54 protein-coding genes and 1 pseudogene (2 of these 55 cut by a window edge) are annotated in these 55690 nt (G+C 65.2%); 26 read left to right on the top strand and 29 right to left on the bottom strand.

Going from position 1 to position 55690, the window contains the following annotated elements; translation table 11 throughout:
* Together DKT77_RS12315 and DKT77_RS12320 are read left to right on the top strand one after the other, a co-directional pair.
* Window positions 1–209: the end of a vitamin B12-dependent ribonucleotide reductase gene (locus tag DKT77_RS12315; protein ID WP_109811996.1), read on the top strand. 3448 nt of this gene lie to the left of the window's left edge; only the last 209 of its 3657 coding nucleotides appear in the window; the start codon falls outside the window, past its left edge; it ends in the stop codon at window positions 207–209.
* Between the two features lie 723 nt (window positions 210–932).
* Window positions 933–1547 carry a hypothetical protein gene (locus DKT77_RS12320; protein WP_109811997.1) on the top strand — a complete coding sequence of 205 codons (615 nt, stop codon included), beginning with the start codon at window positions 933–935 and terminating at the stop codon, window positions 1545–1547.
* Here the strand turns inward: DKT77_RS12320 and DKT77_RS12325 are convergent.
* The 5 genes from DKT77_RS12325 to DKT77_RS12345 all read right to left on the bottom strand — a co-directional run bounded on the left by DKT77_RS12325 (window position 1544) and on the right by DKT77_RS12345 (window position 8128).
* The gene (locus tag DKT77_RS12325) at window positions 1544–3082 is read right to left on the bottom strand and encodes a TULIP family P47-like protein (RefSeq protein WP_238547852.1); all 1539 of its coding nucleotides are present in this window, start codon (window positions 3080–3082) and stop codon (window positions 1544–1546) included. The genes DKT77_RS12320 and DKT77_RS12325 overlap by 4 nt on opposite strands.
* Window positions 3012–4601, bottom strand: a complete 1590-nt coding sequence (locus DKT77_RS12330) for a TULIP family P47-like protein (RefSeq protein WP_109811999.1) — start codon at window positions 4599–4601, stop codon at window positions 3012–3014. The genes DKT77_RS12325 and DKT77_RS12330 overlap by 71 nt, the downstream gene beginning before the upstream one ends.
* Before the next feature lie 36 nt (window positions 4602–4637).
* Entirely contained in the window at window positions 4638–5825 is a 1188-nt protein-coding gene (locus tag DKT77_RS12335; RefSeq protein ID WP_109812000.1) for a hypothetical protein, read from the bottom strand.
* 207 nt (window positions 5826–6032) lie between these two features.
* Window positions 6033–6965, bottom strand: coding sequence for an IS5 family transposase (locus DKT77_RS12340; RefSeq protein ID WP_109812001.1), 933 nt, complete (start codon window positions 6963–6965; stop codon window positions 6033–6035).
* Window positions 6966–6988: 23 nt separating this feature from the next.
* Window positions 6989–8128 (bottom strand): hypothetical protein, encoded by a 1140-nt coding sequence (locus DKT77_RS12345; protein ID WP_238547853.1) that lies wholly within the window; start codon window positions 8126–8128, stop codon window positions 6989–6991.
* A gap of 119 nt (window positions 8129–8247) precedes the next feature.
* On the opposite strand from DKT77_RS12345, the gene DKT77_RS12350 reads away from it, so the two are divergent.
* On the top strand, window positions 8248–9219 hold the full coding sequence (locus tag DKT77_RS12350; protein ID WP_109812002.1) for a hypothetical protein: 972 nt from the start codon (window positions 8248–8250) through the stop codon (window positions 9217–9219).
* A 24-nt stretch (window positions 9220–9243) separates the two neighbouring features.
* Here DKT77_RS12350 and DKT77_RS12355 read toward each other — a convergent pair whose 3' ends face one another.
* From DKT77_RS12355 to DKT77_RS12365, 3 genes are read right to left on the bottom strand one after another with little or no spacing between them, the layout of a single operon-like run.
* Window positions 9244–9648, bottom strand: coding sequence for a hypothetical protein (locus DKT77_RS12355; RefSeq protein WP_109812003.1), 405 nt, complete (start codon window positions 9646–9648; stop codon window positions 9244–9246).
* Window positions 9645–10955 carry a recombinase family protein gene (locus DKT77_RS12360; RefSeq protein ID WP_109812004.1) on the bottom strand — a complete coding sequence of 437 codons (1311 nt, stop codon included), beginning with the start codon at window positions 10953–10955 and terminating at the stop codon, window positions 9645–9647. Before DKT77_RS12360 ends, DKT77_RS12355 begins: the two co-directional genes overlap by 4 nt.
* A complete protein-coding gene (locus DKT77_RS12365) occupies window positions 10952–11404 on the bottom strand; it encodes a DUF2924 domain-containing protein (RefSeq protein WP_109812005.1) in 453 nt (150 codons plus the stop codon). Before DKT77_RS12365 ends, DKT77_RS12360 begins: the two co-directional genes overlap by 4 nt.
* 387 nt (window positions 11405–11791) lie before the next feature.
* Here DKT77_RS12365 and DKT77_RS12375 point away from each other — a divergent pair, with 387 nt between their 5' ends.
* The 8 genes from DKT77_RS12375 to DKT77_RS12410 all read left to right on the top strand — a co-directional run bounded on the left by DKT77_RS12375 (window position 11792) and on the right by DKT77_RS12410 (window position 19245).
* Window positions 11792–12502: a hypothetical protein gene (locus DKT77_RS12375; RefSeq protein WP_109812007.1), complete on the top strand. Its 711-nt coding sequence runs from the start codon at window positions 11792–11794 to the stop codon at window positions 12500–12502.
* Window positions 12503–12575: 73 nt separating this feature from the next.
* Window positions 12576–12833: a type II toxin-antitoxin system ParD family antitoxin gene (locus DKT77_RS12380; protein WP_109812079.1), complete on the top strand. Its 258-nt coding sequence runs from the start codon at window positions 12576–12578 to the stop codon at window positions 12831–12833.
* Entirely contained in the window at window positions 12833–13177 is a 345-nt protein-coding gene (locus DKT77_RS12385; protein ID WP_109812008.1) for a type II toxin-antitoxin system RelE/ParE family toxin, read from the top strand. Before DKT77_RS12380 ends, DKT77_RS12385 begins: the two co-directional genes overlap by 1 nt.
* A gap of 399 nt (window positions 13178–13576) precedes the next feature.
* Complete coding sequence (locus DKT77_RS12390) at window positions 13577–17068, top strand: toprim domain-containing protein (RefSeq protein ID WP_109812009.1); 3492 nt, start codon at window positions 13577–13579, stop codon at window positions 17066–17068.
* Window positions 17065–17592 (top strand): hypothetical protein, encoded by a 528-nt coding sequence (locus DKT77_RS12395; protein ID WP_109812010.1) that lies wholly within the window; start codon window positions 17065–17067, stop codon window positions 17590–17592. The genes DKT77_RS12390 and DKT77_RS12395 overlap by 4 nt, the downstream gene beginning before the upstream one ends.
* On the top strand, window positions 17589–18020 hold the full coding sequence (locus tag DKT77_RS21015) for a hypothetical protein (RefSeq protein WP_238547854.1): 432 nt from the start codon (window positions 17589–17591) through the stop codon (window positions 18018–18020). The genes DKT77_RS12395 and DKT77_RS21015 overlap by 4 nt, the downstream gene beginning before the upstream one ends.
* Complete coding sequence (locus DKT77_RS12405; RefSeq protein WP_476638804.1) at window positions 18017–18268, top strand: hypothetical protein; 252 nt, start codon at window positions 18017–18019, stop codon at window positions 18266–18268. The genes DKT77_RS21015 and DKT77_RS12405 overlap by 4 nt, the downstream gene beginning before the upstream one ends.
* A gap of 347 nt (window positions 18269–18615) precedes the next feature.
* Window positions 18616–19245: a class I SAM-dependent methyltransferase gene (locus tag DKT77_RS12410; RefSeq protein ID WP_109812011.1), complete on the top strand. Its 630-nt coding sequence runs from the start codon at window positions 18616–18618 to the stop codon at window positions 19243–19245.
* A gap of 58 nt (window positions 19246–19303) precedes the next feature.
* On the opposite strand, the gene DKT77_RS12415 is transcribed toward DKT77_RS12410, so the two are convergent.
* The 16 genes from DKT77_RS12415 to DKT77_RS12490 form a co-directional block, all read right to left on the bottom strand.
* The gene (locus DKT77_RS12415; RefSeq protein WP_109812012.1) at window positions 19304–19891 is read right to left on the bottom strand and encodes a DUF3489 domain-containing protein; all 588 of its coding nucleotides are present in this window, start codon (window positions 19889–19891) and stop codon (window positions 19304–19306) included.
* A gap of 95 nt (window positions 19892–19986) precedes the next feature.
* Complete coding sequence (locus DKT77_RS12420) at window positions 19987–20259, bottom strand: hypothetical protein (RefSeq protein WP_109812013.1); 273 nt, start codon at window positions 20257–20259, stop codon at window positions 19987–19989.
* 615 nt (window positions 20260–20874) lie between these two features.
* Window positions 20875–21336: a DUF411 domain-containing protein gene (locus DKT77_RS12425; RefSeq protein ID WP_109812014.1), complete on the bottom strand. Its 462-nt coding sequence runs from the start codon at window positions 21334–21336 to the stop codon at window positions 20875–20877.
* Between the two features lie 40 nt (window positions 21337–21376).
* Complete coding sequence (locus DKT77_RS12430; protein ID WP_109812015.1) at window positions 21377–22753, bottom strand: multicopper oxidase family protein; 1377 nt, start codon at window positions 22751–22753, stop codon at window positions 21377–21379.
* Window positions 22750–23709, bottom strand: a complete 960-nt coding sequence (locus DKT77_RS12435) for a copper resistance D family protein (protein ID WP_109812016.1) — start codon at window positions 23707–23709, stop codon at window positions 22750–22752. Before DKT77_RS12435 ends, DKT77_RS12430 begins: the two co-directional genes overlap by 4 nt.
* Before the next feature lie 6 nt (window positions 23710–23715).
* Window positions 23716–24072, bottom strand: coding sequence for a copper resistance CopC family protein (locus DKT77_RS12440; RefSeq protein ID WP_238547855.1), 357 nt, complete (start codon window positions 24070–24072; stop codon window positions 23716–23718).
* Window positions 24073–24137: 65 nt separating this feature from the next.
* Window positions 24138–24479 carry a copper-binding protein gene (locus DKT77_RS12445; protein ID WP_109812017.1) on the bottom strand — a complete coding sequence of 114 codons (342 nt, stop codon included), beginning with the start codon at window positions 24477–24479 and terminating at the stop codon, window positions 24138–24140.
* A gap of 34 nt (window positions 24480–24513) precedes the next feature.
* Entirely contained in the window at window positions 24514–27693 is a 3180-nt protein-coding gene (locus DKT77_RS12450) for an efflux RND transporter permease subunit (RefSeq protein ID WP_109812018.1), read from the bottom strand.
* Window positions 27690–29882, bottom strand: coding sequence for an efflux RND transporter periplasmic adaptor subunit (locus DKT77_RS12455; RefSeq protein WP_109812019.1), 2193 nt, complete (start codon window positions 29880–29882; stop codon window positions 27690–27692). Before DKT77_RS12455 ends, DKT77_RS12450 begins: the two co-directional genes overlap by 4 nt.
* A gap of 617 nt (window positions 29883–30499) precedes the next feature.
* Complete coding sequence (locus tag DKT77_RS12460) at window positions 30500–30694, bottom strand: heavy-metal-associated domain-containing protein (RefSeq protein ID WP_109812020.1); 195 nt, start codon at window positions 30692–30694, stop codon at window positions 30500–30502.
* A gap of 150 nt (window positions 30695–30844) precedes the next feature.
* Window positions 30845–33178, bottom strand: coding sequence for a heavy metal translocating P-type ATPase (locus tag DKT77_RS12465; RefSeq protein ID WP_109812021.1), 2334 nt, complete (start codon window positions 33176–33178; stop codon window positions 30845–30847).
* A gap of 49 nt (window positions 33179–33227) precedes the next feature.
* Window positions 33228–34574 carry an APC family permease gene (locus tag DKT77_RS12470; protein ID WP_109812022.1) on the bottom strand — a complete coding sequence of 449 codons (1347 nt, stop codon included), beginning with the start codon at window positions 34572–34574 and terminating at the stop codon, window positions 33228–33230.
* Entirely contained in the window at window positions 34571–35218 is a 648-nt protein-coding gene (locus DKT77_RS12475) for a TVP38/TMEM64 family protein (protein WP_238547870.1), read from the bottom strand. Before DKT77_RS12475 ends, DKT77_RS12470 begins: the two co-directional genes overlap by 4 nt.
* A gap of 85 nt (window positions 35219–35303) precedes the next feature.
* Window positions 35304–35777: a rhodanese-like domain-containing protein gene (locus DKT77_RS12480; protein WP_238547856.1), complete on the bottom strand. Its 474-nt coding sequence runs from the start codon at window positions 35775–35777 to the stop codon at window positions 35304–35306.
* A 12-nt stretch (window positions 35778–35789) separates the two neighbouring features.
* Window positions 35790–36176, bottom strand: a complete 387-nt coding sequence (locus DKT77_RS12485; RefSeq protein ID WP_109812024.1) for a DUF302 domain-containing protein — start codon at window positions 36174–36176, stop codon at window positions 35790–35792.
* A gap of 83 nt (window positions 36177–36259) precedes the next feature.
* The gene (locus DKT77_RS12490) at window positions 36260–36925 is read right to left on the bottom strand and encodes an EF-hand domain-containing protein (RefSeq protein WP_238547857.1); all 666 of its coding nucleotides are present in this window, start codon (window positions 36923–36925) and stop codon (window positions 36260–36262) included.
* A 167-nt stretch (window positions 36926–37092) separates the two neighbouring features.
* On the opposite strand from DKT77_RS12490, the gene DKT77_RS12495 reads away from it, so the two are divergent.
* From DKT77_RS12495 to DKT77_RS12505, 3 genes are read left to right on the top strand one after another with little or no spacing between them, the layout of a single operon-like run.
* Complete coding sequence (locus tag DKT77_RS12495; protein ID WP_476638805.1) at window positions 37093–37818, top strand: response regulator; 726 nt, start codon at window positions 37093–37095, stop codon at window positions 37816–37818.
* Window positions 37815–39326: an ATP-binding protein gene (locus tag DKT77_RS12500; protein ID WP_109812025.1), complete on the top strand. Its 1512-nt coding sequence runs from the start codon at window positions 37815–37817 to the stop codon at window positions 39324–39326. The genes DKT77_RS12495 and DKT77_RS12500 overlap by 4 nt, the downstream gene beginning before the upstream one ends.
* 28 nt (window positions 39327–39354) lie before the next feature.
* Window positions 39355–39555, top strand: a complete 201-nt coding sequence (locus tag DKT77_RS12505; RefSeq protein ID WP_238547858.1) for an SHOCT domain-containing protein — start codon at window positions 39355–39357, stop codon at window positions 39553–39555.
* 21 nt (window positions 39556–39576) lie between these two features.
* Here the strand turns inward: DKT77_RS12505 and DKT77_RS12510 are convergent, their stop codons facing one another.
* Window positions 39577–41718, bottom strand: coding sequence for a protein-disulfide reductase DsbD family protein (locus DKT77_RS12510; protein WP_238547859.1), 2142 nt, complete (start codon window positions 41716–41718; stop codon window positions 39577–39579).
* Window positions 41712–42476 (bottom strand): DsbA family protein, encoded by a 765-nt coding sequence (locus DKT77_RS12515; protein ID WP_238547860.1) that lies wholly within the window; start codon window positions 42474–42476, stop codon window positions 41712–41714. The genes DKT77_RS12510 and DKT77_RS12515 overlap by 7 nt, the downstream gene beginning before the upstream one ends.
* Window positions 42477–42642: 166 nt before the next feature.
* On the opposite strand from DKT77_RS12515, the gene DKT77_RS12520 reads away from it, so the two are divergent.
* Complete coding sequence (locus tag DKT77_RS12520; RefSeq protein ID WP_109812026.1) at window positions 42643–43098, top strand: c-type cytochrome; 456 nt, start codon at window positions 42643–42645, stop codon at window positions 43096–43098.
* On the opposite strand, the gene DKT77_RS12525 is transcribed toward DKT77_RS12520, so the two are convergent.
* Complete coding sequence (locus DKT77_RS12525) at window positions 43074–43370, bottom strand: hypothetical protein (protein WP_109812027.1); 297 nt, start codon at window positions 43368–43370, stop codon at window positions 43074–43076. The two genes, DKT77_RS12520 and DKT77_RS12525, sit on opposite strands and share 25 nt — an antisense overlap.
* 119 nt (window positions 43371–43489) lie before the next feature.
* Between DKT77_RS12525 and DKT77_RS12530 the strand changes: the two genes are divergently transcribed.
* The 6 genes and pseudogenes from DKT77_RS12530 (at window position 43490) to DKT77_RS12555 (ending at window position 48402) form a co-directional block, all read left to right on the top strand.
* Entirely contained in the window at window positions 43490–44089 is a 600-nt protein-coding gene (locus tag DKT77_RS12530; RefSeq protein WP_238547861.1) for a c-type cytochrome, read from the top strand.
* A 2-nt stretch (window positions 44090–44091) separates the two neighbouring features.
* A complete protein-coding gene (locus DKT77_RS12535; RefSeq protein ID WP_109812028.1) occupies window positions 44092–45039 on the top strand; it encodes a c-type cytochrome in 948 nt (315 codons plus the stop codon).
* A 44-nt stretch (window positions 45040–45083) separates the two neighbouring features.
* Complete coding sequence (locus DKT77_RS12540) at window positions 45084–46478, top strand: multicopper oxidase family protein (protein ID WP_109812029.1); 1395 nt, start codon at window positions 45084–45086, stop codon at window positions 46476–46478.
* Window positions 46478–46966, top strand: coding sequence for a c-type cytochrome (locus tag DKT77_RS12545; RefSeq protein WP_109812030.1), 489 nt, complete (start codon window positions 46478–46480; stop codon window positions 46964–46966). The genes DKT77_RS12540 and DKT77_RS12545 overlap by 1 nt, the downstream gene beginning before the upstream one ends.
* A gap of 7 nt (window positions 46967–46973) precedes the next feature.
* Entirely contained in the window at window positions 46974–47699 is a 726-nt protein-coding gene (locus DKT77_RS12550) for a DsbA family protein (protein ID WP_109812089.1), read from the top strand.
* A 37-nt stretch (window positions 47700–47736) separates the two neighbouring features.
* A pseudogene (locus DKT77_RS12555) lies at window positions 47737–48402 on the top strand (L,D-transpeptidase).
* Window positions 48403–48468: 66 nt separating this feature from the next.
* Here the strand turns inward: DKT77_RS12555 and DKT77_RS12560 are convergent.
* Both DKT77_RS12560 and DKT77_RS12565 read right to left on the bottom strand, forming a co-directional pair.
* Window positions 48469–48756 (bottom strand): hypothetical protein, encoded by a 288-nt coding sequence (locus tag DKT77_RS12560; RefSeq protein ID WP_109812031.1) that lies wholly within the window; start codon window positions 48754–48756, stop codon window positions 48469–48471.
* Between the two features lie 128 nt (window positions 48757–48884).
* Entirely contained in the window at window positions 48885–49532 is a 648-nt protein-coding gene (locus tag DKT77_RS12565; RefSeq protein WP_109812032.1) for a hypothetical protein, read from the bottom strand.
* 314 nt (window positions 49533–49846) lie between these two features.
* Here DKT77_RS12565 and DKT77_RS12570 point away from each other — a divergent pair, with 314 nt between their 5' ends.
* The 5 genes from DKT77_RS12570 to DKT77_RS12590 all read left to right on the top strand — a co-directional run.
* Window positions 49847–52375: a heavy metal translocating P-type ATPase gene (locus DKT77_RS12570; RefSeq protein ID WP_109812033.1), complete on the top strand. Its 2529-nt coding sequence runs from the start codon at window positions 49847–49849 to the stop codon at window positions 52373–52375.
* A gap of 65 nt (window positions 52376–52440) precedes the next feature.
* Window positions 52441–52719, top strand: a complete 279-nt coding sequence (locus tag DKT77_RS12575) for a glutaredoxin family protein (protein ID WP_109812034.1) — start codon at window positions 52441–52443, stop codon at window positions 52717–52719.
* Window positions 52716–53180: a Cu(I)-responsive transcriptional regulator gene (gene cueR, locus DKT77_RS12580; RefSeq protein WP_109812035.1), complete on the top strand. Its 465-nt coding sequence runs from the start codon at window positions 52716–52718 to the stop codon at window positions 53178–53180. Before DKT77_RS12575 ends, cueR begins: the two co-directional genes overlap by 4 nt.
* A 65-nt stretch (window positions 53181–53245) precedes the next feature.
* On the top strand, window positions 53246–54166 hold the full coding sequence (locus tag DKT77_RS12585) for a cation diffusion facilitator family transporter (RefSeq protein WP_109812036.1): 921 nt from the start codon (window positions 53246–53248) through the stop codon (window positions 54164–54166).
* A gap of 759 nt (window positions 54167–54925) precedes the next feature.
* A protein-coding gene (locus DKT77_RS12590) for a DNA adenine methylase (protein WP_109812037.1) crosses the window boundary here: on the top strand, window positions 54926–55690 show its 5' portion. Its footprint extends 279 nt past the window's final position; only the first 765 of its 1044 coding nucleotides appear in the window; the start codon lies at window positions 54926–54928; its stop codon lies off the right edge, out of view.

Genomic DNA, 55690 nt, shown 5'->3' on the forward strand with positions numbered 1-55690 from the left:
CGCTTGAGACCGGGTTTTCCGTACAAGGCGCGGCGACGGCGATCGATACCGGCGGCACGCTCGGCGGCACTGCGATGGACGCACGCGCGAAGGCCCGCATCCAGGGCTACGAGGGGGACCCCTGCGGCGAGTGCGGCAACTACACGCTGGTGCGCAACGGCACCTGCATGAAATGCAATACCTGCGGAGATACGAGCGGGTGTAGCTGACTGGTGTGGCGGTGGTGTGGCGGGCATAGTTGCTCCCAGGGACGGGCATAGTCTTGCCCGAACGGGCAAAGTTCCGCCCAAATGAGCCAAAAGCATACCAGGGGCGGCCAAGCCGCCCCTTTTCAATTGTTCGTAGCGTTGCTGATGGCTGAACCGAACCGAGGGTTCGAATCCCGATCCCACCGATCAAGCCGTTCCGCTATCCGCGCCATTGCCGCACGACGGTTATGGGGAGAGTCCGGCAGTTTGCCTTCGAACAGACCATTGCGGCCGAGTTCCAAGCGCTGCACCGAGAACGGACGAGCTATTCGACGAGACGATAAACCATCTCATCGCAAATGTGATGAAATCGGACGGCGACGACGAGACTCTCGAGCGGATCCGCAACGCACCCGCTGGCCCGCAGATCTTTGGTGTCCCCCGCGCGGAGCCTGTGCGCCGTTGACCTCCTGCCTCGCATCGCGTGCCTTGCAGTCACTGGCACAAGGGGCAAGGCGGCCCACGCCGAGCCATGTCCTGAAGGCCCCCATGCGTCGCTCCTTAGTGGGCTTGCAACGTTCGGGATTGGCCGCGATGGGCGCGCAGGCAACGCCCAAGAATGAGGCACTGTGCGGTGCGAATGGCGCTGCATGGGATCAGGATCAGGCCCGGTACGGGTCATTCCTTGCTTTTCGCCAGCCGATCAGATGTAGTTTTCGTTACACTTATCGAACGGGAACCGGCATGAAATCCTTGGCCCTTACGCTTGGCCTGACAGCGTTTCTTGCCGTTCAGGCGCAGGCCGTGACGCTGGCGGCTGTCTTGGACTACACCACACAAGACACCCGCTTCATCAACGCGACCGAAGCGGTTGCCATTAGCTTTTCGTTATCGGACGCAACCTCTGCGATTTCGGTCTCCGCGCCGATCGACTGTGCCGCGTGCGAAGGCGAGGTTTTCCTGACCAACGATGTCGGGACGGGAAGCTCCCTCGCGAACCTTGTGGACTGGTTCGCGCTGGAGAACATCACCGGATCAGAGTTGTTCTCGGGGCTGAGTCTGCCCTCCGGCACCTATTATCTGGGTGTGTCCGTCACCAGCGGCTTTGCAACATGGGGCGAGTCCGGCACCCCGACCGTGATCGAAAACAGCCCCGGGGATATCGGGCTGCAATACGCCGCCTCCCCGATCTTGGCCGGGTTCCCGGCATCGAGCGATTTCATCGCGCGGCTGAGTGGAGACGCTCTGCTGTTCGAGGTCGAGACGACCGCCATTCCGGCACCGGCCTCTGTGCTGTTGCTGATCTCCGCTGCCGGGGGACTTATGGCGCTTGGGCGACGCCGGTCCTCGGGGGCCTAGGGCGCCGCGATCTTGGCGGTCTCGTCCGTCTCGGGGGGCGGAAAGTATCCGGCAAGGCGCAGGCTGTCGCTCAATGTAACTTCCGTCACCTCGAACACGCCAAGCCCCGTCCAGCGCAGGGGCTTGAGGTTCATCTCGAACAAACCGTCGAAACTGGGCGCAATATCCTTGAGCACCAGCTTTGCGATATCGAGAACAAGCAGCGATACTGCGGCCACGATTGCCAGCCCGATGCAGAATCCGGCCAGCAAAGGCCCCGGCGCCAAGACGGACATCACACCCAGTGTCGCGCCAGCGATCATCGCGACCTTTTCGAACATCTGCATTTCAACGCTGAGTTGAAATTTGGACACTTGGAACCCGCCCTGAAGCTTCTCGAGGCTCAGTGTCGGGTTCCCATCCGCATCCTCGCTCATCAACACGCCATAGTTTCCGGAGGAATTGTTCGTCGCAGCCCCGAGCGGCGTGATGACCTTCGTCTCACACTCGATAGCGAGTTGGTCGGCCTCGATGCGGATTGAAAGTTCATCCAGCCATGTTTCGCAGCGCATTCCCAGAACGGGCGTTGGCTTTACACGGGCCCGGTGCATGAGGCGAATTCCCATTCCGTCCCGGTCGAGCTCGAAAAAGTTGGGCTGGATGCCCTGAAAGACGCTGCACATCATCGGGACGACGACGCTGTCGAGCAAACGCTGCGATCCGATCACCAGAGACGCGACATGACCGATGGTGATCATGTCCCCCGACACATAGAGCGCCCGGCCTTCGGCCTTTCGCCCCCCTGTCATGCACAAGACGGCCAGAATCGCATCGGCTTCGTGCCCCTTCTCGGCCTCGCTGAAGGCATAGGCCATATCCGTGGGCTGCATCCACGCGAAATCACCGCGGGCGAGCTTCGTCGTGATGTCCAGCTCGGCAAAGATGTGGTCGAAGACGTCGAGATGGGTGTTGAGCCACGTCTCCAGCGCGCGCCGGAGTCCACCGTTCACATCGGGATGGTCCTTGACGCCTTCGCCAAGCGTTAACTGAACCTGCGCGGGGCGGTAGTTGCGGCCCTGAGGGCTGGCCAGACGCAAATGGTAGCGTTCGAAGTCCTCGTCCGGCGCGGCCAGTCTGTCGGCCGCAACGAACTCCATATCCAGCGCAGTATCGACACTACTGCCGGCCCCGTCAAAAATGACCGTCCCGTCGTCCGCCTTTGCAATTGTCCAGACATCGAGTGGCATGGTCAGATGTGCCCGTGTTCCGGAGCTTCGCTCCGACAGCGCCCAGCGACCAAAACCGATGGTGAGGGTATACGTTTCATTGTCGGGAAGCGGCATGGAGAAGCCCTCGGGCGTCGATCCGGCAATATCAATCTGCCGGTTGGCCTCGCTCAATCGCAGAGAAAAGACGGTGTCCCATCCGAGACTGTTTGCGGTAATTTCCAAAGCATGTCCTTCCCATCCGCGGCCGAGACTGTGCTCAGGCCAGTTCCCCGCCCAGGTGCAGGCCGTCGTTGAAGGCGAGCGAGCGCAGGCGCAGCGTGCCCGCACTGGGCCACTCCACGGGTGTCGACACCTCCTTGAGCAGATCGTCGAACAGCTCGGGCTTCACCTTTCCCTTCTCCGTCAGCAGCGTCGCGTAGTTCAGGACGGTCAGGGTCCCTCCTGCGATGCCGGTCGCGGCGATCGCGACAACGATGGCCAGTTTGTGCGCATTCATGAAGTTCGAGGCCTGCGCGACAAAGCTGGTGCCGGCACGACCTGCCGTCATGGACGCGGCGGCGCCCGCCGCGTCACTCCCGCCCGATCCGACATTCGCCGCACCGATATCCGACATCGAGATCGCCATCTGCCCCGCGGTCTCCGACTCGCGAATGGCCGCAGCCTCCAGACCGACACCGGCCACGATGGCCACGATGGCGATGACATCGAGGGTGATCCCGGCGATGAGGATCCAATCAGGGTTGGAGGTCGTCACACTGCCGCTGAGCGCCTCCAGCTCGAACTCGGGGCTGCCATCCGCACCAAGCGACAGGCGAGACGCCCCTTTGCGGGTTATGATGACGTCTGTGCCGACAATGCCGTGGTAGAAGTGGAAATAGTCGAAATCGAGCTGGATCACATCCCCGTCAACCAGCAGCTTGAAGCCCTGAGGTTCGACCAGTGGCTTGAAGGTCTCGCCATCACTGTTTTGAAAGTCGTGGGCCTTGATCTGCCGCGTGTTGGTCAGTCCGTAGCCGTCCGAGGTGATGTCGAAATCCGCCTCGGTCGATCCCGGGAACAGGGTGACGATGTGGGGCAGCAACATTTTTTCGACCATTCGGCCCGCGTCGATCAGGACACCGACATGGGAGCCGTTGGGCACGAAGGCCGGTGTCGCGGCGAATGTGGTCGGCGGCACCCGGTTTTCGGTCATGGTAAGAACGGCAAGCACGCTTTCGTCCTCGAATTTCTTGCGCCGTTGATCCGGTGGCAGGGAGGGATCTTCGATGGCGGTCGCAACGGAAAAATGCGCCGCGGTCGGGGTAATCCACGCCATCGCGCCCGAGGAGCCCGCGAAATCGCCGCTGATATCGACGACGGCGAGCGGTTTCGCGAAATCGGGCAAATGGTCTTTGGCCCATTCGATCATCAGGCTGCGCAGGGCATCGGCATGCTGATCGCACGGCAGATCAATCTCGGCGACGGTGATCCCGACGGTATCGCGGTCGACGCCCAAATACTTGGTCCGGCCGTCGGCGCGCGTGTACAGATCGAGGGGCAGGTCGAAGCGGATGATCACGCCCGTCAGATCGATGGTGACCGCATCATCCTCCGCCCCAACGGTGATCGACCCCGCCTCGACGACACCTTCCAAACTGATCGTGTCCCCGTTCGCACCGTTTCCAAACCGCCAGAAGGCGAATGTTCCTGCGGTTGCAAAGCGGCCGTTTATAAGCGTTGCAATCTCTTTTTCGAACCCGATATCACTGAAGTTGCTGTCGGTCGCGAGATGGGCGTTCAGTGCGGAAAAGGTAATTGCGCTGACGACATCCCAACCGCCGGTGTTGGCCGCCACGGTTTCGGTCATATCGGGGTCCTTCCTTCTGGAATGGAGCGTGTGGTGTCACTTTGAGAGTCGGCGGAAAAACATCGCGCCGCGCAAGCCGCCCTCATCGGGCACGAAGTCAAGCGGAAAGGCCTTGCCGAGGACATGCTGCTGTCCGTCGCTGTGGTGCAATGGAAAGGAGACCTCTGCCGTGCCTTGAAAAAGGTCGGTATCGTCGACGATCTTGACGCCAAAGATGACCCGCATGATGGTGAAGACGAAGGTATCGCTGACGTGCCGATCAAGGATCTTGTGGCGGGTCTTCTTGATCTTCAATTCCTGGGCGACGTGGTCGAAGACGACCGAGTACCGCATGGTGACGGCTTCGATGAGGGTTTGACGGCCAACAATGGGGGCTCGGACGTCGATGAGGCAGTCGGCGTGCACCTCCAACCTCTCGTCCTGTACCGTGATGTCCCGGACCCTGTACTGGACATGGACATCTCCAAGATCGACGTGCCGCGAGCGTCGGCCGGCGTCCATGGCGAAGACATGTTGCAGGGCTTCGCGGAAGTACCTGGTGACCACGTCGGAGCACACAACGGCAAGATCTGCCGAGCCTGCGATCAGATCGGCGTCGATCAGGACGCTGTCGTCCTTCGGATAGGCCCGAGATGCCAGACCGATGGCAAGCGTCACCCCCGTGTGCGAGGCACGCTGCTGACAGACCGCCTTGCCGCCTGCATAGTGCCAAGCGTCTTGTTGGTCGGCGAACCCCGGGCAACTGGGCAGCAACGGATAGAACAAGGCGGGTCCATTAGCCTTTAGCCAAGAGGCCATGCCAGTCTCGACCCGCGCCGTGAAGTCGGCCCCGATATCCGGCCCCTTCGTGATCGCGACGGCCGCCTGTTGCCGCCCTGCGTCGGGCGCGAACTCCGCAAGCCCAAACCCGGCGAGGCCTTTCTTGTCCATCACACTAACCAGCGTCCCGCTGACGCTGAGGCGTATCCCGGCGAGAGAGGCTTTCTGGTCCCCGCTCTCGATCTCGCCCTGTGCTATCTCGATCTCGACGGTGACGGACCCGCCTGTCCCGTCGATGAGCCTCGGAGGTTCGATCCGACCCGTCATCGTCGTGGTGGTCTCGTCCAGCAGTCCTTGGGACTCGGTCCGGAATGCCAAGGCGTCCTTCGTCAGACGTTCAGCGATCACAGCGGTCGCTGTGTCCAAGGTCATCGCGCCGATGACGTCCCACTCACCTGTCTTCACACGGTCTCCGATCCACCGTATGAAGAACGATGAGTATATTCAAAAGAATTACATCACGCTGGCCCAGAACCGATGCTCTTGCAACTAATTCTTCCTCCAGATTGAGAGTTTTCATCCGCGGCTAGGCGTTGATACTGTAACTGTCCCCTACGGGGCTTTGTTGCGCAAAGAGTGTGAAGGCCGGACTACCCCCTTCCCCAGACACACTTATCCCACAGCTTCCGTGACGGGTATGCCGAGCGCGGTGTAGCCGTTCAGGACGGCGATGCGGACCTGGAGTTCCGCGACCTGGCGGTCGAAGTCCCGTGCCATGAGCCGCTGGCCCAGTAACTTCACACAATGCATCTTTGTCTCGACGCGGCTTCGGCGGTGGTATCCGCTCCATCTTCGCCAGAGCGCGCGGCCCAGGTATTTCGCCGCGCGCAGGGCCTCGTTTCGCGCCACGGCTCCGGCGGTGATCGTCTTCCAGGGCTTCGCGTTCTTGCGGGGCGGGATAACGGCATGGGCGCCGCGGTCGGCAATGGCATCGTGGCATTTACGTGTATCATAGGCGCCATCCGCCGTGACGCTGCCAATTTCCTGGTCCTGCGGGATTTGGTCGAGAAGGTCGGGTAGGATCGGCGCGTCACCGATGTGGCTCCCTGTGATCTCGACAGCCCGAACCTCCAGCGTTTCTTCGTCGATCCCGAGGTGGATCTTGCGCCAGACCCGCCGTTTCGGGCCGCCATGCTTGCGGGCGTGCCACTCGCCTTCACCTTCGACCTTGATCCCGGTGCTGTCGATCAGCAGGTGCAACGGCCCCTTGGAGCCGCGGTAGGGGATGTTCACGGCCGAGGTCTTCTGGCGGCGAGATAGTGTGCTGAAGTCGGGGACCGCCCACTTCAGGCCGACCAGCCGTAGCAAGCTCTCGACGAACCCGGTCGTCTGTCGGAGCGCCATGCCGAACACCACCTTCATCGTCAGGCACGTCTGGATGGCAGTATCGCTGTAAGTCTGCTGGCGGCCACGCTTGCCTGTCGGCGCGGCATCCCAGCTCATCTCGGGGTCGAACCAGATCGTCAGCGAGCCCCGGCGCTTGAGCGCTTCATTGTAGGCTGGCCAGTTCCTGGTCTTGTAGGTCGGGGGTATGGGTCTGCTCATACATCCCAGCTACCACGCTGGATTCACGAGATGAATCCCTCACGCGATTTGTGCAACAGAGCCACGAACACCGATCCGCTCTCGGTCAGCAATTCCCGCGCCAGCATCAGCCGGTCGCGCAGATAGGTGAGGTAGGAGTGGATGCCGAGTTCCCAGGTGTCCCGGAACGCCTTGATCATCTCGGGTTCCTGGGTGAGGTCGGCGTCCGAGCGGTCCTTCACGTCGCGCTTGTTCGTGAAGGGCTGGAAGTTCGACCCGTATTTGATGCCATAGGGCGGGTCGATGTAGATCATCTGAACCTTGCCGCCCATGCTCTCCTTCGTCAGAAGCGAGTTCATCACCAGCAGGCTGTCGCCCGCCACCAGCCGGTTCGACCAGCCCTTTTCGTGGTGGTAGAAATCCAGCGCCTGGCGCAGCGGCAGGTTCTCGAACGGCGCCGCGAACAGGTCTGGCTGCCGCCACTGCGTGGCCGCGTCCTTCCCCTTCAGCCTCTTCGCAGCGTTGGCGAGGATCGTCGCAGGGTCCACCCGCTCATGGACATGCAGCGAGACGGTATCGACCTCGACGCTCGTCCGCTCCGCCTTGCCCGTCCAGTTCAGATAGGGCGCCTGCAGCCGCTTCAGCTCCTGCAACGCATCCTTCATGCGTTCGGGATCGTCGCTGGCCATTGCATCGTCGATCAGCTTTTCGATTCCCGCCCGCGCGCTGTCGAAGTTCAGCACAGGGTCGAGATGCGGGTCATAGGCCCAGACCGTCTTCTCGCCATCCGGATCGGTGCCGGCATGGACCATCCCGACCTCGGGGTTGTTCACCCGGGTTTCGTCGTGGCGGTAGCTGAGCACTTGGGTGGGGCCGTTCGGCTTTCGCGCAGCCTTTTTGCCGCGAGAGGCGGCACGCTGCCGCGGCGCGGGCTCGTCGGTCGGCGTCAGCTCGAACCCGTCCTCATCCTCGTCAGCATCGACCACCCGCATGATCGACCCGCCCCGCCCACGGCCACGGGCCAGAAGCCCGTCATCGACCAGCGCATCGCGCGCGGCGGCGTAGTCGTCATCAGTCAGGCCCGGCACGCGCTCACGCAGCAGCGCCATCATCGCGCCGTTGCCGATGGAGGAGCCATCTTCGGGGGTGAGGGAAAGGATCAGGTCGGTCAGACTGTCGGACATGCGGGACGGGCACTCACGAAAAGGGCTTGTTTTCCAGAAGACTATCGCGCGAGTCTCTGTTTTGCACGCCCGATTCCGCCGATCCGGCGTGGCAATCCTCTACGTCAGATCGAGAAACCATGCTGTACGACCGCATCATCAAGCAGGGCACCATCAACGAGAGGGGCGGAAAGCCCGATCCGCAGTTCGCACTGCCGTCGACGGTCAACTGGATGCGCGCACTGCGATTCCTTGCGGAGGACGAAGGGATCGATTTCGGGACCGCGACTGCCTTCTACGGGAAGGAAGGAAAGCGGCAGATGGATGTCTGGGTCGAGAACACCGTGCTCGAGCAGCTCTTCCTCGGGCTCCACCATCTTTCCGCCCTCGACCAGTTCCGAAGCGGAACGACGGCCGCGGACTACGCGCGGGTTGGCGTGCTGGCCTGGTACTACGGTATCGCCAATGCCGCGAGCGCGATGACCGCCGCAAAATCCGGGGCTTTCAAGGAGGATCATGCTGGAACGGCTCAGTTGTGGGACGAGCAGATCGCAAGTCGCGGCCTTGCAATGGCGCCGTTCAGCTGGAGAGTGAGCAGTCTCGTGGAGAAGACCTACAAGGCGGAGGTCGATGCACTGCGCAATGGCAGTACCGGGAAGCTCCAGACGCGCCCGGTGACGAAGGACGACGCGCTGGGCGCCGCTGCCGGCTATCTGTCGGGATCTGCGAAGTGGTACGCGTGGAAGACGGAGGAGGACCTGAAAGACAATCGCGCCTTCAAGGAGTTGGGCGTCAGCAACTTCCGCTCGAAAGACGCGAGGGCACTGCGGGACGAGTGGTTCAAGCGTAGGTCCATGGGTTTTGTTCACCAAGCAGCCCGCTACCGCGGCAAGGCGAACTATCGCGAGGCGCTTTTCCTCGCTTACGGCTCCGGCACCGAGACGATCCTTTCCGGGTACGTGGAAGACATGCACGCTGTGCTCAAGGCGTTTCTCACAATGGCAGGCGCCTTCGCGCGTCGAAAGCTGGGCAAGGACTTGTGGTCTGAGTTCGTCGCAGATGTCGACGCCAAGAAGGCCTTCACGACCCGAGCCGGCGAAATCTGGACGTGAACGCTGCAGTGATGGTGTCTGACATCACCGCTCGCTCGTTCCGCGTTGCAGCAATTGCATCTGCTGTTCCTTCCAGTCGAGTGGGAAGGGATCCATCAGGTTCGCGAGCGTAACACTCTCAGGCTGGCGGCCGTCCATGATGGCATCCACGATTTCCGGGGCCAGCAGCGACAGGCGCATCAGCCGCGCCATGTAGGTGAAGGCGATGCCCTCTTGCTCAGCCAGTTCGGAAATCGACGCGAACTCGCCGGACTCCAGCATCCTCTTCCATCGGAATGCACGGGCCAGCGCCTTGACCAACGTGTTGTCCGCGCGCCGCGGCTGGGTAGCGCCTTCAGGCATCTGCATCTCCTTCCGCCCGCCGCGCTTCGCGATGCGGAATGGCACATGCACCGTCACCGTGTCGGGGATCGGAGCCCCGCGGGTCATGCGGCAGCCTCGATTCCACCGGCCAGCATCTCGCGCGCGAGACTGCCGAGGCCGTCGACGCGCAAGCGCACGTTCAGCCCCTCCGTGCCGATGTCCACGCGCTCGACCAGCAGCGCCACGATGCGCGCCTGCTCGGCGGGGAAGAGTTCGTCCCACAGCGGATCGAGCTGCTGCAAGGCCCCGCCAGCGTCTGCCTCGGTGATGTCGTCGGCGTATGCGCGCGCCATCTTCCAAGTTCCTGCAACGATTTCCGGTTGGCGGAACACGACGCGTAGCTGGTCGATAACCGCGGCCTCGATCTCGCCCGCGGGCACGCGGCCGACCGGGCAGGATCCGGCGCCGTACTTCAGCACCGTCTGGCTGACATAGTAGCGGTAGAGCCTGTCGCCCTTGCGGGTGTGCGTCGGCGAGAACGCCGCGCCATCTGGGCCGAACAGCAGCCCCTTCAGCAGCGCAGGCGTCTCGGCGCGGGTGCGCGCGGCACGCTTGCGCGGGCTTTCCTGAAGGATGGCGCGGACCCGGTCCCACGTCTCGCGGTCGATGATGGCATCGTGCTCGCCGGGATAGCTCTTGCCCTTGTGGACCGCCTCACCGATGTAGGCGCGGTTGTTCAGCATCCGATAGAGGTACTTCTTTTCGATCCGGTTGCCGCGCGGCGTGCGGATGCCGCGTTTCGCGACCTCGCGAGCCAGTTCCGTGCCCGATCCAATCTCGAGGAACCGGGCGAAGATCCAGCGGACGTGTTCGGCGTGCTCGTCCTCGATGACGAGCTTCCGTTTCTCGACGCGATATCCGTAGGGCGGCACACCGCCCATCCACATGCCCTTCTTCCGGCTGGCGGCGACCTTGTCGCGGATACGCTCGGCGGTCACCTCGCGCTCGAACTGCGCGAACGAGAGCAGGATGTTCAGCGTCAGCCGGCCCATGGACGTGGTGGTGTTGAACGACTGCGTGACCGAGACGAAGGTCACGCCGTTCCGATCGAACACCTCGACCAGCTTGGCGAAGTCCGCGAGCGAGCGGCTGAGGCGGTCGATCTTGTAGACCACCACCACGTCGACCAGTCCATCCTCGATGTCCTCCAGCAGCCGCTGCAGGCCGGGCCGCTCCAGCGTGCCGCCCGAGATGCCGCCGTCGTCATACTGATCGCGGACGAGCACCCAGCCTTCCGACCGCTGGCTGGCGATGTATGCCTCACAGGCCTCTCGCTGGGCGTGGAGCGAGTTGAACTCCTGCTCGAGCCCTTCCTCGGAGGACTTTCGGGTGTAGATGGCGCAGCGCCGCTTACGCACGATGGGCTTCGTCATGTCCGCGCCCTCCGGTTCTTGAGCCCGAAGAACACCCAGCCGTTCCAGCGCGTGCCGGTGATGGCGCGCGCGATGGCCGACAGCGACTTGTACGGCCGCCCTTGCCACTCAAACCCGTCTGCGGTGACGGTGACGACGTGCTCGACGCCCTGCCATTCGCGGATCAGCCGCGTGCCGGCGATGGGCATGGTGTCGGCGCGCATCCGGCTCTTCTTTCGGTCGCCACCGTCGAGCTCTTCGCCCAGCCGTTCCAGCCGCCGGATCGTCTCCGGTTTCAGCCCACCATAGGCCAGTTCCTGGATGCGGTAGGCCAGGCGGGATTCAAGGTAGCGGCGGTTGAATGGCGGTGGTTCGCTGTCGAACAGATCACGCCACTGCGCCTTCAGCTCCGGCGTCGTCGCGGTCTTCAGCGCGGCCAGGCGCGCGGGGATGGGATCGTGGGTCGTCATGCGGTTCTCCGGTGAGTTGGAGTTGCATGACGGCATCGGTCGGCCGGAGAGTGTAGGCGCATTTCTCCAGTCTCGTCAGAAGGTTCGCCCCGTTCTCGCAGCCGCAACCGGACCAACCCAAGCGCCAGCAGGCCGCACAGCTCGGCGCGGCGTTCGGCGGGGGTCATCGCCGAGGGGGCGAGCGGATTGGGGCGACGGATGGGACCGGGATCGAACATCATGCTCCATCGGTGCCGCATTGCGCCGCCGCCCGCGACCTCGGAACGGGTCACCCCGCGCTCGCCTCGCGAGGGTGAACCCCTCCACCCTCGCGCCATCGGAATGGGTTGAGCGGTTTGGGCGTTCCCATTATGTTCATGTCATCCCGCATGAATCACGAGGCCGCCGATGTCGCTGCAATCGCTCGACCGTACCCAATGGAGTTACGCAGAGGCGCTGGCCCATGTGGAAACCGTGACCGTCGCGCGGCGCGCAGCCGAGGCGGCCAAGGCGCCGCCGAAGCCCGTGCCCGCACACAACCACTGGAACCCGCCGCAGGATCCGAAGATCGCCTGGAAGGCGGAGGCCGAGAACGAGTTGCTGGTCGCCTTGCGGGACGGCGATCTCATCGCGCAGGGCCGCTACACCGAGGATCGGCCGAACGGCTGGGGCTACGGCGCGAGCAGCGGGTTCGGCCTGCATTCGGGCTACCACACCAGCATCCGACCCGAGCAGTGGCGGGAGGGTCAGTGCCATCTGGGGCGCCTGGCCGCGCGGGACTGGGAGTTCATCGACATCCGCATGCCGCGCTTTCTCGTGAAGGCGATCTGGCCGGACTACGTTCCCGAGGTCGTCAGCCCTGCAGAGGGTGCGGGCGCGGCACCGTACACCACACCCTATCTCGAGCTGATGCAGGCGGCGATCGCGAAGTTCGGGATCACGGCCGAGACGCAGGGCAAGAAGGACTGCCTCGTCGACTGGTTCCTCGAGCAGCAGATCGAGGGCGAGCCCGTGTCGAACAAGCTCGCCGATGCCATGGCCACGCTGATCCGGCTGCCGTCGGCGCAGCGCGGCGGGGCCAAGCGGGTAATGGGCCCGGATCTGCGGCAGACCGGCTGACGCGCGCCGCCTCCGCTGGTCGACATCGCGCAGTGACTGGCATATATTGCCAATGCGCTCGAGGGAGATGCTGATGCCGACCCGCAATGTCGTCCTGACCGACAGCCAGACCGACCTGATCGACCGACTGATTGCCGATGGCCGCTACCAGAATGCGTCGGAGGCGCTGCGCGCCGGGCTTCGTCTGCTGGAGCGCGAGGAGGCGGAGATGACCGCCTTGCGTGACCGGCTCGCCGCGGGGCTGGAGGAGGCACGCTCGGGTGTGCTCGCCGAGGGCTCCGGTGAGGACGCGATCCGCAGGGCCTTTGCCGCCACGCGCACCGCGTCCTGATGCCGAAGCCGTGGCGGCTGACGCGGCAGGCGGAACGGTCGCTCGTCGAGATTGCCCGCTGGACGCTGGAGACCTTCGGGCCGCGCCAGGCCGAGGCATACGAGGCAGACCTCATCGCGCGCTGCGCCGCGATCGCGTCCGGTGAAGCACCCTCGCAGGACTGCCGCCGACTCATCGATCCTGACCTGCCGGAGGATCTGCGCGTCACGCGGGCGGGGCAGCATTTCATCGTGTTCGTCGAGATGCCGGAGCAGGTGATCGTCGTCGACGTGCTCCACAGCCGCTCTGACCTCTCGCGACGGCTGGCGGCATTGGGTCCGCCGAAGGATCCGGAACAGCCCTGACAGTGGCCAACTCCAAGGGGTGAGCCCACGGCATCGGCTTCCCGATGAAGGGCGGAACCGTTCACCCTGTTCGCGCGGACGAGGGATCACCCCTCTGATCGGGCACCGCTGCCAGGGGCGCTCTGGACCGGTCATTTGGCCCTTGGGCTCCACCCATGAACTGATGTGATTTCAATATCTTGCTTGAAGGGGTCACCCCTTTCCGGCGCGATGGCTTGCGGCCGGGCGGACCGGTTCCGACGTCGCGAGAGCGCTCTGATGCGCGGCAGAACCGAGGGCAACGACGCCCTTCAACCGGTTCCGCAGCCCCGTGTCCGCCCGTCTCCGCAACTTCTTGCGCCATGCCGCATCGGCCAATCGGCCCACCGGTGTGCGTGCTCCCGTTCCGCGGGGGCGGCGATGAGCGGGTGGGACTGGCGGGCCTTCGATGCCGAGCTGCGCGCGCGCGTGCCGGAGCTCGCGGTGGAGCTTCTGGGCAAGCCCACCTTCCGCGCGGGCCAGGAGTGGCGCTGGGGGCGCAAGGGCAGCCTGTCGGTCGTCGTCGGTGGCGCGCGGGCGGGGATGTGGTTCGATCACGAGGAAGGCCGGGGCGGCTGGTTTTCGGATCTCGTCGGCCGCGACCTCGGCATGGCGCGCGAGGATGCCACCGACTGGATTGCCGACCGGATCGGCATGGCGGCGCTGCCCCGGCCGGCTCGTCAGCGGTCGGCACCGGGAGCAACGCCCGCAAACGATCCGGGCGAGCCGCCCACGGCACCGGCCACGGCGCCGCGCGAGACTCCTCCCGATGACGACACCGCGCCCGCGCCGAACCGCGCGGATGAGGCCGCCGCACGCGCGGCCCGGATCTGGGACAGCGCCCGGCCCGCCCCGGAGGACCATCCCTATCTTGTCGCCAAGCAGGCCGCGCCGCTCGCCCTGCGCATGGACGCCGGCCGCCGGCTCGTCGTGCCGTTGCAGGACATCGACGGTCGGATCCACAGTCTCGAGACCATCGCGCCGGACGGGGCCAAGCGTTTCCTGGCTGGTGGCGCGAAGAAGGGGCACTTCGCCGTGGTGGCCGCGGAGCCGGGGCCGCTCGGGGAGCCCGCAGGCCCTGTCCTGGTCTGCGAGGGCTGGGCGACCGGCGCCAGCCTGCACATGGCGACCGGCCATACCGTGATCGTGGCCATGGACGCGGGCAACCTGATGCCGGTCGCCAAGGCGCTGCGCGCCCGGTTCCCAGACGCCGACCTCGTCGTCGTCGCCGACAACGACCTCAAGCCCGACCGCGACAGCAACGCCGGCGTCGATGCAGCCCGCAAGGTCGCGCTCGCGGTTGACGGCCGTCTGGCCGTGCCGGACAGCCCGGGTGATGCCAACGACCTCTTTTGCGCCGAGGGACCGGACGCCGTCGCGGCGCTCGTGGCAGGTGCCGCCCGGATTCCGCCGCCCCCGCCGACCTATCCCGCACCGGTCCTCACGCCGGACGAGGCCCGCGCGAGCCTCGCCGAGGCGATCGACCGATTCATGGCCGCGATCCCGGACTATTGGGCGGCCGTCGAGGCCGCACAGGAGGAGGCGACGAACCCTGACGCCAATCGCGACCCGCTGGATTTCAACGTGGTGGCGCGCGCGGCGCTGCCGCCGCTTCTCGGCCTGCCGGTCGATGTGGGTCTCGGCAAGACCTCGAACGCGCGCACCGCCATCGCCGAGCTGATCGGCTCGGGCGGGATCGGCACGCGCAAGGTCGTCTATGCCGTCCCGCGCCACGATCTCGGCGCGGAGCAGGTCGCGGAGCTCAAAGCACTCGGCCTCAACGCCATGCTCTGGAAAGGCCGCACCGCGCCCGATCCGACCGACGACAATCCCGACCAGCTCATGTGCCTCGACACCGAGGCGACCTTCGACGCGCTCGAGATCGAGCATCCGGTCGAGCAGAGCTGCTGCAAGGTCAAGAACGGGGCGGAACTGCTGCTCTGCCCGTGGTTCCACGACTGCGGCTACCAGCGCCAGAAGCCGCTGGCGCAGGCGGCGCAGGTCATCGTCTGCGCCCATGACAGCCTCTTCCACATGAAGCCGCAGGCCATCGGCGAAGTCGGGCTGCTCGTCATCGACGAGGGCTTCTGGCAGTCGGGCCTGCGCGGTCTCGACGGCAAGGCGACGCTCACGCAGGACGGGCTGGAGCCCGGCCGCACCTCGCTTACCTGCTACAATGGCAAGGGCAAGATGGACGTCGGCGCCACGGCCGACCTCATCGCCGCGCGCGAGCGGCTCTGCAAGGCGCTGCGGGTCACGGAGCCGGGTCCGCTGCGTCTGGGTCTCCTCGAAGCCGTCGGTCTCACCCCGGAGGACTGCCGCCATGCCGCGACGCTGGAACGTCGCCGGATGCGCGATGCGGGCCTGCGTCCGGGCATGTCGCCGGTCGAGCGGCGCAAGCGGATCGAGGCGGTCCTGCCGCCGGCGGGCGAGCCGTGGGCGCCGACGGGGCGTTGCGCCACGCTCTGGCTGATCCTCGCCGAGGCGCTGGAGAACGGCCATGACGCGGCCGGCGCGGAGCTCGTGCACGAGATGACCGAGGCGGGCTCCGTCCGCGCGCTCCGCCTGCGCTGGCGCAGCACCATGAGGAAAGGCTGGGCGGTCCAGGCGCCGATCCTGCATCTCGACGCGACGCTGCGCCCGGAACTGGTGCAGACCTACCTGCCACGGATCGACATCGGCGCGCCCGTCGCCGCGCGCCAGCCCCATGTCCGCATCCGCCAGGTGACCGGCAGCCCGACCTCGGCCCGCGCCCTGACGCCCGCCGACAATGCGCCCGAGCGCGACCGCAAGGCCGCGGCGACCCGGCTGCGCGACCTCCGCGCCTGGATCGACCTCCGGGCCCGGCAGTGCCATCGCCCCGGCCAGGCGGTCGATCTGCTCGTCATCGGACAGAAGGCCGCCATCGACGCCCTGCGATCGGCCGGCCTGCCGCCGCGGGTCGAGGCGGTGCATTTCAACGCGCTGAGCGGGCTCGACCGCTGGGGCGGGATCGGCGGCATGGTGATCCTCGGTCGCACGCTACCTGCGCCACGAACGGTCGAACTCAATGCCATGGCGCTGACCGGTCGCGAGCCCGCGCCCAACCCGGCGGACGCGGGCTGGTGGTATCCGACGGTCGAGCGCCGCGTGCGGCTCGCCGGCGACCGGACCGCGCCGCTCGCGATGGAGGAACACGCCGATCCGATCGTCGAGTCGGTGCGCTGGAGCATCTGCGAGGGCGAGCTGATCCAGGCGATGGGCCGCGGGCGCGGCGTCAATCGCACCGCCGCCACACCGCTCGAGATCGACCTGCTCACGGACGTGGTCCTGCCGGTGACCGTCGACGCGCTGGTGCCGTGGGCCGACCTCCGCCCGACCCGGCGTGACCTGATGGCGCTCACTGGCATCGTGCTCGAGAACGCGGCCGACATGGCCGCATGCTTCCCGGAGCTCTGGCCGACCCGCGAGGCCGCGAAGAAGGACGGCCAGAGGAAGGGGACAAATGACTATTATAGAGACCTCCATAATAGCAGAATGTCCCCATCCTCGGCGGAGGTGACCTATCGCCCGGAAGGTCCCGGCCATCGTGCCCGCACCGCCCGCGTCGATCTCTCCCGCATCCCCGACCCGGAAGCCTGGCTCACCAACCGGCTCGGGCCGCTCGCCAGCTTCGAAATCTGTCACAGCGTGGGCGCCGACCTCGACGCGCCCGATCCCGCCGACGCTGCGCATCTCGACGCTCTCGCATCCCGCCTGACCGCCAGCATGCAGGCCGTTCTTGCCGCGCGCCGTGCGGCCCTCGACGCGCTGTCCACACGGCTGGAGGCCGCAAAGCCCGCTGCCCAGCGACACGCGCACCACCCCCAACCAGAAAAGGAGACCGAGGCATGAGCTACGACAGATTGCGCCTCTACGACGCCGGCCGCTTCCACGACACGGACCTGCCCGACTGGTACCGCGAGGCTGAAAGATTGAGCGAGACCGAGCATGGCGATTTCCACCGGGCCTTCGACCGCGTGCTCGACTGCGAGCACACGCTCCTGACCGAGGAGGGCCTGCTGGGCGGCGCGCTCGAGATCCGGTTCTGGCCGAGCGAGATCCACGGCGTCTTCGTGCTGATCGAGACGCCGCTCTCCTTCGTGGAGCATGTCATCGTCCCGAACCCGGCCGACTGGCTGCCCTTCCTCTCCCGACACCTCGCCCCGCTCATCGGGGTCGCCAACCAGAGCTCCCTGATCGCGCTCCACGGCAGGATCGGCAACGCCTTCATCGCCTGGGCGCGCCACGGCAAGGGCAGCCATATCGGTCGCGAAACGGGCGAGAGCCGGATCGACCTCGACAACGACCGCGACCGTCGCCGGGCCCAGCAGGCCCGCGCGGCCATGGAGCGGGCCAGGCAGGAGGGCCGGACATGAGCCAGCATCGCCATATCGGTCTCGAACGCTTGGACGGTGAGGACATCGGCCGGGATCCTCGCACCATGTCTGCCCACGAGCTGGAGTTTCTGGGCCACGCCCGTGTCTCGCCGCTGCGCGCCCTGCGGCTGAAATGCCTCGATTGCTGCAACGGCTCGGCGAAGGAGGTGCGGCTCTGCACGGCCGTGGATTGCCCCAGCTGGCCGTTCCGGATGGGAAAGAACCCGTGGCGCAGACCTCTCGGCGGCGAAGAACGCGCCAAGCGCCAGGCGCGGTTCGCAGGCAAGATCACCGTAGCGCCGTCGGACGCCCAGAAAACTGGGGGCGAATTCGGCGCCCCGCATCTGGGTAGGGCGAGAGACCCGGACGCGCCGACTTCGGCTTTTCCTGCCAGCGTGCTGGACGGAAACACGGGAGGTGCATCATGAAGACCATGCGCTGGCATCCTCCGGGCTATGGCGGCGAGCGCCGCGACGCGGACCGCGTCAAACGCGACGGCTGGCGGGGTGAGGCGGGACCGTGGCCCCAGTGGGGCCGCGTAAGCCCGCCGAACGGCGTGCTGGCCATCTCCATCGACGACGAGCGTCTCAGCTGGCCAGAGCGGGAACTGATCCGACAGCTGGGTGAGAAGTTGTATGGGCCGAGAAACCGCGAGGCCGATGCGCCCCAGCCGTGACCGGACTCCCTCTGGACCCTGGAATCCACACCGGGGTCCAGTCGGGGTCCACCCCGCCAACCCGTTGAAGTTTCTGGTTCCTTCTGGGCCAACACGTATACGGGAGGGCGCAGCGCGCAATATCGCCAGCGACAGGGTCGTTTTTTTGGGAAGCCACCCCGGAATCCGGTGTCCGGCGGATGCCCGGAAAGCGCAATGATCGTTGGAGGTCGAGAGGCTTGCGTGGTGGACTCCGCGGTGGATCCGGAATCCACGTGGTATCCAATGGAGTCCATCAACGGAAAGCAATCAGGATCGCTCACAATTCCAGCATGCGCTAGGATTTGCAATGTGGAGGTTTGCACGAGATGACTGGCGGACAGAAACACTGGGACGACGTCTACGGCGCGAGGTCGGAAGACGAACTGACCTGGTTCGAGGCCACGCCCGCTCTGTCGCTCGAACTCGTCCGTGCGCATCTGCATCCGGGCGATCCGTTCATCGACATCGGCGCCGGCGCATCGCGTCTCGTCGATGTCCTGCTCGGGGAGGGGTTTGGCCCTCTCACCGTGCTGGACTTGTCGGGCGCCGCACTGGCGGTCAGCAGACAGCGTCTCGGCGCTCGGGGCGAGAGCATCGCATGGATCGAGGCGGACATCACGACGTGGGAGCCGGACCGGACCTACGCCGTCTGGCACGACCGTGCGGTATTCCACTTTCTGACCGCGGCAGAAGACCGTGCCGGTTACGCTCGCACGCTGTCGGCTGCCCTGCGCCCGGGTGGGATCGCGATCATCGCGACCTTCGCGGACGACGGACCGGAGAAATGCTCGGGCCTGCCCGTTGTGCGCTATGCGCCCGAGGCGCTGGCGCAGGAACTCGACAGGCTGCTGCCGGGCCGGTACGAGACGCTCGACGCACGACGCCACATGCACATCACGCCGAAGGGCAACCGGCAAAGCTTCCAGTACAGCGTCTTCCGGAAGACAGATCGGTGAGACGGGAGCCGCCGCCCCATGCGGGACGGCGGCATTGGGACCGACGTGACGTGCGGCGTCAGTCGCGCGGCAGGCTGTAGACCCGCCCGCGGCCCTCGACCTTCTCGGAGGTCACTTCGAGCCCGAGCTTCTTCTTGAGCGCGCCGGCGAACGCGCCTCGGACCGTGTGCGGCTGCCACCCTGTTTCGGCGACGATCTCGTCGATGGTCGCGCCGCCCTCGGCGCGGAGCATCTCGATCAGCTTCGCCTGCTTCGTGCCCGTGCGCGGGGTGCGCGCCTTGGGCGCGGGATCGGCCTCGGTGGGAGCGTCCTGCGGGGCCTCCGCATAAGGCGCCTCGTCGGCGCCCATGGGCGCGCTGTCGCCGCTCTCCGGCTCGACGCCGATGGCGCCGAGGCCCGCATTCGTGATGTGCAGGAGGATGGCGTTGCCGTCCTCGTCGTTGCGCCAGATGCGGTTGAGGGCGGCGTCCGCCTTGGTCTGGCTGTCCATCGTCGTCTCCGCGATCAGCCCGCGCTTCAGCAGCGCGCCCACCACCTTGGCGGCGGCGCCGCCGCGGAGCGAGCCGGGAAGTGGCAGGACGTTGCGGTCCTCGCGCTGCGCGGCGGCGCTGAGGATGATCGCTTGCGTGTCGGAAAGCTTGGTCATCTGGGGTCTCCGTGTTCGAGGTCCGCGACATGCGGCGCCTTCTACGACCCCGAGCCGCGCAGGGCGCGCGGCGGGAGTTCCGGCGGTGCCGGAGATCAGTCGGCGTGTTCGCCCTCTCCGAAGGCGCTGTCGGTGATGCGCTTCAGGAGGCTGGCGTAGTGTTCGAGGGTGCCGACTTGGCCCCAGTTCACTTCGTCGGGGTGGGCGTTGAAGTGGTCGGCGCTGAGCGCCTGCAGGCGGGCGAGCATCTCGTCGATCTCGGCCTTCTTGCCGATGAAGGCGGCCAATGCGGCTTCCCTGTTCCGGCGCGCCTTCTCGGCGCGGAGTTCGTGTCGCGGGCTGGTGATCGGATTCAGGCGCGTGCTCATCGTTGTGGCTCCGGGTGAGTTGCATCGTCCTCGTGGGAATGACGTTCGCTCTGTCCGCGAGGCTTATCAACGATATAAGCACCTGACTTTGAATGATAATCGGGGCTGGCGATGCAGGGAATGAGCGAGCGCCAGTATGCCGCCCATGTCGGGCTGTCGCGCGGCGTGATGCGAGATGAGTCCAGGGCTCGGCGGAGAGTGGAAGGGCGCCGTCTGTACGGCCGTCGGGCCGAACGGCAGGCTGGTCATGTACCAGATTGGCAGAAGCGATGCGGAGGCAGGTTGTTGTCGCTCTCGCAAGAATCTGCTCAGCGATTGGCGACGGTCACTTCTAGTCCTCTTGGGAAAGGAGTCCGTCGACTGGTTGTCGAGCACAGCCGGCTTTTCCAGGGCAAGAGGCCGTGAGATTGGCGTTGCCAAGGGCAAAGCTGGCAATCGAGTCGATACCAAAGGATTATGTCGGGGTGCGAGATCGGCTCTGCGGTGTCAGCGGCAAAGGCGCTTCTTGGGACCCGGCATATGCATGGCAGTGCGCCTGCGGTTTTCCGCAGGCGCCGTCGGTTCATTCGCTCCGAACGACCTCGCTGTCCCGCCGCGGGGGCTTTGGGCTAACCCTTATGCGTGCCGCTCGAAGACCTCCGTCGCGCCGTTACGCAGCACCAGAAGGGTATCGAATGCTTCGCGCTGATTGCCCATTTCCATGCCGGGCGAACCGATCGGCATTCCCGGCACCGTCAGGCCAAGCGCGTCCGGGCGCTCGGTCAGCAACCGCTGCACATCGCCGGCCGGCACGTGACCTTCGACGAAGTAGCCGTCGACGAACGCGGTGTGGCACGAACTCAGTTCCGGTGTGACGCCTGCGAGGGCTTTCATCGACCAGAGCGTCTCATGATCGACGTCGCGCGCCAGGGCATCGAAGCCTGCTCTGAGCATGTGGTCGACCCAGGCCGAACAGCAGCCGCAAGTCGGCGATTTGAAGACCTCCATTTGACCGGGCGTTGCCAGTGCCGGGCGGGCGAGCGTCGCCGCGCCCAAACCCGACGCGATACCGGTGAGGATGAAGTTTCTGCGGTTCATGTGCTGTGTCTCCCTGTTCGAGTTTCGCTCGGACCGCGCGTCACGCGACACGCAGCCAGGTCATCATTCCGCCGGCAGAGTGCTCAAGCATGTGGCAATGCAGAAGCCAGTCACCGGGATTGTCGGCGACGAAGGCGATCTCGACGGTTTCGCCGCGGTTCACAAGAAGCGTGTCGCGCAGCGGGCCCACGGTCCCGTTCGTACGGATGTGCCGGAAGTGGTGCCCGTGCAGATGCATCCCGTGCGGCCAGGCGGTGTCGTTGATCAGGACGATCCGTGCGGTCTCGCCGCGGTGCAGGTCGATGAGCGGCGTGTCGTCCATCTCCAGCTTGCCATTGAAGGCCCAGACCCTGCCCGCCGAGACCATCCCGCGCATGCCCATCATGCCACCTGCCATCATCGCGCTCATCGCGCCGCCTTCCATCTTCAGGTCGGCCCGTCTCGCGCGGTCGAGGGGTCCGAGGGCCGGGACCGGGTTCGGCGGCAGGGCGTCGGGGGCGGGCAAGGCGGCCGGCCGGGCGATGCCTTCGACCGGAAAGGCGGCGAGCACGTAGGCGCCGTTGCGTTCGAGGCTCAGGAGGACAGCCTCCTCACCCTCATTGGCCACCACGTCGACGATCAGGTCGGCTCGCTGCGCCGGTGCAAGCGCGAGTTCGGCGAGCGGCAGGGGGGCTTCGAGCGGCATCCCGTCGAGCGCCACGACCCGGCCTTCGACCCCTTGCGCGGCGAGCGTGAAGATCCGCGCGTTCGCCGTGTTCACGAGGCGGAGCCGCAGACGGGCGAGCCTCGGCACCGCGCGCGACCAGGCAGCGTCGCCATTGACCGTGATCCAGTTGCCGATCCGCCCGGCATGCGCCCGGTCGTGCATATTGCCAAAGCCGCCGGCGATCTGAGCCTCGTCCGTGAGGCGCCAGTCGTCGAGTAGGAGCACCTCGTCCAGATCGACCTCGGGCGCGCCGGTGCTCTCCTCGACGATCAGCGCCCCGTAGAGGCCGCGCGCCAACTGCTCGTAGGTGCGGTTGTGGGGATGATACCAGTAGGTGCCCGCATCGGGCAGAGTGAACTCGTAGAGAAATTCCTCCCCTGGTTCCACGGCGGCTTGCGTCAGGCCCGCAACACCATCCATGCCGTTCGCCACCCGGATGCCATGCCAGTGCACCGAGGACGGTTGGGGAAGCCCGTTCCGTAACAGGCGGGTCATCCGTTCGCCCTGGCGTGCCCTGAGGACGGGGCCCGGGACGGTGCCGTCATAGCCCCAGATCCGCGTTTCGGGATAGTCGGCCGGGGCGAGCTGCGCTCTGCCCTGCCGCGCGTGGAGCACCGGAGCGGCCTCGGCCCGGAGCGTGCCGGGCAGCGTCGCGGCGGCTGCGGCGGCGAGCGCCGCGCCATGGAAGTGCCTGCGGGTCAGTCGTGTCACGACGCATCTCCTGTCATGTCCTGAACTTGCCCGATTACGGGCGGAACGAGCGCGGCCATCTGGTCCTCGCCCGGGCCGGGCGGGGACGAGACTGTTGTAAGCGCCGCCGTGACGAGAAGGACGCCCGCTATGAGGGCGGCCTCGGCGCGGATGGAGCGGCGCATGCGCGCGCTGGCGTCCGGCCGGGCGGCGAGGAGCGCAGGGGTGAGCGTCAGCCTGTTCAGCGCGGCCATGGCGAGAACACCCGCGACAAGGAGAAGCTTGAGCGCGAACATCTGGCCATAGGGGCTCGCGAGGGCCGATGGCCGCGCCGCGCCCAGGAGCGCAAGCGCGATCGCGCCGCCGAGCAGCACCACCCCGACCGCCCAGACCGCCTGCCGGCCGAAGGCCTCCGCCAGTGCGCCGGCCAAGGCCGGTGGCTCGGTGCGCAGCGACCGCAGAAGCGGGGCCAGTCCGCCGATCCAGAAGGCGAGGCAGAGAATGTGCAGCGTCACCAGCGTGCCGAGGATGGCCTGCGGCTCGGACAGGGCATGGCCGCGAAAGGCGAAAGAGGCGGAGGCCAGAAGCGCACCCGGTACCGCGAACCAGAGCCCGGTGCGCCCTCGCCAGAGCACGCAGAGAATGAGGGCGAGCCCCGCGAGCCGCAGCGCGGCGCTCGTCCCGAGCGGGCTTTCGGCCACCATGCCGAGGATCGCGGGGTCCATGGCGCCATCCCACATGCCGCCCATGAGAAAGCTCGCCCGCAGGGGCAGCCGCAGGACCGTAAAGAGGGAAGCGGCGAGCGCCGACAGGGCTGCTGTCCGACGCAAGGCGTCCCGCCCGCCCGCGCCGAGGCCGGGCAACAGGGCCAGCACCAGCACGCTGCCAACGGCGCTCAACGTTGCCGCATAGGCGAGCGCCTTCGCGACGATCGAGAGCCAGGTCACGGCATCGGCTTGGGTGAGCGCGGCCAGCATCGCGCGTCAGTCGGTCAACTCGAAGGAGAAGCTGCCCTGCATGGGGTGCCCGTCAGAGGCCAGCCCGCGCCACTCCACCCTGTAGCGGCCAGGCGCCAGCGGCTCGGGCTCGGCATGGAATTCGAGCGACGGCTCGAGGCCGGTCTCCCGTTCGAGCGGCATCTGGGCGCCATCCGCGTTCACCAGCCGCACCATGGTGATCCGCATCGGGTCGTCGAAGACCATATGGATCATCTCCGGCGTCTCGGTCAGTTGCGCGCCGTCGGCCGGCGTGGTGCCTTCCTTCTCGGAATGGGCCAGAAGCGGGGTGCCCGCGAGCATCAGCGCGGCAGCACCCGGAAGGAACATCTTGTTTCTCGTCATGTCGTCTCGCGTCTCCTTGCGGAGCGGGCGACCGGTGCATTGCAGCCGGTCGCCGCGCAATCGTCTCAGTTCGGCATCATTGCGCCGATTGCATACATCCCGTCCGCGCCCTTCACGAGCATGATCGTGACCTGATCGCCCGCCGAGATGTCGCCCATCATCTCGGCGCTGTCGAGAAGGGGCAGATCCATCGTCATGGCGGGCCAGCCGATCTCGGGGATCGGATCGTGGGTCACGTTGGCCATGCCCTCGCCGATCGAGTTGACGACGGCGTTCGCGTGGACGGCGTCCTCCATCTGCTCGTCGGACATCGGCATGTTCGAATGATCCATGCCATGGTCCATCTGCGCAAGCGCCGGGGCGCAGGACAGGGCCAGGAGGCCGAGGGTTGCGGTCAGTGTCTTCATGGGAAGCTCCAATCCTTGCTTGCTTCGGGGGTCATCATTCGGCCGGCATGGGATCGTCCGGCCGAAGGAGGGGGGGCGCGATCTCGCGGTTCACGCGTCGCAGCGCGAGGCGTTTCCAGATCACGAAGACCGAGGGGATGACGAAGAGCGTCAGAAGGGTCGCCGTGACCATGCCGCCGATCATCGGCGCGGCGATCCTCTGCATGATTTCGGAGCCGGTGCCGGTGCCGTACATGATCGGGATCAGCGCCGCGAAGATCGTCGCCACCGTCATGATCTTCGGCCGCACGCGCAGCACCGCGCCCTCGAAAACGGCCTCTTCGATGTCGTCCCGTGTCAGCGCACGCCTCTCGGATTGCGCGAGGCCGCGCCGTTTCTCCCATGCGAGGTTGAGGTAGAGCAGCATGACGATGGCCGTCTCGACGGCGACGCCAGCGAGCGCGATGAAGCCCACCAGCACCGCCACAGAGATGTCGAAGGCGAGATACCACAGGAACCAGACGCCGCCCGCCAGCGCCAGGGGCAAGGCCGCAAGGATGATGCCCACCTCGATCACGCGATTGAACGCCATGAAGAGCATCAGCGTGATGATCAGGAGCGTGGCGGGCGCCACGATCATGAGGCGCTCCTGCATGCGTTCGATGTATTCGTACTGCCCCGACCAGGTCAGAGAGTAGCCCGGCGGCAGGTCGACCACTTCTGCCACGATGTCCCTCGCTTCGGCCACGTATCCGCCGAGGTCTCGCCCGGCGATATCGATGAAGACGAAACCGGTGCGGCGCGCGTTTTCCGAGCGGATCATCCCCGGCCCGTCGACGATGCGGATATCGGCCAGCGCCGCGAGCGGCACATGCGCGCCCGAGGGCGTGACGACCGGCAGCCCTTCGAGCCGTTCGGGGCTGTCGCGCCATTCCTGCGGATACCGCAGGTTGATCGGAAAGCGCTCGAGGCCCTCGACCGATTCCGAGACTTGCGTGCCGCCAATGGCCATCTGGACCACGTCCTGCACATCCCGCACGCTCATCAGGTAGCGCGCGGCAGCCTCCCGGTTGACGTCGATCTCGATGAACCGGCCGCCGACCGGTCTCTCGGCATAGGCGGACGCGGTGCCCTCGATCTCCGCTACAGCGCGCTCGACCTCGATCCCGATCCGGGCGATCACGTCGAGATCCGGACCGGAAATCTTGACCCCGACCGGTGTCCGGATACCGGTCGCCAGCATGTCGATGCGATTCTTGATCGGCTGGATCCAGACGTTGGTGACACCGGGCACCTGCACGATCCGGTCAAGCTCGTCCCGGATGCCTTCCATCGTCATGCCCGGGCGCCACTCCTCCTCCGGCCTGAGCTGGATGGTCGTCTCGATCATCGTGAGCGGCGCCGGGTCGGTCGCCGTCTCCGCGCGTCCGGCCTTGCCGTGGACGGTCAGCACCTCCGGCACGGTCGCGATCAGGCGGTTGGTCTGCTGCAGGACCTCGCGTGCCTCGCCGATCGACACGCCGGGATAGAGCGTCGGCATGTAGAGGAAATCGCCCTCGTTCAGTTCGGGCATGAACTCGGAGCCGAGGCGCTGGAGCGGATACCACATCGAGGCGACGACGGCGGCGGCCAGCAATGTCGTCGCCCAAGGCCAGGCGATGGCCGCGTCGAGGAACGGGCGGTACATCCAGACCACGATGCGGTTCAGCGGGTTCTTCCGCTCCGGCAATATGCGGCCGCGCACGAAATATCCCATCAGCACCGGCACCAGCGTGATCGACAGGATCGCGGCGGCGGCCATGGCGTAGGTCTTGGTATAGGCGAGGGGCTGGAACAGGCGCCCCTCCTGGTTCTCCAGCACGAAGACGGGCAGGAAGCTTACGGTGATGATCGCAAGCGAATAGAAGAGCGCGGGCCCGACTTCGGAGGCGCAGTCCTGCACGATCCGCCAGCGGTTTTCTGCCGTCAGCCGTTCCTTCTCGAGTCGTCGGTGCATCGCCTCGATCATCACGATGGACGCGTCGACCATCGCGCCGATCGCAATGGCTATGCCACCCAGTGACATGATGTTGGCGTTCACGCCCTGTGCCTTCATCAGTATGAAGGCCGCGAAGATGCCCAGGGGGAGCGACAGCAGGATCACCAGCGACGAACGCAGGTGAAGCAGGAAGGCGGCGCAGACCAGCACGACCACGACAAATTCCTGCGTCAGCTTCTTCTGCAGGTTGTCGATGGCGCGCTCGATGACGCCGGAGCGGTCGTAGGTCGTGACGATCTCGACGCCTTCGGGCAGGTTCAGGCGCAACTCCTCGATCCGAGCCTCCACCGCGCGGATCGTGGCCAGCGCGTTGCCGCCCCAGCGCATGATCACGACACCGCCCACCGCGTCGCCGAGCCCGTCGAACTCGCCCACGCCTCGCCGCATCTCGGGTCCCAGCCTGATTTCGGCCACGTCGCCAAGAGTGAGCGCTGCACCGCGCTCGTTCACCATCAGCGGCGCGCTCGCGAGATCGGACAACTCGTCGATATAGCCCGACGAGCGGACCATGAACTCCGCCTCGCCCATCTCGATGACGCTGCCGCCGGTTTCGCGGTTCGCCGTCTGGATCGCGCTGCGCAGCTGCGCCAGCGTGATGTCATAGGCCCTGAGCCGGTTGGGATCGACGACCACCTGGTATTGCCGGACCATGCCGCCGATGGTGGCGACCTCGGACACGCCGTCCACCGCCTGCAATTCGTAGCGCAGGAACCAGTCCTGAAGCGTGCGGAGTTGCGACAGGTCGTGGTTTCCGGTGCGGTCGATCAGGGCATACTGGTATATCCAGCCTACGCCCGTCGCGTCGGGGCCCAGCTGCGGCGACACGCCTTCGGGCAGGCTTCCTGACACCTGGCCGAGATATTCCAGAACCCGCGAGCGCGCCCAGTAGAGATCCGTTCCATCCTCGAAGACCACGTAGACGAAGCTGTCCCCGAAGAACGAGAAGCCGCGCACGTCCTGCGCGCCGGGCACCGCGAGCATCGCCGTGGCGAGCGGATAGGTGATCTGGTTCTCAACGACCTGCGGCGCCTGACCCGGATAGGGCGTGCGCACGATCACCTGCACGTCCGAGAGATCCGGGATCGCGTCGACCGGCGTTTCGCGAAGCGCCCAGATGCCGGCAACCGCCATCATGCAGGCGAGCGCCACGATGACGAACCGGTTCGCGATCGAGGTGCGTATGATGGCGGGGATCATTGCGACACGCTCCGCGGGGCAGCGGTGCCGACGAGGGTCATTGAAAGGTCGGGATTGCGTCGCAGGAGCAGCGTCAGGTCCTCGCCCGTGGCCAGGGAGGCCGGGTCGATGGAGTCGCCGATGGCGAAATCCATGGTCATGCCGGGCATGCCGATCTCGATCATCGGCCCATGGGTGACGTTCGCCGTGCGAGCCTCGGTATCCACCGCGTTGATCGTGCCCGTTACCTCCATCGGCGGCTCCACGGCTTCGGCCTCCGCCAGCAGCATGGTCATCCCGTCGGGCCGCGCGAAGGTGAGCGTCATCTCGCGGCCGGTTTCCAGGGCGGCGAGATCGAGCGCGGAATCGATCGCGAAGTCCATCGTCATGCCGGGCATGCCGATCTCCGCGATCGGTCCGTGGGTGATCGTCGCCTGGCGGGTCGCCGGATCGACGGCGTCGATCGTTCCGGAAACGACAATCGGCGGCGCGGACGGAGGCGCTTCGTCCACGGTCTGCACCGGCGACGCGTCTTCGCCCTCGGCGCGCACGGCGATGATCGAGAACATCCCGCCCTCACCCCGCGCCAGATCGAATTCGATGGGCGTGTCTAGCGGAACCTCGGCCGGATCGATGCCCGCCACGTCGAGGTCCATCCGCATGGCCGGCCAGCCGAGGTCCGGAATCGGGCCATGATCGAGCGTCAGCCTGCCCTCGGGCGTCACGCCGAGGGCGATGCCGGTTCCCGTCGCCGCGACACCGTCGTCGGGTCCGAGCTCGATCAGTCCGATGAGACCGTCGGCGCCCCGCGCGGCCCGGAACGCGACCTCCTCTCCTCCGTGCAGGCGGTCGAGCGCCACGTCCGCACGTACCGGGAACTCGGACGTCATGGCCGGCCAGTCGAGGCTCTCGAGCACGTCGTGCCGGAGCGTGGCGATCCGTCGGTCCCGGTCGAGCGAGACGAGCGTGCCCGTCCCGCGCGCGGGCTCCTCGTCGGTGGGCGCCATGCGCGTGAAACCGGCGTTCAGGGCGCTTTCGCTGTCGATCAGGAACTGCGCCGAGGCGACCACCTCTTCGCCCGGGGCAAGTCCCTGCAGGATCTCGGTCCGGCCGCCTTCGCCGAAGCTGTCGCGCAGCCCCGTAGTGACGAGCCGTGGGCGGAATGTGCCTTCTCCCGTCCTGAGGATGACCCGTTCCGCGGCACCGGTGCGGATCACCGCCTCGGAGGGCACTGTCAGCACCTCACGGCGCGTTTGGGGTTCGAGGCTCACGGTGCCGAACATGCCGGGCCGGAGCAGACCGTCGGAATTGTCGAAGCGCAGGCGCACGGGGAGAGTGCGGGTGCGCGGGTCGAGCTCGGGATAGATGTAGTCGATCCGGCCTTCGAAGACGCGGCCGGGGAGGTGCTCGAACCGGGCGGTGGCGGTCATGTCTTCGGACAGGCGGGCCATGTCGCGCTCGAAGACATCTACGATCAGCCAGACCCGGCTCAGGTCCGCGATGGAGAAGGCGCGGGTGCCGGGCTGCAGGTACATGCCGTCGGCGGCGTCGAGCGCGATGACGACGCCATCCTGGGGCGCCTCGATCTCCACGTTGCGCGCGAGCTGACCCGTGGCCTCGATCTCGGCGATCTGGCGCGTGGACATGCCATGGCTCAGAAGCTTGTTGCGCGCCGCGTCGAGAATGCGCGGGTCGCCATCCTCGACCGCCCGGATGAGGTCGCCCGTCGCGGCGGCCACGAGCGGCGAGAAGAGATCGAACAGGACCTGTCCCCGTTCGACCCTGTCACCGACCGCGCGCACGTCCAGCCGTTCGATCCAGCCTTCGACGCGGGTATGCACGTGGCTCGTGCGGTGCTCGTCGTAGCCGACGAAGCCCACAGTCTCGATCCGCGGCGCCACGTCGGTCACCCGCGCCAGCGCGGTGCGCACGCCGATCGCGTTGATCTCGGCCGCGCTCAGCGAGACCTCGACGGGATCGCCGGAGGGCTCCTGACCGGCATAGACCGGGATCAGATCCATGCCCATGGGCGACTTTCCCGGTCCTGGCTGCCGGAAGTTCGGGTCCATCGGGGCCACCCAGTAAAGGATCTCCGGCCCTTCCGACGCAATCCTGTTCGCCGGATTGAGGTAGAACCTCTCAAGGGTGATGCCGCCTGCCGTCCCGCCCGCCAAGGCAAGGATCGCGAGAGCCGTGTAGCGTCCACGCATCGCAACCTCCTGACGACCAGTCCGTGGGGACCGGCCCAAAATTCAAGATGGACCCGAGCCGCTCGAGGGCTCGGATCCGCAAGAACCTGTCAGGAAAGTCGGGGAGGTCGTTCAGGGAGAGGCGTCTGGATCGAAGGTCCGACTATCTGTGCCGAGGCCTGAGCACAGGCGCTCCGGCCCTGCCTCGTGGATGCCAAGAGGCCGGAGTAATCCAACTCCGATAGACAACAAGCCAAGACATGGCAGTTCGACGCCGCCGTGGTCTCGGGCTCGCAGCACTCTTCGCTGGCGTCTCCCGGAGGCATGTGGTGCGCCGCGTGCCCCATCGATGCGGGATCGGATGCGGCCCACGCCATGCTTCCACTGCTTTGGTGCGCAGGATGCTCCTTCGCGACAGCTCCGAGGATGCCAGTCATCATGAGCGCGAGGGACATGCCCAGCACCATGATACTTTTCGCCCAGAAACTGTGTGAAGACTTCTTCATGATTCCGAGATAGGTGCGGCAGCGCGTCCAGGCAACAGAATTTAGGCTGCCGGTGCGCGGGAGTCAGGAATACCGATTCCAATCCTTTTCGGCGTCAGCGGGCACTTGCGCCGCACTTGCACCTCGGGTTCATCAAGCCGGAGTGGCAGGGTAGCCGGCTTTCGTCATGGCTGCCTGCAATGCAGCGGCATCCTTGCCGGACGCAATCGTGACGGTCTTCGACGTCAGGTCGGTATCGACCTTGGCAGCCGGATCGACCGCCTTGAGCGCCTTGTCGATGGCGGCCGTGCAGTGGCCGCAGCTCATGTCCGGGACGTGAAACTTCATTTCGGGTTCTCCTTGTCGTGTTGAGTCTTAGGGGCTGGGCTTCGGGAGGCAAGCAGAGGTCCGGATTGCCGCCCCGAACAAAATATCCGTCCGCCCCGGTCCCTGGTTCCGTTTATTTGCGCGCGAGGCCCGGCTTGCATGTCGTGTCTCTCAGAGTTCAAGGCGCCGCAGTCGCAGCGCGTTCGAGATGACCGAGACCGACGACAGGCTCATCGCCGCCGCAGCGATCATCGGCGAGAGCAGCAGCCCGACGAACGGATAAAGGATTCCGGCCGCGATCGGCACACCGGCCGCGTTGTAGGCGAAGGCGAAGAACAGGTTCTGCTTGATGTTGCGCAAGGTCCCCGTCGCGAGTTTGCGCGCGCGCACGAGTCCCACGAGATCGCCGCGCATGAGCGTGATCCCGGCGCTTTCGACGGCGACATCCGCGCCCGTGCTCATCGCGATGCCGACATCCGCTGCGGCAAGGGCCGGTGCATCGTTCACGCCGTCACCCGCCATTGCGATCCGGGCGCCCTTGGCGCGAAGCTCCTCCACGAGCGTCTTCTTGTCCTCGGGGAGAACCCCGGCGCGCACCTCGTCGATCCCCAGCTTGCGTGCGACCGCCTCGGCCGTGCGCTGGTTGTCCCCGGTGGCCATTATTACGGTCAGCCCGAGGGCGTGAAGGTCGCGGATCGCGCTTTCCGTCGTCTCCTTGATCGGGTCGGCCACGGCGACGATCCCCGCCAGTTCGCCATCGACCGCGACGAACATCGCCGTCTTGCCTTCGGCGCGCAGTCCGTCGGCGGTGTCCTCGGCGGCGTTAACTTCAATATCCAGATCGGCCATCATGGCACGGTTGCCAAGCGCCACCGACCGCCCGCCGACCGTGCCGCGCACGCCCTTGCCAGTCACGGCGTCGAAGTCGTCGGATCGACCGACCTCCGCGCCACGGTCGCGCGCGCCCTCGACGATGGCTTCTGCGAGCGGATGCTCGGACCCGCGCTCGAGCGCGGCCGCAAGCGACAGCACTTCGCTCTCGTCGTGCCCGTCGAACGCCACGACATCGGTGAGCTTCGGCTTGCCTTCGGTCAGCGTGCCGGTCTTGTCCACGATCACCGTATCCACCCGCGCCATCCGCTCCAGTGCTTCGGCGTCCTTGATCAGCACGCCCGCCTGTGCGCCGCGCCCCGCAGCCGTCGTGATCGAGATCGGCGTCGCCAGCCCGAGCGCGCAGGGACAGGCGATGATCAGGACGGATACGGCCGAGGCGATGGCGAAGGCCAGCGCCGGTTCGGGTCCAAAAGTGAGCCACGCGAAGAACGCCGCGATGGCTATCGCCACGACCGTTGGCACGAAAATCGACGAAACCCGGTCCGCCAGCCCCTGGATCGGCGCGCGGGAGCGCCTTGCGCCTGCGACCATCTCGACGATCTGGGCCAGCACCGTGTCGGCGCCGACCTGTGTCGCCCGGATCGCAAGCGTCCCGTTCTTGTTGATCGTGCCGCCGGTCACCCGGTCGCCTTCCGTCTTCTCGACAGGAACCGGCTCGCCCGTGATCATGCTTTCGTCGATCGAGGATCGGCCTTCGACGACTTCGCCGTCCACCGGAATGCTGTCGCCCGGCCGTACGCGCAGAAGATCGCCCTCGACGATGTTCTCGAGCGGCGCGTCGTATTCCGTGCCGTCCTCGAGAATACGCCGCGCGGTCTTGGGTGCGAGGTCCAGAAGCGCCCGTATCGCATCCCCGGTTCGCTCTCGCGCCCGCAACTCGAGCACCTGTCCCACGAAGATCAGCGCGACTATGACGACGGCGGCCTCGTAATACGTGCCGACGCCTTCGCCCATCCGGTACTGTTCCGGGAACACCCCCGGGGCAAAGGTGGCGAAGAGCGAATAGACATAGGCCGCGCCGACCCCGAGCGAGATCAGCGTCCACATGTTGGGCGAAAGGTTCCGGAACGAGTCCAGGCCGCGCTTGAAGAACGGAAGCGCCGCCCAGAGCACGATGGGCGTTGCAAGGACGAATTCGATATAGACCGCCAGCTGGTGGCCCAGCCAGTCACGAACCGGCAGGCCGACCAGCTCGCCCATGGTCAGGATCACCAGCGGCCCGGCCGCCGCAGCACTGATCCACATACGTCGGGTAAAGTCGGTGAGTTCTTCGCTGGGTTCGTCCGAGGGCACCATCGGTTCGAGCGCCATGCCGCAGATTGGGCAACTCCCCGGTTCGTCGCGGACGATTTCGGGATGCATGGGGCAGGTCCACTGTGTGCCGGGTCGGGCTTTCTGCTCGGTCGTCTCCGCATTCCCCGACGCGTAGAAATAGGGATCGGCGTCAAATTCCGTCTGGCAGCCTTTGGAGCAGAACCAGAAGGTCTCGCCGCCATACTCGCGCGACCGTGCGTCCTCGCGCATTTCGACCTGCATTCCGCAGACGGGATCCGTCGCGGTCTTCGCGCCAGAGGCTGGAGCGTCATGGTGATGATGGGCGTGTTCAGACATCGGGATTCCCCTTTCGGGACTCAATGTGGGGCTTCCAACGGTTGGAAGGTCAAGGGGATGATTTCTCTGTTTCAATAGTGCCTGCGGGCACGTGGTCATGATCGCCGTCCATGGGCGGGTTGAGCTTCAGGAAGACATGCTCGAACGCGAAGACGGCTACCATGGCGGCCAGCGCGATCAGAACGATCGTCGGGTCGCTTTGCCATTTCATCACGGTGAAGGCCCCGAGCACGACGGCGTCGAGCCCGATGGCGGTGAGGAGGATCCACCCTCGCGCGCCGATCTCTTCCCTCAGGTGACGCCAGACGCCCCAATGGATCAGCATGTCCATCACGAGGTAGAAGAAAGCTCCGAGCGACGCGATGCGGCTGAGGTCGAAGAAGACGGTGAGAACGCCTGCGATCACGACCGTGTAGACAAGAGTGTGATCCCGGATCGTGCCCGGCATCCCGAAATGACTGTGCGGGATCATCTTCATGTCGGTCAGCATGGCGAGCATGCGGGACACCGCGAAAATGCTTGCGATCACGCCCGAGGCCGTCGCGACAAGCGCCAGCGCCACCGTCAGGTAGAACCCGATCCGGCCGAGCGCCGGCTCGGCCGCTTCGGCAAGCGCGTAGTCTTTCACGGCAACGATCCGGTCGAGCGGCAGGCTCGAGCCCACGGCGAAGGCCACCAGCAGGTAGACCACCACGCAGATCGCGATGGAGATGACGATGGCGCGGCCGACGTTGCGGTGCGGGTCCGTGATCTCGGCGCCGGAATTGGTGATCGTCGTGAAGCCCTTGAAGGCCAGGATCGCAAGGGCAAGCGATGCGACGAAACCGGCGGCGCCCGTTTCCGTCTCGCCTGTCGCCTCGAAGGAGATGCCGCCCGCCCAGAGTGCCGCTATGCCGAAGAGCGCGATCCCTCCGACCTTGAGGACCGCCATGACCTGCGACAGGAGCCCGACCGATCTGTTGCCGGAGGCATTCACGAGATAGGCGAAGACAATGAGGCAGACACCGATGGTCGGAACAAGCCAGCCGCCCGGCTCCAGCCCCAGCCCACGCATCAGGTAGGTGCCGAAGGTCCGTGCAACCAGGCTTTCGTTGATGACCATCGAAAGGGCCATCAGGAGTGCCGCGCCAGCGGCAACCGTTGTCGGCCCATAGGCCTTCTTGAGGATCATGCCGATGCCGCCGGCGGACGGCCAGGCATTCGACATCTTGATGTAGGTGTAGGCGCTGAATGCGGTCACGACGGCGCCCGCGACGAACGCCAATGGGAACAACGGGCCCGCCAGTTCGGCAATCTGCCCGGTCAGGGCAAGAATACCGGCGCCGATCATCACGCCCGTTCCCATCGCGACGGCGTCGGGCAGGCTGAGGCTGTTCTCCTTGTAGTTGGAACTCATGATCGACTGGCCTCCGTAGCGTCCTTCTTTGGTCTGTCTTTTTTCGAAGCGGCACCCCGCCGAAGCGCAACCAGCAGGAGGGGAAGGCCCGTCATGAGGCCCAGACCGAGCGCGATCCACTCCGCGCTGCCGAAGGTGCCTTCCATCGCAGCGCTGCCGAAATGCGCGAGCACGAAACTCGCGGGCAGGATGCCGGCCATCGTGGCCAGAGCGAAACGCCAGAAGTGCAGCCGACTGAACCCGGCGGCATAGCTCATCGCGTCGAAAGAGACGAAGGGCAGGAGACGGCTCGCGAAAACCGTGAGCGTCAACGCGTTCTGCGACCCCAGCAGACCGTAGTCGGCCCTTTCGCCAAGAAGACGCTCGACCGGTCCACGCCCCAAACCTCGGGCGATGAGGAAGGCCGCCAGTGCGCCGATCTCGGACCCGAGGGCCACGTATAGAGTGCCGGCGTAGTGGCCATACGCGGCCCCCGAGGCCAGCGCGATCGGTGCGCTGGGAATTGGGCTGGCAACGACCGCGACCGTCATGAGGGAGACGACCGCGAGCGGCCCCAAAGGTCCGGCGCGCGCGACCCACGTCTCGACTGTCGCCCGGTCCAGGTCGAAGGACCACCATCCTGCGGCCCAGCCAACGAGGCCCAGCCCAAGAACGGCGCCGACGAAAAGGGCGGCACCCTTGACGAGGGACGGGTAGCTATTGCTCTTCGAGGCGCTCTCTTCGGGCACGTCAGGCAAGTTCCTCCGGCATCGAAGCAAGCGCTGCATCCAGCGGAACCACGGGCAGACCGGCAGCAAGCCAGCCGGGGCCCTGGCGAGATCCCAGCATTCCCTCGGAGATGTCCACGTAGCCATCGTATCGAGCCTGCCGGAGCGCACGAAGCAGGGACGCCGAACGCCCCCCGGTCGCGCAGATCAGGCCGACGTCTCGGGATCCGGCCAGCGCCTTCGCCGCGAAGAGGCGATCCGGAAAACGGTCCTCGTGCATGCTGATCGGCCAGACCCCGGCTCCAACACCGGTTTCCAGCCATTCCTCGCGCGACCTCACATCGATCACGCGCGCGCTGTCTCCCAGAAGCGCGTCATAGGCCTCGTCCGCCGACCAGACAGTCCGCTCCTGCGCGTTCAGGGAAGACGTGATGAGGGCGAAAGGTGCTGCCGCCAGCCCAAGGACCAAGGCGCGCCGACCGTGAGCCATTGTCATCGGTTGCCTCCTTCAGGCCGCATCCACAGCGCGCACGAGCATGTCGCGGACCTGCCCGGCGACCGCGTGCAGTTCCTGGTTGTCGACAGCCGCCATCGAGGCGACCGGATCGACCGCGCTCACCTCGGTCCCGCCATCGACGCTGCGAAGGATGACGTTGCACGGCAGCATTGCGCCGATCCGCGGCTCGAGACCGATGGCCTCCCAGGCCATTTTCGGGTTGCAGGCGCCGAGGATCAGATAGCCGTCCATGTCGGCGTCGATCTTCTTCTTCATGGTGGCCTTCACGTCGATCTCGGTCAGGACGCCGAAGCCTTCGGCCGTCAGCGCCTCGCGCACGCGCCGATCCGCTTCCTCGATGCTGGTGTCGGCGAGCAGGCGATCATGAGTGTAGGGCATCTCGGGGTTCCTCCTTCTTCTTCAATGGGTATGGGCCGGAGATTCGCTCCGGCCCTCATTCTCGACAACGCGTGATGAGACCGTCAGTTGCCCTGCATGCGCGGGCCGCCTTCGTCCATCATGCGTCCCTGACCGGGCATCATCTGGCCCGGAGCATATCCACCTTCGTTCATCATCCGCTCTCGCAGGCCTTGCATGCGTTGCATCTGCGCGGCAGGTGCCTGCATCTCTTCCGCGGTGATCCGGCCGTCGCCGTCCGCGTCGAGATGCTGGAACCGGTCGACCATCGTCTCGCGGATGAGCGCGCCGTGCAGCGTCTCGAACTCTGCGATGGAGAGTGTGCCATCGCCGTCCGCATCGTACTCCGAGAGGAGACTGCCGAGCCCGGACTGCGCCTCTTCCGGCGTCACCACACCGTCGCCGTCCGCATCGAGATCCGCCATCATGCCCATGCCGGGCAAAGCTGTCATGCCGCCCATCATGGGTCCGCCGGGGCCCATCATGCCCATGCCGCCAGGCATGCCCATCATCCCCATGCCCATCTGGCCGCCCATCATCCCCATGCCCGGCATCGCGCCATCAACGCCCATCATGCCGTGCATGCGCATCATCATCTCCATCATGTCTTGCTCGCCGCCCATGCCCGCGCCGCGCGCATCCCCATGATGCGGCCCGCTGTCCGCCATTGCCGCTCCTGCCGCCAACAGGACCGTCACCGCGGAAGCTGCCATCTTTCCACGCAACGTCATTCGAATATCCTCCGTTTTGCCTTGCACGCCTCATGTCGGTAGTCACAGCGCAAATCGGAACGGGCGTCATTCAGGGATTTGTATCCGCGTGTCGCAGGCAGCCGATCTGATACAAATGGAGACAAAACAGCCTCTGACCGTGGAAAGCCCGTTCGGTAAACAAGAAAATGATGTCGAGCAGCCCTCATATCCTGGTCGTGGATGACCACAGGCAGATCCGGGAGTCGGTCACCCGGTTCCTGGAAAAGAACGGCATGCGCGCAACCGCAGCCAAGGACGCGGTCGAAATGGACGCCCAGTTGGCCTCTGGCCATTACGATCTGCTGGTGCTGGATGTGATGATGCCGGGAGAGGACGGTCTTTCCGTCTGCCGAAGGCTCGCGAGACAATCGAGCCTCCCGATCATCATGTTGACCGCGCTCGGCAAGGAGACGGACCGGATTGTAGGCCTGGAACTCGGTGCGGACGACTACCTGCCGAAGCCCTTCAACCCCCGTGAGCTGCTGGCGCGCATCAAGGCCGTGTTGCGCAGGAGTTCATCCGCCGAGAACCACGCCGGGGAACTCGCAGGAAAACGCGTTCGCTTCGCCGGCATGACGCTCGACACGGATGGACAGGCGATCGAAACGTCTGGCGGGGAACGTCTGTTGCTGACGACCGCGGACTTTCGCCTGCTGACGGTCCTCCTTGAGCGCCCCCGGAAGGTCCTCAGCCGGGATCAGTTGCTCGACCTGACCTCGGGCCGGGCTGCGGGACCCATGGACCGGACGATCGACAACCAGATCAGCAGGCTCCGGCGCAAGATCGAGCCCGATCCCCTGCGGCCGAGGATCATCACGACTGTCCGAAACGGGGGCTACTGCCTCGCGACGGATGTCGAGGTCGTCGAATGAGACGGCCCTTCCGAAATCTCAGATCGCAACTCGTCGTCCTCATCGTGGCCGCGCTGGCGGTCGCGCAGGCAATCAGCCTGTGGCTCTTCGTGGACGAGCGCAGCCTGGCTATCCGGGCCGCACTCGGCTTTGAGGCCGCCGGCCGGGCCGCCAACGTCGCGCGGCTCCTGGAAGAAGCGCCACCCGACCTTCAGACGTCGATCCTGCGTGCCGCGAACTCGCCGCTCGTGCGTTTCGAACTGTCCGACGCGCCAAGCGTGACGGAACCGGACCACCACCATGCGGCGCCCGTGGAAGCCCGCGTGCGGGCCCTTCTTGGAGACAGCTACAGCCGCGATATCCGTGTCCAACTGGATGATATCGAGACGCCGGTCCTGCCGTTGCCGAACCTCTCGCCAGAGATGGCGGAGATGCACCGCTCGATGATGCGCGGCGAAATGGCGGCACTGGAACTGACCCTCTCAATCGCGCTGAGCGGTGGACAGTGGCTGAACGTCAGCACGCGCTTCGAGCGGCCGCCCCTGCAATGGCCCCTGTTCTCCACCTTCACCTTCGCGCTGACGGCGGCGCTCATCCTCGTCACGGTCTGCTGGTTCCTGGTCACGCGCCTGACCGGGCCATTGCGCAAGCTCGCTGGCGCGGCGGAACGGCTCGGTCGTGGTGAGGACGCGGTCCCGTTGCCATTGGTCGGCCCTGCGGAGGTCGAAGACCTGACGCGGGCTTTCAACCTGATGCAGGAACGCCTGACCAGATACGTCGCCGACAGGACGCGTGTTCTTGCCGCCGTGGGCCATGACCTGCGCTCGCCGCTCACGGCGCTCAGGGTGCGCGCCGAGATGGTGGACGACGACGAGACCCGTGAAAGCCTGATCGAGTCGATCGAGGAAATGCAGACCATGGCGGAGGCCACCTTGAGCTTCGCCGAGGACCTGACTGGCACCGAAGAGGCGCGAGAGCTCGATGTGGGCACGTTTCTTCGTGACCTGGTATCCGACATGCCGGATCCGCCGAATATCCTCGGAGGCCCCGGCGTCCAAGCCCGCCTGCGCCCGGTCTCCTTCCGCCGCGCCGTGCGAAACCTCGCGGAGAACGCTGTCCGCTATGGAAGAAACGCCGAGATCGCGTGGCGGTCCGAGCACGATACCCTGGTCATCGAAATCCGCGACGAAGGCCCGGGCATCCCGTCCGAAAAGCTCGAGCAGGTCTTCGACCCGTTCTTCCGTCTCGAGGGCTCGCGCTCCCTCGAGACCGGCGGGCATGGTCTGGGACTTTCCATCGCCCGATCCATCGTCCGGGCGCATGGCGGCGAGATCCATCTCGCGAACCGGAATGGTGGCGGACTGGTGGCGAGCATCGCCGTGCCGCTTGCAGACAAGGGGTCTCACAAGACGTCATCGACAAGCGCGGAGTGGGAGAATGCAGAGATCGATAGCGACAATGGCTCCGTTCGGGATGTTCCCGACGGCGGTGGCCGCCGATCCGCCGGCGGATTGGCAGGGGAGGTATGATTACATGATGTGGGGTAATGGCTACGGCATGATCGGCGGCCTGATGATGATCCTGTTCTGGGGTGTCATCATAGTCTTGATTGTTCTCGCCGTGAAATGGTTCACCGACAACCGGGCCGGCGGAAATCGTGGAAGGCGCGACGCGATCGACATCCTGCGCGAACGCTTCGCCGCGGGCGAGATCGATGAAGAGGAATTCGAACGTCGAAAAAAGGCGCTGGAGCGCTGACGCGTCACCCCGTCGGACCGGTCACTCGGTCCGGCTCAGTTCGCGGCGGGTTCCGGCCCGATCGAGGGCGTCCATGACTGCGTCGGCTGTCAGCAGTTCCGGCAGAACGATACCCTCCGGCACACCCGGCCCATAAACGACGTTGAACGGGATGCCGAAGCGGCCGAAGCCCTCGAGATAGCGGGAAATCGCCTCGTCCGGGCGGGTCCAGTCGGCCTGCATCGCTACGACCCCGGGAGAGCCCAACGAAGCCGCGACCGGGTCTCGGTCCAGCACAAGCGCCTTGTTGGCCTTGCAGGTCAGGCACCAGTCCGCAGTCACGTCGACGAAGACGACTTCCCCCATGGAGATGCGTCGGGCGATTTCGCCCCGTTCAAACGGGAGCCACGCAATTCCACCTGACTCGGATGCAATCGTTCCCCGCGACGAAAGGCCATCGGACAGGGTTCCGGTGGCGAACAGCATCACGACGGCGAGAGCGGCTGCGGTCACACTCCGCGCCGTACCGCTCACACCGCGCATGCTGAGAACCCCGACGATAACTGCTGTCATTGCAACGGACGCGAGGGTCGCGATCGGTCCCGCAACGCCAATCATGACCCAAACCAGCCAAAGAGCGGTCCCGCCGAGAAGGAGACCGAGACCCGCGCGTAACACGCCCATCCACCTCCCCGGTTTGGGGAGGCGTCGGACCAACCCGGGCCGCGCGGCGATGACCAGGTACGGGGATGCCAGTCCGAGACCGAGGAACGTGAAGACAACCGCGATGTCGATGCCGCGACCGCCCAGTGCGAAGGCAACGGCCGTACCGAGGAAGGGGGCCGAACACGGGGTCGCGAGGACGGCCGCGAACGCCCCCGCCGCGAAGTCCCCGAACAGACCTGGCGTGGAGCCGGCATGCGCCAGCCGCGTCTGCAGGCGAGACGGCAGCGCGATCTCGAACGCGCCCACGAGGTTGGCCGCAAAGACCCCAAGGACCAGCACCGTCAGGGACAGGAAGATCGGGTTCTGGAATTGAAGGCCCCATCCCACCGTGACGCCGATCTCCCGCAGCATGAAAAGAACGGCAGCGAGGCCCCACACGAATGCCATCACGCCGGCGGCCGAAGCGAGGAACCCCCGTCGGACCGCAATCCTGCCGTCGCCACCCAGCCGCATGGCGGTAGCGAGCTTGATCGAAAGCACGGGAAGGACGCAGGGCATCGCGTTGAGAACGAGCCCTCCAAGAAACGCGGTGGCAGCGATCCAGATCAGCGCCGCGATGTCTACGCCTGAAGTCGCGAAAGCAAAGGGCGGTTCAGGAGGTTCCGAGACTGCTCGCGGTGCGGCGGTCGCAGCGAAACCGCTGGAGTCCGTCACCGTCACCGAGAGGTCCTGCAAGGGGCCATCCACTGCAGAGAGGATCGGAACCCGGGCCCACAGGAGATGCCCATCGTCCCCCAGCCGGGTGTCTGGACGGCCGAGGGAGGTAAACGGCCCTAGCTCGGCAAAGACGTCGGGGACCACGAAGGGTGCTTCGCGGCGCATCGAGATAACCACCGCGCGCATGTCCGGATCGACATGTGCGGAAACGTCGGTGATCCCTGCCGCCGAGGCATCGAGCGGAACGCGGTCGGCGAATGCCGTGATGCGCGCGGCACTTTCCTCGTCGATCCCGACACCGCTCGGAAGATCGAGGGACATGACGAAGTCCTGTGGAACGCAGATGTCCGAGCATGTGAGCAGCGTCACGTCCGCAGAAAGCCGAACCGGCGCTCCCGGTTCCTCCAGCGTTATGCGGATCGGAAAGACAACCTCGTCGTGATAGCCGAAGTTCTCGATGCCGAATGCGGTGAAGCGCTCCGGCGCCGGCCACTGGAAATCCATCGACGCAATATTCTGCGATCCTGACCAGTCGATCTCCGGCGGAAAGCCAACCTCTCCGGGCGTGCGCCAATAGGTCTTCCAGCCCTCGGCGAGATCCAGCGCCAACCCGGCCGAAAGTGTGCCGGCCCCGGGCGCTATCCCGTTCTCGACGGTCAGCAGCTGCGCGGTCACTGCCGGTGTCGTGACGGGATCCGAACTGGCGGCGCCGACTTGGGACGAGGCGGCGGAAAAGAAGATGGCCGCGAGCATGGCGCCCGCCAGAATGCGGGGACAATCTGCCTTGAAACGGGTCAGCATACCGAGGACCAGCCTTCCTCTCGCTCCAGGCTGATGATCCGGCGCAAGGTTCGATCCGAGATCTCTCCCTGAATCACGGTCCGACCGACCACCATTGCGGGCGTCCCCACGAAAGCGAACAGGCGCGAGAGCGCGGCACTGATTTCAAGCTCGCGAGAGACGCTTTCGCTCTCCATGTCTGCGATCAATCGAGTATGGTCCACGCCAATCCGCTCGGACAGCAGGGATAGATACTCCGCATTCGCGCGGAACGGGCTTGTCAGAAGGCTCTCGTGAAACGCTACGTAGGCGTCCTGGCGCTTTGCGGCGAGCGCAGCGCGCGCTGCAAGGATCGAGGTTTCGCCCAGAAGCGGCAGCTCATGCCACTCGATGGCGACCTCTGAGCCAAGGTCGGACGCGAGGTCTGACAGCCGCTTGGTCTGCACCCTGCAATAGGGACAGTAATAGTCGGCGAAAGACGCAATCGGGACCACGCCTTCGGATCTCGCCGCAGTCCCGAAGAGATGCGAGCACAGATCTGCGCGGAGGCTGTCGGGGGTCACTCGCGCCGGTGTTTCCTCTGATCCGCCGACGCTCAGACCCACAAACGGATTGAAGCCCGAAGAGACGGATCCGCCAGCGACCCGTCGAAATCCCGGCGGGTCATCAAGGGGTTCAAAATCGGGCAAGCCTTCGACCAGGGAAGGCAGCACGCGAAAGCCGCCGACCACGGCGCCGCCTGCAACAAGCATCAAGAGAAGTGTGCGCCTGTCGGCCATCAAACCGTTCCCGAACTGTCGAAGCCATTTGCAGTCCATCACCGCCGGTAGGTCAAGGATACATACCGATACAAAAATCATCGCCTTGTCAGGTTGATGGATGGCGCGAAGCGGGTAAGAAATTCATGGGCGCCAAACCGAGCACACGACAAGATGTGAGAGCAGAATGAATTCAAAGACTGTCACGGTCGCGATCGCATTCATTGCGGTTTCCGTCGGAGTTGGCTGGTGGCTATTCGCGCCGGGCGGCAGCGAGCAGAGTCCAGCGGCTGCCTCGGACGCAGTGGCGGTCGCACAAGGCTCGCCCATGGTCGAGGTGCAGGTTCCGGACACACTCTCGGAACAGGCGCAGATCGGGCAACGCGGGTTCGAGGGTCTGTGCGCCCAGTGTCATGGCGAGAACGCGGCCGGACGTCAGGGGATCGGACCGCCGCTCGTGCACCGCATCTATGAACCCAGCCACCACGCAGATGCCGCGTTTCTTCTGGCCGCCCAGAACGGCGTGAGGGCGCATCACTGGAACTTCGGGAACATGCCGCCGGTCGAAGGCGTTACGCGCGCCGATGTCATGGCCATCACAGCGTATGTCCGTGAACTTCAGCGTGCGAACGGGATCGATTGATGCGAAGCGGGCATCGCACCTTGGCCAAAGCTGTGCTCATCGTCTGCGTCATGTTGTCGATGGCCCTCTCGTCCTTGCCCGAAACCGCTGAGGCTACGGGCGGAGTGTTCGAGCCAGTACACCTGCACGACCATGCGGACGCTCATCCGGGCCATGCCGAGGATGAAAACGCAGCGGTGGACCGGCATTGTCATCCGGGGCTCGATTGCAAGACCGTATCCCTGTTTCTGAATAATCCCCGGTTCGAAATCCAAATTGCGGAATTCGGGCATCGCTTTGCTTTGGCAAGAAGCGATGGCCAAAGCGTGACGATACCTTTTGATCTACCGCCTCCGCGAAATGGGTCGTGAGCCTTGCTAGAATTTCGACCCATAAGACGAGGAGAAACCCAATGAACATCAGGCTGACAAGCATTGCTCTTGCGAGTGTCATCGCCGGTGCGGCGGCGCTGGCGCACACGGGCGCCACCGGCGTCGTTCTGGAGCGCATGGAAGGCATGAAGGCCATGGGCGATGCGGTACAGGCCGTCGCACCCATGATGCGCGGCGAACGCGAATACGATGCAGATGCCTTGAGGCGCGCGGCGGAAACCATCGAGGCGCATTCCGGCAACGCCATGACGGACCTGTTCCCCGAAGGCAGCAACGGCGATCCTTCCGAGGCCCGCGACCGCATCTGGACGGATTGGGACTCCTTCGTCTCTCTGGCCGAGCAGTTGGAGGTCGCGGCACGCGGCCTGGCGACAGCCGCAGACAACGGCCTCGCTCATGAGCAAGGTGGGATGTCTACCGGCACCATGATGGGCGGCAGCAGCATGATGGGTGGGCCCGGCAACGCCATGATGGGCAGTGGCAACGGCATGATGGGCGGCGGCATGCCGGATGCAATGACGGCCGAGGATATTGGCGCCATGCCCGCCGATGCGGCATTCGCAATGACGAGCCAGGTCTGTTCGGCCTGTCACACCCGGTTTCGCGCCGAGGACGAGTGACGATGCGCCCGGTCCTGAAATTCGGCGCAGCGGCTGCGGTGCTTGGTATAGCCACCGTCGCTGCGCTGTCTGCATGGCCGGTTGGGGTGGAGCCGGAACCGATCGAACTGGTCGGAGATATCGAGCGCGGGGCCTATCTGGCCCGCGCCAGCGGCTGCATCGCCTGCCACACGAACTTCGAGGACGGAGGAGCGCCGCTTTCCGGCGGTGCGCCGCTTCCCACCGACTTTGGCACGTTCTATCCTCCGAACATCACTACGGATCCCGACTTTGGCATCGGAGCGTGGACTGTCGAGGACTTCGCGCGCGCGGTGCGGCAAGGCATCGGGCCGGATGGCGCGCCCTACTATCCGACATTCACCTATCCGTTTTACGCCGATTTTTCCGACCAGGACATCGCCGACCTCTGGGCCGCATTCCAGACGGTTCCTCCGGTGGCCGAAAATGCGCCCTCGCATGACGTGGTGTTCCCTTTCGATCAGCGCTGGGGTCTGAAGCTCTGGCGGGCGGCCTATCTCGATGATCCGGCGACGGAGCCGCTCGATGGGAAGAGCGACGTGTGGAACCGCGGGCGGGAACTGGTTCGGGGCGCGACACACTGCGGCGCCTGCCATACGGAGCGGAACCTTGCGGGTGCGCGCGTGCTTGACGCCGTCTTCGCCGGCAACGATGCGCTTCCCGGCGGCAACGATGCTCCGTCGATCAGATCCCCCGACCTGATTGCGGGCGGCTGGACCGTCTCCAACCTCGCCTACGCTCTCAGAACGGGCATCACGCCCTCCGGCGACGCTTTCGGAGGCTCGATGGGAGAGGTCGTCATGTACGGGACGAGCTTTCTAACGCCGTCAGACCTCGAAGCGATGGCGATATACCTGCTCGACAGCGACGTGGCCGGGATCGAGATGGCAGATGCTGCAATTCCGCATGCGACGGAAGGCGAGGCCGACTGAGATGGCGCGATCCAATCCTGGCGTGCGCCCCCGAGGAAGATGACATGACCTACTCAAGACGCGATATCCTGAAGATCGGTGCGGCCGCGGGGCTCGCCTCGGCTGCGCCGTCCCATCTGCTCGCACAGAGCAGCTCGGGCGTGGCGCTGACGGCCCGCGAAGCCAGCCTGCAACTGGCGCCGCCGGACTATCCTCAGACCTCCATCTGGGGCTTTGACGGGTCCATGCCGGGGCCGATGATCCGGGTCCGGCAGGGCGGTCGGGTCACGCGCCGGCTGGTCAACGAATTGCCTCAGGCCACGTCGGTCCACTGGCACGGCGTCCGGATCGTCAACGCCATGGACGGGGTCGCGGGCCTGACGCAGGAGGCCGTCGCGCCGGCTGCGTCCTTCGACATCGATTTCGTCGCGCCCGATGCCGGCACCTACTGGTACCACGCGCACAACCGCTCCGTGGAACAGGTCGCGCGCGGTCTCTACGGCGCGCTCGTGGTCGAAGAACCGGAGGGGCCCGACGTGGATCGCGACGAGGTCCTGATCCTCGACGACTGGCTCCTCAACCCCGAAACCGCGCAGATCGATCCGGACTTCACCTCTCGCCACGATCGCAGCCACGCAGGCCGGGTCGGGAACTTCATAGCGACGAACGGGCAGTACGGGCACAGCCTCGATGTGCGCCGCCATGAGCGGCTGCGGCTTCGCCTTGTGAACGCGGCGAACGCCCGGATCTTCGAGCTGGCGCTAGCCGGCCTCGAGGGCTGGGTGATGGCGCTCGACGGCATGCCGCTGGACGCGCCGCAGCCCATGTCCGAGACGATTTTGCTCGGACCGGGGCAGCGGGCCGATCTGCTTGTCGACGTCGTGGCGGAGCAAGGGGAGACGGCCTATCTGGTGCGTGTCGACAATGGCGAAGGGTTCGTTCAGTCGGCCTTCCCGGTGATCGCGGCATCGTCCGGCGCGCGAAGGGATGCCCCCGAGGCCTTGCCCCCGAACGCCAACATGGCTCCTCCGGATTTATCACAAGCCCGGCGTGTGCGCCTTCACATGGGGGGAGGCGCGATGGGCCGCCTGCAATCTGCCCAGTTGAACGGGGAGCGGAGGACGTTTCGGCAACTGGTCGATGCCAACCAGTTCTGGGCCTTCAATGACGTCGTCGGTATGACAGATGATCCACTGGCCGATCTGGCACTTGATGAGCCGGTCCGTCTCGAAATCGTCAATGACACCTCCTTTCCGCATGCCATGCACCTGCACGGCATGCACTTCCGCGAGATCGCGGCAGACGGCACGCTGGGGCCGCTCCGGGATACCGTCCTGACATTCGGTGGCGAGACGCGCGAGATCGTGTTCTCGGCGCATAACCCCGGCGACTGGCTGTTTCACTGCCACATGCTTTCCCATGCCGCGTCAGGGATGATGACTTGGGTCAGGGTGACTTGATGCGGAAGGGTGCCATCGCAGTAGCTGCCGCCGTCATTTTCTCCGTAGCACTGGCTGCTTTCTGGTGGATGGAGGCACGATCGGGGGCGGAAGCTGCACTGGTCATGCCAGAAGGTCTCGACCTGGCACAAGGTGAGGTGCTCTACGGCGAGTATTGCGCGTCCTGTCATGGCGCAAACCTTGAAGGGCAGCCCGACTGGCAAAGCCCGGGGCCCGACGGGCGGTTGCCGGCGCCCCCTCATGACGAGACCGGGCATACATGGCACCACCCCGACAGCGTCCTGTTTCAATACACGATGCTTGGCGGCCGTGAGGCGCTGGCCTTGCAGGGCGTCGAGTTCGACAGTGGCATGCCCGGCTTCGAGGGGCAGCTGAGCGATCAGGAAATCTGGACCATTCTCGCCTACATCCGATCGACGTGGCCGGAGCGCGCGCGTGCCGCGCAGGCCGCCCGTACGGAGGCGAGCCTCGCCAATGAAGGGGGCTGACCCAATGATGAAATCCATTCTCTCCGCCGCGGCTTTGGCTGTTTTTCTGCCGATCGCTGCGTTCGCGGACGACCTGTCGGAGGATCGGGTGCGCGAGCTGGTCCTGGAGACCATACGCGAGAACCCGCAAATCGTGATGGAAGCCGTCGCCATCCTGCAACGTCAGGAGGCCGACGCACAGGCCCAGGCACAAGCGCAGGTTCTGGAGGACGAGCGCGATCTTCTCGAGCGGGATCCGAACGCGCCCGTACTCGGAAATCCGGACGGCGACGTCACCATCGTCGAGTTCTTCGACTACAACTGCCCCTACTGCAGGCGGGTAAAACCGGAGATCGAGGCCCTGTTGGCCGCCGATCCAAACGTTCGGCTCGTCTATCGCGAGTGGCCCATTCTGGGCGAGGGATCTGTTTTTGCCGCGCGGGCCGCACTCGCCGCGCGCGAACAGGGCCTCTACGAGGAATTCCACTGGGCTCTGATGGGGATGAACGGCCGGGCGGAGGAGGCAGCCGTCATGCGGGTGGCCGAAGAAGTCGGGCTCGATCTCGTGCAGCTTCGTCGGGACATGGCGGCGCCCGAGATCGAAGAGCATATCGCAACCTCCATGCGCCTTAGCCAGGCTCTGGGGTTCAACGGCACTCCGTCCTTCGTGATCGGTGAGGTGCTCGTTCCGGGTCTCGTCGAACAGGAGCAGTTGCAGGCCTTGGTCGCGCAGGTGCGTGACGGGTCCGAATGACCGCAAGCCTGCGATCGAATGACCGGAGTTACGCGCGATGCTGACCCGCCGCCATTTCATCGCTTCTACGGCCGCTTTGTTCTTGCCGCCCATCACCGGTCCGCTGGTTGCCAGCACCTGGCCGAGCGAGGCACAGAAAGCCGAATGGGATGCGCAGGTCACGCCTGCGAACTACGATCCGGCGGCGTCGAACCCTTGGGGCCGTCATCCGCGCTTCCTGCCAACCCGGGTGATCGCAAACGATGGTCTGAGACCGGGCGACATCCATGTCGACGCGGTCGCGCGCTGCCTCTACCACATCTAAGAAGGCGGAACGGCCATGCGCTATGGAGTGGCTATCGGGCGCGGCGACCTTTATGAGCCTGGCACCTACACGATCCGCCGCAAGGTCCGCTGGCCGCACTGGACGCCCACCCGTTCCATGATCGAGCGCGAGCCCGATCTTTATGCGCAGTACGAAGACGGGATGGAGCCCGGACCGAGCAACGCTTTGGGATCTCGCGCGCTGTATCTCTATGTGGGTGAACGGGACACATATCTTCGTATCCATGGTACGCCGTATCCAAGATCGATCGGATCGAGAGCCAGCTCGGGCTGCGTCCGCATGGTCATGGCCCATATCAACCGGCTTTTCGATCGTGTCGAAATCGGTGTGACCGCGCGTCTCTACCCGGCCGAGAATTCCCTCGGCTCAAGGACCTGAAGTGCTTGGCGCCCGAGGGATACGAACGGACGTGAGCCCGTTCAGCCGCGCCGTCGCCAACTTGATTTAGCCGGAAACTGCTGGGCTGGATGCTGTGCAGATCGGGCGACCCTCCACTGTTCGAAGTGGCAGAAGAGTCGTTTCAACGGGCCCCGAATGGAGATACCAGTAGCATCCGTCTTCCGTACGAAGGCGGGCGGTCGCGAGATCCTGGTAAGGGGCCGCGATCTGGATGACGGCTTCGGGCACCGGCGCTTCGGCCCGTTCAGTTCCGCGGCCTCCCTGATCGAACGAAGGCGAACATCCGCCAAGGACCAATACCAGACTTCCTTGCGCCAGATGTCTCGACTTCACGCGTACTGCCCTCTGCCAGTAGCCTTTTGCTGTTCCCAGAGTGAACAATCTGACCACGGGTAGCAACGACGGCGGCATGAATTTTGCGTTATGCTTGCCCCGATCCTCTACCGGGCTGCGTCGTTTCATCAGCTGGATGATTGAAGCGCAGACAGGAAATAGGCGATACCAGTCAAAAGCAAAACGACTGCACCGAAGAGCGCGAGCGACAAGAACACAGCAATTCCGCGAGAACGTCGGTGTGCAAATGATCGGCCCTGCGCGAGCCAACCCTCGATCACGGAGACATAGAGGGGAATTGCGCTGACCAGCGTCGCGTAGAGATAGACTCCAGAGATATTCTCGAAGAAAGCCGAACGCGCGAGGGTTGGCGCCACAACGCGAACCGCCGTTGCGCGACTTCCTCCGAAAGACCCGAACCAGTCAGCGGAAAGCACGTAGATCAAGATGTGCAGCACGATGAAGGCAACGAGCCTTGCGGCGACGTCAAGGAACAGGACCAAGCCTGGCCGTCGCTCAAGGTTTCCGCGCGCGTTTGTCGAGGCGTAGAGGAAGAACGCGAGATAATTCACAACCAAGACGACCGGCAGCCCGTTGGTGACAACCTGGCGCAGGAACCGCTCGAGCGCCTGTTCGTTCTCGGACAACGCGGCCGCGAAGCCTGGCGTCAGCGCGACGAAGATCGCAAGGAGCGGCAGCAGCCCTGCGATGCTGACAAGCATGGTGTTCCATGCAAAGCGCCAGAACGGCATCTCGAGTGAAAAGAAGCGTTGCATCCCTGTTTTTCGTAGCCTGCTACTTGATCGCTGATAAGGCCATCCCCGCAAAGACTACCGTTTTGCCTTGGCTTGCCGCCCCGGCGTCTGCCGTCTCGGACAGAGTTGCCTGACCTTGCCGAAGAAACGCGGCCGGAAAGCGGATCGCTCCGATCGCTCTCGTCCAACGGGCCGGTCGCTTCGACGAGGCCGGATCAGCAGGCCTGCCGATCGAGCGTTTCGACACCCTATTGCGTGTGCAGCGCTTGACCTTCCAATCGTTGGAACCCTTATCTCGGTATGTGAGCACTGATTCGAACGGGAAAGGACAAGCCATGACTGCTCACGCCAAGATACCTCCGAGGACGCCGGAGACGGTGCAGATCTCGATTGAGGGCATGACCTGCGCCTCCTGCGTTGGGCGGGTGGAGAAAGCCCTCCTGTCTGTCCCAGGCGTGCTGTCGGCCAGCGTCAATCTCGCCACCGAACGGGCCGACGTCCACGTTTCCGACCCTTCCATCGGTCCCGACCTGATCGCGGCCGTCGAGGCCACGGGCTACGCGGTTCCGGGCCGGACGGTGGCTCTGGCCGTCGAGGGCATGACCTGTGCGTCCTGCGTCGGCCGCGTCGAGCGAGCTCTTCTGGCCGTTCCCGGCGTCACTGCCGCAAACGTGAACCTTGCGACCGAACACGCGACCGTCGAGGGCACGGCAGACGTTTCGGTGCTGATCGCCGCGGTGGCCGAGACCGGATACACGGCGCGGGAGGTCTCGCGGGAGACCGGCGCGGAGGAAGCCAAGGCCGCTCGCAAGGATGCCGAGCAGGCGCTTCTGAAGCGCGATCTGGGGCTTGCCGCCGCCTTCGCCCTGCCGGTCTTCGTGCTAGAGATGGGCAGCCACCTGATCCCCGGCATGCACGCCCTGATCGGATCGACCATCGGGCATCAGGCCAGCTGGCTCCTGCAGTTCGCGCTGACGACGTTCGTCCTCGCCGTGCCCGGGATGCGTTTCTACACCAAGGGCATCCCTGCGCTCCTGCGCGGCGCACCCGACATGAACAGCCTCGTCGCAGTCGGCACGCTGGCTGCCTATCTCTACTCGGTCGTGGCAACCTTTGCTCCGGGCGTGCTGCCCGCGGGCACGGTCAACGTCTACTACGAGGCCGCGGCGGTGATCGTCACGCTCATCCTGCTGGGTCGCTACCTGGAGGCGCGCGCCAAGGGTCGAACCTCCGAAGCGATCAAGCGGCTCGTCGGGCTCCAGGCCAAAACGGCCCGCGTGCGCCGCGAGGGCACTGTCGTGGAGATTCCGGTGGCCGATGTCACCGCGGGCGACATTGTCGAAGTCCGACCGGGCGACCGGCTGCCTGTCGATGGCGAGGTTGTCGACGGTGAAAGCTTCGTCGACGAGTCGATGATCACGGGCGAGCCGGTCCCCGTTGCCAAGAGCGCCGGGGCGCAGGTTGTCGGTGGCACGGTCAACCAGAACGGCGCCTTGGCCTTCCGCGCGACCGCGGTAGGCGGAGACACGATGCTGTCACAAATCATCCGGATGGTCGAGGCGGCCCAAGGCTCCAAGCTGCCGATCCAGGCGCTGGTCGACCGCGTGACGATGTGGTTCGTCCCGGCCGTGATGACGCTGGCCGCCCTGACCTTCGGCGTCTGGCTGATGTGGGGGCCGGACCCAGCGTTGACCTTCGGCCTCGTGAATGCCGTGGCGGTGCTGATTATTGCGTGCCCCTGCGCCATGGGCCTCGCAACGCCGACCTCGATCATGGTGGGGACGGGCCGCGGCGCCGAGATGGGCGTGCTCTTCCGCAAGGGCGAGGCGCTGCAACTTCTCAAGGAGACCCGGGTCGTCGCGCTCGACAAGACCGGTACGCTGACCGAGGGCAAGCCCGCACTGACCGACCTCGAACTGGCCGGCGGGTTTGACCGGGCCGATTTCCTGGCGCACGTCGCGGCGGTCGAGGTGCGGTCTGAGCACCCGATCGCCCGCGCCATCGTCGCGGCGGCGGAGGCCGATGGGCTGGAGCCGCTCACCGCCGAGGACTTCACCTCGGTGACCGGCTACGGCGTCGAGGCAACGGTTGCGGGCGTGCGCGTCCAGATCGGCGCCGACCGGTTCATGCGCAAGCTGGGCCTCGATCCTGCCGCGTTCGCCCAGACGGCCGACCGGCTTGGCGATGAAGGCAAGGCGCCGATTTATGTCGCCATTGACGGCAAGCTGGCCGCCATCATCGCTGTGGCCGACCCGATCAAGGACACGACGCCCGAAGCCATCGCGGCCCTGCACGATCTGGGCCTGAAGGTCGCGATGATCACCGGCGACAACGCACGCACCGCGCAGGCCATCGCACGGCGGCTGGGGATCGACGAGGTCGTGTCCGAGGTGCTGCCGGACGGCAAGGTCGATGCGGTCAAGCGGCTGAAGGCGCTGGGACGGCTGGCCTATGTCGGCGACGGCATCAACGACGCACCGGCGCTCGCCGAGGCGGATGTGGGCCTTGCCATCGGCACCGGCACGGACGTGGCCATCGAGGCCGCCGACGTGGTGCTGATGTCCGGCAGTCTGCAGGGCATCCCCAACGCAATCGCACTCAGCCAGGCGACCATCGGCAACATCCGGCAGAACCTGTTCTGGGCCTTCGCCTACAACACGGCACTGATCCCGGTCGCGGCGGGCGTGCTCTACCCGGCCTTCGGCATCCTGCTGTCGCCGGTCTTCGCGGCCGGGGCCATGGCGCTCTCCAGCGTCTTCGTTCTGGGCAACGCGCTCCGGCTCAAGCGGTTCGCGGCGCCTGCGCCAGGCCATGCGCCCACCGCCCGCCAGGCCGCCGCTCCCGCCGCCATTCCGGCGGAATGAGCACACGCGCCCCGGGCCGTCCATGGCCCGGGGAACACCCAAAGGCAGAATGAAGGACAGAACCGATGCAACCGCAAACGCAGACTGCCACCCACGTCACCCTCTACACCACGCCCACCTGTCCCGATTGCCGCCAGCTCAAGGCATGGCTGGACCGCATGGGCATCGCGTATCAGGAGCGCGACCTGAGCGACCCGACCGTCATGGGGGAAGCCAAGGCCAGATACGGCGTGCGCGTCGCGCCGATCACAGTGATCGGGGACTGGTTCGCCTACGGCACCTTCGCCGATCAGAAGCCGCGCATCGAAGAGGCCCTGACCCTGCGCGCGGAGGTTCGGACATGAATATCGGAGAAGCGGCAAAGCGATCCGGCGTCTCGGCCAAGATGATCCGCTACTACGAGCAGACCGGGCTCATCCCGCCCGCTCAGCGGACGGAGTCGGGCTATCGCGACTACGGCGACAAGGAAGTTCACATGCTGGGCTTCATCCGGCGCGCCCGTGATCTCGGATTCTCGGTCGAGGTGATCGGAGAACTGCTGGGACTATGGACCGACCAGTCCCGTCGCAGCGCTGATGTCCGGCAGATTGCGCAAGGTCATCTCAGCAACTTGCGCCGCAAGATCGAAGAGCTCGAGGCCATGTCGCAGACGCTGGAGTCGCTGATCGACGCCTGCCACGGCGACCACCGCCCGGACTGCCCGATCATCGCGGATCTCGAGACGAGCGACCCGCAACCCGATCCTCAAACTCCCAAACCCCGCACCGGCGCAATCGATGCAAATCACGCCGTGGCCAAACGCTGACCGCTCGGCCGGACCACCGGCCTCGCCAGCGTCGCTTCCGGCAAACGCATCATGGGAGACAGACAATGGACCATGGGCATTCAGGGCATCTGCCAAGCCGTGGGCGCGCGCTGACCGTCTCGGCCTGGCTAACCGGCCTCTACTTCGTCGTGGAGCTCGCGATCGGCCTCTGGACCGGCTCGATCGCCGTGATCTCGGATGCGTTTCACACCTTTTCCGCCGTCGGCGGCGTCCTCGTCGCCATCATTGCGGCGCGGATAGCACGACGTCCCGCCGACAACGACCGCAGCTTTGGCTGGTACCGGGCGGAAGTAGTCGGTGCCGCGATCAACGGCGCGTTTCTGCTCGCCATGGCGCTGTTCGCCATCGGCATGGCCGCGATGCGCCTGTCCGCGCCGATCGACCTGCCGACGGGGCCTATGCTCTGGGCCGCTGCGGGCGGTTTGGTCACGGAGCTGATCTCGCTCGGCTTGATCTGGAAGGAGGGACGCGGCGATCTGAACACGCGCGGGGCCGTCTGGCACATCGTCCAGACGTTCGTAGGCAGTCTGCTCATCATCGTCACGGCGCTTGTCATCCGCTTTACTGGTTTCCTTTTGATTGACCCGCTCCTTGGCATGGCCTTCGGCTTTGTGCTTGTCTGGGCAAGCTGGGGCATCCTCAGGGAGTCGATCCACATGCTGATGGAGGGCACGCCGGAAGACGTGGATCTCGGAGAGGTCACGGATGCGCTCGAACGTCTCGAAGGCGTAAATGATGTGCATCATGTCCACGCCTGGACCCTGACCAGCGGCAAGAACGTCTTTTCGGGACATTTGCGAAAGTCAACCAGCACCGACTCCGCCGACGTATTGTCCGCTGCGCATGCACTATTGAGAGAAGAATTCGGCTTCCTCCTCGTTACGCTTCAGGTGGAAGACAAATGCCTTGACGAGGCCGGAGCGGAGGACATTGACGTCACGCCCGCGCACGACACAACGCATTGAGCGTGAAGCGGAGCGTTGACGGCGTGATCAGGGTTCTTCGCCGAAATCCCTGAGGGGTTTTCCTAAATAACGGCTACTTATCAATAATTTACAGGGCGGAGAACGTTGGATCCCAGGCCCATCCCCTCCGCCACTGGCCCTCGCGAAAGCGTTCTCCCGATCCGGCCGCGGCCGGATTTTTCCGTTGTTTTCGAGGGTTATGTGGGCGGGGCTGAGCACCGGCGCCGGTGCCAGGCTGCTCGGAGGCGGTCTCTCAGCGCCAATATTCTCCGCACCTCATGACTGCGTGGATTTGGTGAATAGCTGGCAAGCTTCTGAAATTGTTTCATTTTTCAAGCGCTCGTGCACTGTGCTTCGACGTGGGTGGCGTTTGTGAAACGGAACCCTAGTCGAACTCTGCTCCCAAGTGGGCGATACTTGCGACCTGAGGCTGCAACAGCACGAAACTAGGGTTTCTCAGCCGAAGATGGCACCTGTACACCGGGCCCGCGAGAGCTCCGTTGAGTTGGCTCCGCTACAATCTGCGGACAAAGGGACCGCGCCTTACACAAGATGTTGCTGAGGGGAGCGCCGATGTGCCATGTTGAAAGCGGCTCAGCCTCACGTTGATACGTAGCGGCCGGGCAGAAAAATCAGCTATCGGCTTAGCCAGCAGTAAATGGTAATGTGCTTGCATTGCGAAAGAGTAAGTAGCCACAAAGAAAACATTCCCCAAGCAAGGGGATCAATGAAAAACAAGAGCAGGGAGAGCGTCCATAAATGTCATTCCGCTACATCGGCTCGAAGGCTCGGATTGTCGACGGCATCATAGAACTGATTGGGCCACCTGATGGCGGGGTATTTGTTGACGCATTCTCTGGAACTGGCGCAGTGGCAGAAGCCGCTTCCAAGGCTGGCTGGAAAGTTCATGTAAACGACCATCTTAGTTCGTCGGCAATCATGTCATTCGCAAGACTGGTGTCTCAGGCCGATGTGGCCTTCTCTAGGCTTGGCGGTTACGCCAGGACCATTGAGACGCTAAATTATCTCACGCCACAGCGGGGTTTCATCTGGCGTGAATACAGTCCGGCGTCTTCGCAACATTCCTCTGTGTCTCGCATGTACTTTACAGAATGCAATGCTCAGAAGATCGATGCGATCCGTAATCAGATCCGCGAATGGCGCGCTCGAGAAGACATAAACGAAAGTGAAGAGCGAGTCCTGATCGCAGACCTTATGCGGGCTGCCAATCGTGTCGCAAATACAGCTGGAACCTATGGCTGCTTTCTCTCCAAATGGCAGCGCCAATCCTTAGATGGCTTAGTCCTCGAGCCCGCACCATTGCGAGAATCCGCGCCACGCGCATCGATGTCTGCGGTCGACGTTGCGACCGTATCCTGTTCACCTGACGACACCGTTTATCTCGATCCGCCTTACACAAAGCGCCAGTACGCTGCATACTACCACATCCTTGAGACAATCGCTTTGGGCGACGAGCCTCAAGTCGATGGCGTTTGTGGAATTCGTCCTTGGCGAGAAAAGGCC

This window comes from Meridianimarinicoccus roseus (assembly GCF_003172915.1).
Taxonomy (GTDB): Bacteria; Pseudomonadota; Alphaproteobacteria; order Rhodobacterales; family Rhodobacteraceae; genus Meridianimarinicoccus; species Meridianimarinicoccus roseus.

Excerpts from the sequence above, each read along its gene's own strand:
- DKT77_RS12320 (WP_109811997.1), top strand. The coding sequence starts at position 933 with ATGAAATCCTTGGCCCTTACGCTTGGCCTGACAGCGTTTCTTGCCGTT.
- DKT77_RS12330 (WP_109811999.1), bottom strand. The coding sequence starts at position 4,601 with ATGACCGAAACCGTGGCGGCCAACACCGGCGGTTGGGATGTCGTCAGC.
- DKT77_RS12340 (WP_109812001.1), bottom strand. The coding sequence starts at position 6,965 with ATGAGCAGACCCATACCCCCGACCTACAAGACCAGGAACTGGCCAGCC.
- DKT77_RS12345 (WP_238547853.1), bottom strand. The coding sequence starts at position 8,128 with ATGTCCGACAGTCTGACCGACCTGATCCTTTCCCTCACCCCCGAAGAT.
- DKT77_RS12350 (WP_109812002.1), top strand. The coding sequence starts at position 8,248 with ATGCTGTACGACCGCATCATCAAGCAGGGCACCATCAACGAGAGGGGC.
- DKT77_RS12355 (WP_109812003.1), bottom strand. The coding sequence starts at position 9,648 with ATGACCCGCGGGGCTCCGATCCCCGACACGGTGACGGTGCATGTGCCA.
- DKT77_RS12360 (WP_109812004.1), bottom strand. The coding sequence starts at position 10,955 with ATGACGAAGCCCATCGTGCGTAAGCGGCGCTGCGCCATCTACACCCGA.
- DKT77_RS12365 (WP_109812005.1), bottom strand. The coding sequence starts at position 11,404 with ATGACGACCCACGATCCCATCCCCGCGCGCCTGGCCGCGCTGAAGACC.
- DKT77_RS12375 (WP_109812007.1), top strand. The coding sequence starts at position 11,792 with ATGTCGCTGCAATCGCTCGACCGTACCCAATGGAGTTACGCAGAGGCG.
- DKT77_RS12380 (WP_109812079.1), top strand. The coding sequence starts at position 12,576 with ATGCCGACCCGCAATGTCGTCCTGACCGACAGCCAGACCGACCTGATC.
- DKT77_RS12385 (WP_109812008.1), top strand. The coding sequence starts at position 12,833 with ATGCCGAAGCCGTGGCGGCTGACGCGGCAGGCGGAACGGTCGCTCGTC.
- DKT77_RS12390 (WP_109812009.1), top strand. The coding sequence starts at position 13,577 with ATGAGCGGGTGGGACTGGCGGGCCTTCGATGCCGAGCTGCGCGCGCGC.
- DKT77_RS12395 (WP_109812010.1), top strand. The coding sequence starts at position 17,065 with ATGAGCTACGACAGATTGCGCCTCTACGACGCCGGCCGCTTCCACGAC.
- DKT77_RS21015 (WP_238547854.1), top strand. The coding sequence starts at position 17,589 with ATGAGCCAGCATCGCCATATCGGTCTCGAACGCTTGGACGGTGAGGAC.
- DKT77_RS12405 (WP_476638804.1), top strand. The coding sequence starts at position 18,017 with ATGAAGACCATGCGCTGGCATCCTCCGGGCTATGGCGGCGAGCGCCGC.
- DKT77_RS12410 (WP_109812011.1), top strand. The coding sequence starts at position 18,616 with ATGACTGGCGGACAGAAACACTGGGACGACGTCTACGGCGCGAGGTCG.
- DKT77_RS12415 (WP_109812012.1), bottom strand. The coding sequence starts at position 19,891 with ATGACCAAGCTTTCCGACACGCAAGCGATCATCCTCAGCGCCGCCGCG.
- DKT77_RS12420 (WP_109812013.1), bottom strand. The coding sequence starts at position 20,259 with ATGAGCACGCGCCTGAATCCGATCACCAGCCCGCGACACGAACTCCGC.
- DKT77_RS12425 (WP_109812014.1), bottom strand. The coding sequence starts at position 21,336 with ATGAACCGCAGAAACTTCATCCTCACCGGTATCGCGTCGGGTTTGGGC.
- DKT77_RS12435 (WP_109812016.1), bottom strand. The coding sequence starts at position 23,709 with ATGCTGGCCGCGCTCACCCAAGCCGATGCCGTGACCTGGCTCTCGATC.
- DKT77_RS12440 (WP_238547855.1), bottom strand. The coding sequence starts at position 24,072 with ATGACGAGAAACAAGATGTTCCTTCCGGGTGCTGCCGCGCTGATGCTC.
- DKT77_RS12445 (WP_109812017.1), bottom strand. The coding sequence starts at position 24,479 with ATGAAGACACTGACCGCAACCCTCGGCCTCCTGGCCCTGTCCTGCGCC.
- DKT77_RS12450 (WP_109812018.1), bottom strand. The coding sequence starts at position 27,693 with ATGATCCCCGCCATCATACGCACCTCGATCGCGAACCGGTTCGTCATC.
- DKT77_RS12455 (WP_109812019.1), bottom strand. The coding sequence starts at position 29,882 with ATGCGTGGACGCTACACGGCTCTCGCGATCCTTGCCTTGGCGGGCGGG.
- DKT77_RS12460 (WP_109812020.1), bottom strand. The coding sequence starts at position 30,694 with ATGAAGTTTCACGTCCCGGACATGAGCTGCGGCCACTGCACGGCCGCC.
- DKT77_RS12465 (WP_109812021.1), bottom strand. The coding sequence starts at position 33,178 with ATGTCTGAACACGCCCATCATCACCATGACGCTCCAGCCTCTGGCGCG.
- DKT77_RS12470 (WP_109812022.1), bottom strand. The coding sequence starts at position 34,574 with ATGAGTTCCAACTACAAGGAGAACAGCCTCAGCCTGCCCGACGCCGTC.
- DKT77_RS12480 (WP_238547856.1), bottom strand. The coding sequence starts at position 35,777 with ATGACAATGGCTCACGGTCGGCGCGCCTTGGTCCTTGGGCTGGCGGCA.
- DKT77_RS12485 (WP_109812024.1), bottom strand. The coding sequence starts at position 36,176 with ATGCCCTACACTCATGATCGCCTGCTCGCCGACACCAGCATCGAGGAA.
- DKT77_RS12490 (WP_238547857.1), bottom strand. The coding sequence starts at position 36,925 with ATGACGTTGCGTGGAAAGATGGCAGCTTCCGCGGTGACGGTCCTGTTG.
- DKT77_RS12495 (WP_476638805.1), top strand. The coding sequence starts at position 37,093 with ATGATGTCGAGCAGCCCTCATATCCTGGTCGTGGATGACCACAGGCAG.
- DKT77_RS12500 (WP_109812025.1), top strand. The coding sequence starts at position 37,815 with ATGAGACGGCCCTTCCGAAATCTCAGATCGCAACTCGTCGTCCTCATC.
- DKT77_RS12505 (WP_238547858.1), top strand. The coding sequence starts at position 39,355 with ATGATCGGCGGCCTGATGATGATCCTGTTCTGGGGTGTCATCATAGTC.
- DKT77_RS12510 (WP_238547859.1), bottom strand. The coding sequence starts at position 41,718 with ATGCTGACCCGTTTCAAGGCAGATTGTCCCCGCATTCTGGCGGGCGCC.
- DKT77_RS12515 (WP_238547860.1), bottom strand. The coding sequence starts at position 42,476 with ATGGCCGACAGGCGCACACTTCTCTTGATGCTTGTTGCAGGCGGCGCC.
- DKT77_RS12520 (WP_109812026.1), top strand. The coding sequence starts at position 42,643 with ATGAATTCAAAGACTGTCACGGTCGCGATCGCATTCATTGCGGTTTCC.
- DKT77_RS12525 (WP_109812027.1), bottom strand. The coding sequence starts at position 43,370 with ATGCCCGAATTCCGCAATTTGGATTTCGAACCGGGGATTATTCAGAAA.
- DKT77_RS12530 (WP_238547861.1), top strand. The coding sequence starts at position 43,490 with ATGAACATCAGGCTGACAAGCATTGCTCTTGCGAGTGTCATCGCCGGT.
- DKT77_RS12535 (WP_109812028.1), top strand. The coding sequence starts at position 44,092 with ATGCGCCCGGTCCTGAAATTCGGCGCAGCGGCTGCGGTGCTTGGTATA.
- DKT77_RS12540 (WP_109812029.1), top strand. The coding sequence starts at position 45,084 with ATGACCTACTCAAGACGCGATATCCTGAAGATCGGTGCGGCCGCGGGG.
- DKT77_RS12545 (WP_109812030.1), top strand. The coding sequence starts at position 46,478 with ATGCGGAAGGGTGCCATCGCAGTAGCTGCCGCCGTCATTTTCTCCGTA.
- DKT77_RS12550 (WP_109812089.1), top strand. The coding sequence starts at position 46,974 with ATGAAATCCATTCTCTCCGCCGCGGCTTTGGCTGTTTTTCTGCCGATC.
- DKT77_RS12565 (WP_109812032.1), bottom strand. The coding sequence starts at position 49,532 with ATGCAACGCTTCTTTTCACTCGAGATGCCGTTCTGGCGCTTTGCATGG.
- DKT77_RS12570 (WP_109812033.1), top strand. The coding sequence starts at position 49,847 with ATGACTGCTCACGCCAAGATACCTCCGAGGACGCCGGAGACGGTGCAG.
- DKT77_RS12575 (WP_109812034.1), top strand. The coding sequence starts at position 52,441 with ATGCAACCGCAAACGCAGACTGCCACCCACGTCACCCTCTACACCACG.
- cueR (WP_109812035.1), top strand. The coding sequence starts at position 52,716 with ATGAATATCGGAGAAGCGGCAAAGCGATCCGGCGTCTCGGCCAAGATG.
- DKT77_RS12585 (WP_109812036.1), top strand. The coding sequence starts at position 53,246 with ATGGACCATGGGCATTCAGGGCATCTGCCAAGCCGTGGGCGCGCGCTG.